Source organism: Streptomyces sp. NPDC003032, from assembly GCF_053591415.1.
In genome coordinates this window covers 1-57,671 of sequence record NZ_JBSFTT010000010.1, presented here as the reverse complement: position 1 = coordinate 57,671, position 57,671 = coordinate 1, and the positions used below count along the sequence as shown (strand labels likewise).

The window sequence follows — 57,671 nt, the reverse complement described above, 5'->3', positions numbered from 1 at the left end:
GAGGACGACTTCACCGGGCTGCTGCGGCTCGCCGCCGACGAGCGGGGACCGCGCGTCGTCGGCTACTGGGCCGAACAGGGCGACGAAGGCGTGGCCCGCGCCCGCGAGTTGGGCGCGGTCGGCGCCGCCGGTGACCTCTTCGTGGACGGCGCCCTCGGCTCGCACACCGCCTGCCTGCACGAGCCGTACACCGACGCCCCCCACACCGGCACGGCCCACCTGGACGCCACCGCCGTCGCCGCCCACGTCGTGGCGTGCACCGACGCGGGCCTCCAGGCGGGCTTCCACGCCATCGGGGACGCCGCGGTGGCCTCTGTGGTCGACGGACTGCGGCTGGCCGCCGAGAAGGTCGGCCTGGCCCGCGTGCGCGCCGCCAGGCACCGCGTGGAGCACGCGGAGATGCTCACGCCCGAGACGATCGCGGGGTTCGCCGAGTTCGGGCTCACCGCGTCCGTGCAGCCCGCCTTCGACGCCCTGTGGGGCGGCGAGGACGGCATGTACGCCCAGCGCCTCGGCGCGGAACGGGCCCGCACCCTCAACCCGTACGCGGCCCTCCTGCGCACCGGCGTGCCCCTCGCCTTCGGCTCCGACAGCCCCGTCACGCCGCTCGACCCCTGGGGCACGGTCCGCGCCGCCGCCTTCCACCGCACGCCCGAGCACCGCGTCTCCGTGCGCGCCGCGTTCACCGCCCACACCCGGGGCGGCTGGCGTGCCGTCGGCCGCGACGACGCGGGCGTCCTGGTGCCCGGCGCGCCCGCGGACTACGCCGTGTGGCGCACCTCCGATCTGGTGGTGCAGGCCCCCGACGACCGCGTGGCCCGCTGGTCGACCGACCCGCGCTCGGGCACGCCCGGCCTGCCCGACCTGACGCCGGGCGCTCAGCTGCCCGTCTGTCTGCGCACCGTGGTGGCCGGACAGCCGGTGTACGTGGGGCCGGACGAGTGATGTCACGGCGGTGCGCGCCCCCGGTCGCGGCCCGCCAGGGCTCCACACGACCTGGGAATCCTCGGCCCTGACCTGGCGGTCTTCATCATCACCGCAGTTCACGGGGGTATTGACAGAGAGCCGCCGTGGGCCGGTAGGTTCGGCCGGGTCCACCGCAGGACGTCCGACCGGCGATCCTCCACGCAGTCGTCGAACGCCGCTGGGTCACGGGTGGTGTGCCGCACCGGCGCACCACCGCTGGGAGCCAGGTCCAGCGCCCGCGACGCGGAGGCGAGGGAACGCAGCGGCCGGTCGGCAGGTGTGACCCGGGTGGGGCCCGGACGCTCAGTAGACAACGGCTTTCGGTCGATCCGCAGCCAGCGGGTCCCAGGCCGGCCCGAAGGGTGCCGGGCCCCGATCCGCAGTGCTGGTCGCCCCGACCTCCGTGCCGCCGCTGCGGCCCAGGCCGCGGCCACTATGGTGGTCCTCTGCGTACGAACGAAGGGGCAGTAGTGAACGACGGCGGTCGGGTCTCCGAATCAGGGGACCAGGGGAGGCAGTACGACTCGCTCGGCACGGCCTTGGTGATCATTCCGACCTATGACGAGGCGGAGAACATCCGGTCCATCGTCGGCCGGGTACGGGCCGCCGTCCCGGACGCGCACGTCCTGGTCGCCGACGACAACAGCCCTGACGGCACCGGCAAGATCGCCGACGAACTCGCGGCCGAGGACGAGCAGGTCCACGTGCTGCACCGCAAGGGCAAGGAGGGGCTCGGCGCCGCCTACCTCGCGGGCTTCCGCTGGGGACTCGACAACGACTACGGCGTGCTCATCGAGATGGACGCCGACGGGTCCCACCAGCCCGAGGAGCTGCCCCGACTGCTGACCGCGCTCAAGGGCGCCGACCTCGTGCTCGGCTCGCGCTGGGTGCCGGGCGGCCGGGTCGTCAACTGGCCCAAGCACCGCGAGTTCATCTCCCGGGGCGGCAGCACCTACTCGCGCCTCCTGCTGGACGTACCCATCCGCGACGTGACGGGCGGCTACCGCGCCTTCCGCCGCGAGACCCTCGAAGGCCTCGGCCTCGGCGAGGTCGAGTCGCAGGGCTACTGCTTCCAGGTCGACCTCGCGCGCCGCGCGATCAAGGCGGGCTACCACGTCGTCGAGGTGCCCATCACGTTCGTCGAGCGGGAGCTCGGGGACAGCAAGATGAGCCAGAACATCGTCGTCGAGGCGCTGTGGCGGGTCACCGCCTGGGGTGTCGGGGAGCGCGTCGGCCGGGTCATCGGCCGCAAGCAGCCCTGAGCACCCCGCCTTCTTGATCATCCCCCTTATCCCGGCCTGAGGCGGGCCCAGGCACACTGGGAGCATGACGACTGGCGCACCGCCTCCCATCCGCCCCGCCAAGACCCGGCGCTCCGGGCCCCTGAGGTTCCTGCCGCTCGGCATCGCCGCGTGGCTCGTCCTTGAGATCTGGCTGCTCACCGTCGTGGCGGGTGCCACGAGCGGGCTCGTGGTCTTCCTGCTCCTGGTGGGCGGCCTCGTGCTCGGCTCCGCGGTGATCAAGCGTGCGGGGCGCAGGGCGTTCCGCAAGCTCAGCGAGGCGGTGCAACAGCAGCAGAGCGGTGTGACGCCCGCGCCGGAGGCCGGGGGCGGCGGCGGGGCCCTGACGATGCTGGGCGGCCTGCTCATCATCCTGCCGGGGCTGATCTCGGACGCCCTGGGGCTGATCCTGCTGGTGCCGCCGGTCCAGAAGGCCCTCGGGCGGTACGCGGAGCGCACTCTGGAGCGCAAGATGCGCGAGGCGACGCCCGGCGGCCTCGGGGACGCCTTCCAGCAGGCCCGTATGCACCGGCCGGACGGCAAGGTCGTCCAGGGCGAGGTCATCAGGGATGAGCCGCCGGCGCGCGGCCCGCGCCCGGACGACCCGCAGCTGCCGCACTGACGGCGTACCGCCGGGACACGCAGCAGCACGCGGCGACACGCACGAGGGCCGGGGCCACTGCTGAGCAGTGGCCCCGGCCCTCGTACTTGTGCTGTGCGGTTGTGTAGCCGGGTCCGTCGTCAGGCGGACTTGCGGCTGTCCCGCGGATGCACCGCGATGTTCATGGCGCCGGACCGAAGGACCGCAAGGCGCTCCTCCAGGACCTCTTCGAGTTCCTCTCGAGTACGGCGCTCCATGAGCATGTCCCAGTGCGTACGCGCCGGCTTGCCCTTCTTTTCCTCAGGTCCGTCGCCGTCTACCAGGAGTGCCTGGGCCCCGCAGACCTTGCACTCCCACTCCGGCGGGATCTCCGCCTCGACCGAGAACGGCATCTCGAAACGATGTCCGTTCTGGCATGCGTACTCCACGGCCTGGCGCGGAGCCAGGTCGATGCCGCGGTCGGTCTCGTAGCTAGTCACCACAAGACGCGTGCCGCGAAGAGCTCGCTCACTCATGAATCGTGCCTCCCGGGCTTGTCGCCCACAGGACAGGTGTCGCTGTCGTCGTCATCCGGTCAACGTCCGGTCGGCGGTAAAGATTCCCGTTTCAGGGTCATGCGTCGCCGTCGTATGCCGCCCCTTGTTGTACCCACCAGTGCCCGGTTTGTCACATCTGGCAGCAGATGTCACCCAGCGTTTCTGAATCATCAGCTCGCAGTAACGGTCCGCCTGGCAGGCCAAACGCGTACACTACCGGCCTTTGCCCTCAGTTGCTAAATCCGGTCGGGTACGGGGTTCCCCGCGTCGCGCACCGCACGCCTCACCGGCACCCTCGCGAGCAGTGCGAATCCCAGCAGGAAGAAGATCACGAGGGAGACGATCGCGTCCCGGTAGCTCCCCGTGAGCTGGTAGGTGAGGCCGAAGATCAGCGGCCCCAGCCAGGCCATCCCGCGGTCGCTGATCTCGTACGCGGAGAAGTACTCGGCCTCCTTGCCGCGCGGCACCAGATGCGAGAAGAGCGAACGCGACAGGGCCTGGGTGCCGCCGAGGACCAGGCCGATCCCCGCCGCCAGGACGAAGAACCACGAGGGCGCCCCGGCCGGCAGGAAGTAGCCCGCCCCGATCGTCACCGTCCAGGCGACGAGGGAGCCGAGGATGGTGCGCTTGGCGCCGTACGTGCGGGCCAGCCTGCCCATGGCGAGGGCGCCCGCCACCGCGAGCAGCTGCACCAGCAGGACCGCGACGATCAGCGTGGACTGGCCGAGCCCCAGCTCCTCGGAGCCGTAGACGGACGCCTGCGAGATCACCGTCTGCACCCCGTCGTTGTAGACGAGGTACGCCAGCAGGAAGGCGAGCGTGTGCGGGTGGCGCCGCATGTCCCGCACCGTCGACGCCAGCTGCCGCAGACCGCCCCGCGCGGCCGCCCCGGACGGCGCCGTACGCCGGTCGCGCAGCCGCTTCAGGGGTACGAGGGTGAAGGCCCCCCACCACACGCCCGCCGACGCCAGGCAGATGCGCACCGCGGTCGACTCGGAGACACCGAAGGTGTCGTGGGCGAGGAACAGCACCAGGTTCAGCACGAGGACCAGGGCGCCCGAGGCGTAGCCGAAGGCCCAGCCGCGCGAGGAGACCGCGTCACGCTCCTCGGGAGGCGCGATCTGCGGCAGGTAGGAGTTGTAGAGCACCATCGAGACGGCGAGCGAGGCGTTGGCGACGATCAGCAGGAGACCGCCGAGGAGATAGCGGTCGCCGGCCAGGAAGAACATGCCCGCGGTCGCGGCCGCCCCCAGGTACGCGGCCGCGGCGAGCAGGGGCTTCTTGCGCCCCGTACGGTCGGCGGCCGCGCCCGCCACCGGCATCACGAAGACCGACACGAGCACGGAAGCGGACACCGTGTACGCGAAGAAGGACCCGGCGCGGACCGGGATGCCCAGCGGATGCACGTACCCGTCGGGGTCGGCGGCCGCCTTGGCGATCTCCGTGAGGTAGGGCCCCAGGAAGACGGTCAGGACGCTCGTCGAGTAGACCGAGCACGCCCAGTCGTAGAAGTACCAGCCCCGCTGCTCGCGCCGTCGCTCGGCGGCCTCGGCGGCCGCCGTCCGCACGGTGTCGGTGACCACCCGTGACCTCGCTGTTCCCCGTGGTGCGAAGCCGCCCTCGGGCGGTCAGACCCAGGTCCCCCGGTCCTTCAGCACCTCGCGCAGCGTCTCGATGTGATCGGAAACTATGCCATCCACGCCGAGGTCCAGAAGGGCAGCCATCCGCTCGGCGTCGTTGACCGTCCACACATGAACCTGCAGCCCGCGCGCGTGGGCCGCGCGCACGAAGCGGTGGTCGACCACCCGGATCCCGGCGTGCGTCTCGGGCACCTGCGCGCAGACCGCGGAGCGGCGTAGCGCCGCCGGGACGCCGTACGACAGCAGGCGCAGCGCCGCCACGCCCCGCGTGCCGAACGAGGTGGCCAGGCGCGGGCCCGCCAGGCGCTGGGCCCTGGCCACGCGCGCCTCGGAGAACGAGCCGACGCAGACGCGGTCCCAGGAGCCGGTGCGGCGGACCAGGTCGAGGAGCGGCAGGAGGGCGGGCTCGGCTTTGACGTCCACGTTCCAGCGGACCCCGGGGAAGGCCTCCAGGAGCTCTTCGAAGAGGGGCACCGGTTCACTGCCGGCCACGCGCGCGTGGCGCACCTCGCTCCAGGGGAGGTCGACGATGCGTCCCCCCGTGTCCGTCACACGGTCGAGCGTCGCGTCGTGGAAGGCGACGAGGCGGCCGTCGGCGGTGGCGTGTACGTCGGTCTCGATGTAGCGGTAGCCGAGGCCGACGGCGCGCCGGAACGCCGCGGCGGTGTTCTCCAGGCCGTCCGCGGCGCCCCCGCGGTGGGCGAGGGCGAGGGGGCCGGGATGATCGAGGTAGGGGTGGCGTACGCGCGTGGTCACCGCTGCAGTATCGCCTGCTCCGACGGACCTCCGGAGGCCGCGATCCTGCCCGTGCCGGGCGTGGGGAGGGCGAAGTGGCGCAGGAAGAACTGGGCGAGCGGGCCGATGGCGAGCGCGTACAGGACGGTGCCGAGGCCGACCGTGCCGCCGAGCGCGAAGCCGGTGGCGACGACCGTCACCTCGATGAGCGTGCGCGTCAGGCGGATCGAGCGGCCGGTGCGCCGGTGCAGGCCCGTCATCAGGCCGTCGCGCGGCCCCGGGCCGAACGAGGCCGTGATGTACAGGCCGGTCGCCGCGCCGTTGAGGACGACGCCGGCCAGCAGCAGGGGGACGCGGACGGCGAGGGTGTCCACGTCCGGCAGCAGCGCCAGGGCGGCATCCATGGACAGGCCGCAGACGAAGACGTTCGAGACGGTGCCGAGCCCCGGGCGCTGCCGCAGGGGGATCCACAGCAGCAGCACCGCCGCGCCCACGATGATCGAGACGACACCGATGGACAGGCCGGTCCGTTCGGACAGGCCTTGGTTGAGCACGTTCCACGGCTCGGGACCGAGCCCCGCGGACACCATCAGCGCGGAGCTGACGCCGTACAGCGTCAGACCCGCGTACAGCCGCAGCAGACGGTGTGAGAGATGTGGCTTCGTCCCGGACAAGTGGTGCCCCCCGCTGGTGATAGTGGCCCGACGCATGTCACTCTGTGGCTTGGAAGCAGAGCGCAACCATGGCCAATTCGGGGAAGGTGGACTGGGAATCATGGCTCAGTGGACTTCGGCGATGGGTTCGACCCAGCTCGCCCGGCTCCTCGCGTCCCAGCAGACGCGCCCCAGTGGCACGGGCGCCCGCCGCCCGCCCGCCTACCGTGCCCTCGCCGACGGCATCCGGCTGCTCGTCCTCGAAGGCCGCGTGCCCGTCGCCGCGCGTCTGCCCGCCGAACGCGAACTGGCGGTGGCGCTCGCCGTCAGCCGCACCACCGTGGCGGCCGCCTACGAGGCGCTGCGCACCGAGGGCTTCCTGGAGTCCCGCAGAGGAGCGGGCAGCTGGACCGCCGTCCCCGCCGGAAACCCCCTCCCCGCGCGCGGGCTCGAACCGCTGCCGCCAGAGGCGCTCGGCTCCATGATCGACCTGGGCTGTGCCGCGCTGCCCGCGCCCGAGCCGTGGCTGACCCGCTCCGTCCAGGGCGCCCTCGAAGCGCTCCCGCCGTACGCCCACACGCACGGCGACTACCCCGCCGGCCTGCCGGCCCTGCGCGAGATGCTCGCCGAGCGGTACACCGCGCGCGGGATCCCGACGATGCCCGAGCAGATCATGGTCACCACCGGCGCGATGGGCGCCATCGACGCGATCTGCCACCTCTTCGCGGGACGCGGCGAACGCATCGCCGTCGAGTCCCCCTCGTACGCCAACATCCTCCAGCTGATGCGCGAGGCGGGCGCCCGGCTCGTTCCCGTCGCCATGGCGGAGGGCCTCCAGGGCTGGGACATGGACCGCTGGCGGCAGGTCCTGCGCGACGCGGCGCCCCGGCTCGCGTACGTCGTCGCGGACTTCCACAACCCCACGGGCGCGCTCGCGGGCGAGGACCAGCGCAGGCAGCTGGTCGAGGCGGCCCGCTCGGCGGGCACGGTCCTCGTCGTCGACGAGACGATGAGCGAGCTGGGACTCGACCCGGACCTCGACATGCCGCGCCCCGTCTGCGGGTTCGACCCCGCGGGCTCCACCGTCGTCACCGTCGGCTCGGCGAGCAAGGCCTTCTGGGCGGGCATGCGCATCGGCTGGGTGCGGGCCGCCCCCGACGTGATCCGCAGCCTCGTCGCGGCGCGCGCGTACGCCGATCTGGGCACCCCCGTCCTGGAACAGCTCGCCGTGAACTGGCTGTTGAACACCGGCGGTTGGGAAGCCGCGGTCGACGTGCGCAGGGAGCAGGCCAGGGGGAACCGCGACGCGCTGGTCGCCGCCGTGCGCCGCGAGCTGCCCGGCTGGGAGTTCGAGGTGCCGCGCGGCGGTCTCACGCTGTGGGTGCGCACCGGGGGACTGTCGGGGTCGCGGCTCGCCGAGGTGGGCGAGCGGGTGGGGGTGCGGGTTCCGTCAGGGCCGCGCTTCGGTGTCGACGGGGCCTTCGAGGGGTATGTGCGGCTGCCGTTCACCGTGGGCGGCGCGGTGGCCGAGGAGGCGGCGGCGCGCCTGGCCGCCGCAGCCCGCCTCGTGGAGAGGGGCGCGGGCGCGGGTGCGGAGGTCGCGCACCCCTTCGTGGCCTGAGCGCTGCCCTTTTGGGCGCCTCAACTCTCCGCGGGGACCGGCTCCGCCTCGTTGGTCTCATCGGCGGCCTCCGCGAGGGGCACCGCGTCCGCCGGGGTGCTCCGGACCGGCAGCAGTTCCATGACCGCCCGGCGGTGCGACTCGCTGGTCGCGTCGTCGTACGGGTCGGGCGTCGCGGGCACCTGGAGGCGGTGCACCGGGCCGGTGCCGAGCCGCGCGTAACCCCGGCCGGGCGGGACGTCGGAGGTCGGGGTCGTGCGGGGCGGCCTCCCGAGGACCTCCTCGACCTGGTCGGCGGTGGCCGGCCCGAGCACCACACGCGCGCGCGTGTGCTGGCGTACGGCATCACTCAGGGCCTCCAGGCAGTCCAGCTGGTCCGCCACGGCCACCGTCACGTTCGCCGCCCTGCCGTGCCGCAGCGGGACCTGGAGCAGCGACTGGGGGTCGTCGCGCCCGTCGGCGGCGGCGAGGTGGCCGAGCGTGCTCGGCCGGTCCAGGAGGATCCACAGAGGGCGCTTGGTGTCCTCGGGCTGCGCGTGGCCCGACTGCCGGGCGCGGTTGGCGACGATGAGCCTGCGCTCGGTCTCGTGGGCCGCCCACTCCAGGCTCGCGAGCGCACCGGCGAGCCCGCACTCGATGGCCAGCACCCCGTCGAGGCCCGTCAGGCAGGCGTAGTCGCCGGTGCCGTCGCCCTCGATGATGAGGACATCGCCGTACAGAAGCGCCTGGAGGGCGATGGAGCGCAGCAGTGTCGTCGTGCCGCTGCCCGGCTGGCCCGCGATCAGCAGGTGGGGCTCGGTGGAGCGGATGCCGGTGCGCCACACGACGGGGGGAACGTCGCGCCGCTCCTCTCCGTCGGTCACCGGCAGGGTGCGCTGCACGTCGGTCTCGTCGGTGAAGCCGAGGACGGTCTCCCCGGGGGCGGTGACGAAGCGCTGGGCGGCGATGTCCGTGGGGAGCGGGGGCAGCACGGTGACGGTGAGTTCGTTGCCCTCCTCGTCCCACGCGAAGTGGTATTCGCGTCCACGGCCCGCCTTCGCGTGCAGCAGCGCTTCGATCCGTGTACGGGACTCGGCCTCGCCGTCCGCGAAGTACGCGGGGTAGTGCACGACGAGCCGGGAGATCCGTCCGGTGTCGTCGAAGTCGTAGGAAGCGAAGGCCTTGTCCCATTCACCGCCGTGCGTGAAGAGCGGAGCGGGGTCCTCGGGGACCGAGAAGTACGGGACGAGCGCTTCGTAGAGGGCCTGCAGCCGCTGCGCCTGTGCCTCGTCCGGGCCGGTCGGCGCGGGCGCGGTGCGCTCGCGGCCCGTCCACGCGGCGGCCGCCATCAAGGAGACGAAGGCGAGCATCGGCCCATAGGGGAAGAGGGCGACGACGAGGATCACGGAGCCGACCAGGAACAGCAGCGAGCCGCGCTTGTCCTTGGGTGTGTCGGCCCACTTGCGCCGCCCGGCGGCAGCCAGCCGGCGCAGTCCACGGGTGATCGTGATCAGCGGGTGGAGGACGTCCGTGGCGCTGTCGGCGGCCGACCGTGCCAGCTCCCGGCCGCGCGCGAGGGACGCGGTGCCGTTGCTCAGGATGCGGGGGAGTGGGCGCCTGGCCACGTCAGTCTCCTGGAGGTGCGTACGGAGGGCGGGGGCGTCAGAACTTGATCCCGCCCAGCAGGCTCGCCAGGCTCGCGCCGCCGGCCTTGATGCTCGGGGCGATGGCGGTGCCCGCGAGGTAGAAGCCGAAGAGCGCGCAGACCAGGGCGTGGGAGGCCTTGAGCCCGTCCTTGCGGAAGAAGAGGAACACGATGATGCCGAGCAGCACGACGCCCGAGATGGACAGGATCATGAGGGTTCTCCTGGTTGGTGGGGACAGTCACCATGAGTTCTTCCAGGCTCACAGCATGTATCCATACGACAAAAGGTGCAAAGGAGTGAATTTCTCAGGATTTCCCTCGAATGGCAGAGCCTGGCCGGGCCTGTCGAAGAGCAGGTCAGCGGGTCTGCCGTGCTCGCCATGAGCTTTGCCTCGGCCGGGCCGCGCCATGTGCCCGCGAGGGCAGTACCCTGTCGATTCACTCGTACGGCTGCACCCGCAGCACATCCCAGAAAGGCGGACGCCCCATGAGCGAAGCCCCCGACCCGGAGGTCGTGGAGCTGGCGACCAAGATCTTCGATCTGGCGCGCCAGGGCGACACCGCGGCACTCGCGGCATACGTCGACGCGGGGGTCCCGGCCAACCTCACCAACGACAGCGGCGACTCGCTGGTGATGCTGGCGGCCTACCACGGGCACGCCGAGGCGGTCCGGGCCCTCCTGGAGCGCGGCGGCGACGCGAACCGCGCCAACGACCGTGGGCAGACACCGCTCGCCGGAGCCGTCTTCAAGGGCGAGCACGCGGTGATCCGCGCCCTCCTGGACGGCGGAGCCGATCCGGCCGCCGGGACGCCGTCGGCGCTGGACACCGCCCGGATGTTCCAGAAGACGGAGTTGCTGGAGCTGTTCGGGGCCGCCTGAGCGGGTACTCGACCAGCAACGACGGGGGCGCTGGAAATGTGGTCGCGGCGGGCATGACCGCCGGGTCATCATGACGACGTGATTCACGGACGCGACGGCGGGGCAAATGGTGCCGCACCGCGTGGGCCGTGAGCGGCCCGCCCCCGGACCCTCCGTCCGGGAACCCTTAAGGGCCACGGACGAGAGGCAGAGGAAGATGGTCTTCGACAAGCAAGAGACGGCGGGCGGCCCGACGTGTTGGCGCACGGCCAGGTAATGCGTGATTCCCGGTTGCGTCGACGCTTGATGTGAGGCTGTTTCCCATGTTCGATCCGGTCATAGCGCCCAGCGGTACGCTGCTCGGCCTGCTGCAGCGGGGCCGCGGCGACGGCACGCTGCACGCACTCACGGCACCCCGGTCCGAGGCGCTCGCCGCCCTCGACCACTGCGTGCTCCACGATCCCCGCCACGACTGGCAGGTGGAGAACCGCTCGCTGTACTACGCCCGGCTCTACCTCGACCTGCACGGCGGGCTCGGCGAGATCGAGCGGCACCTCTTCGATGCCGAGGACGTCCTGGACACGGACGACTCGCGCACCGGACTCGCCCTCGCCGTCCTCGGACACCTCGCCTCGTACGGCAGACACGACGCCCTCGAACTCCTGAGGCGGTACGCCGCCTTCGGCTCGAACTGGGCGTGGGCCCTGGACGAGCTGGCCCTGCGCGACGACGACGCGGGCCTGCGCGCCCTCGCCGCCCCCGTGCTCGCCAGGTTCCCCGCCGACGCGGAGGGCGACGCCGAACTGGCCGCCGCCGTGCGCGACGCCTACGAACCGCGGCCCTGGCGGCTGTGGGAGGAGAACCCCCGCGCCGATATCGGCGCCCGTGTGCGAGCCGCGCGGGAACAGGGCTCCTTCGACCGCTGGCAGCGCCAGATGCGGCCCGCGGGGCCACGCCCCGGATGGAGCGTGCAGGCCGTCTTCGACTGGGCGCAGGAGGGCCTTGAGCGCGGCGCCGTGCTGTACGTGCCCGCCGCCCGCTGCCTGAGCGCCGTCGCCGGACCCGATGACCGGCCCGAGATCGTCGAGGCCGCCCGCAGCGGCTCCGACGGGGCGCGCGGTACCGCCCTGCGCTACCTGGCCGACGCCCACGACCCGGCCGTCCTCGACCTCATCGAGTACGCCGTGGAGAGCCACTCCCCGGTCGTGGTGGACGCCGCGACCGAAGCCCTCGAACGGATGCGCAGCGTCGCCGCCGTCGAACGGGCCCGGCGCTGGGCCTACCGACCCGACGCCCTCGGCGCCGCGGCGGGACGCGTGCTCGCCTGCCGGGGCGGCGCGCAGGACAGCAAGCTGGTCCTCGCCGCGCTGCGCGAGGCGGTGCGCGGCGAGGGGCCCGACGCGCCGACGCTGTGGACGCTCGTCGACGGCGCGGGACGCCTCGGCATCGCCTGCGCCGCCCCCGTGCTGCGGCACGTCTACCGAGAGACCGCCTCGTCCCATCTGCGCGGCCGCGCCGCCCGCGCGCTCGCCGCCACCGATCCCACCTTCGCCTCCGGCTTCGCCGTCGAGTGCCTGTGGGACTGCGAGGAGTCCACCCGCGGGGTCGCCGCCCGGCACGCCGAGACCGGCGACGCCCGCGTCGTCAACCGGCTCCGCAGGCTCGCCGCGGACCCCGCCGAGGAGGACGAGGTGCAGACGGCGGTACGGAGCAGGATCGGGCCCGACGCGGACGCGCCCGCGGTGTAGCCCGGGTCGCCGCAGGCCCCGGGCGGGCGGGTCAGCGCCGGCCGCCGACGCCGCTGCCGCCGACGCCGACGCCGATGAAACGTACGGGCGTGCCCGGCAGTGCCTGGGCCGCCGCGGCGAGGTCGGCCTCCCTGACGACCGCCACCACTGGGTAGCCACCGGTCGTCGGGTGGTCCGCCAGGAAGACGACCGGCCTGCCGTCCGGCGGCACCTGCACGGCGCCGAGCACCATGCCCTCGCTCGGCAGTTCGCCTTGGACCGCGCGCTCCAGGGCGGGGCCTTCGGTGCGCAGGCCGATGCGGTTGCTCGCCGAGGACACGCGGTACGCGCGCGTGGTGAGCGTGTCCAGCGCCGCCCGGGTGAACCAGTCGGTACGCGGCCCGAGCGTGACCCGCAGCACCAGCTCCCGGGGCGGGGCGGGCTGCGGGACGGCATCCACGCATGCGTGCGTGCCACTCCGGGTGCCGAGCGGCAGGACGGCCCCGTCGACGAGCGGGGGCGGGCCGAGGCCGGAGAGCAGGTCGGTGGAGCGGCTGCCGAGCACCGCCTCGACGGCCACTCCGCCATCGAAGGCGACGTAGCAACGCACTCCGGAGAGCGCCGTCCCGATGTCCAGGAGAGCCCCCGCGGGCACCCGCACCGGCGCTCCCCAGGGGGCGGGGCGCCCGTCCACGGTCACAGGGCAGGGCGCCCCGCCGACCGCCACTGTCACGGGGCGGCGGGGTCGTACGGCACAGCCGTTGAGGGTGGTCTCCAGGACAGCCGCGTCGGGAGCGTTGCCCACGAGCCGGTTGACCAAGCGGGCCGCGGGCGGATCCAGCGCCCCGGAACGAGGCACTCCGAGATGGGCGTGGCCGGGGCGCCCGAGATCCTGCACGGTGGTCAGCACCCCGGCCCGCACGACGGCGAAGGCACGGTCGCTCATGGGGACTCCGGTGGGGCGGCGTGCGGCGTGGTCGCCGGGGGAGTGTCTGGTGTGGCTTTCGGTGGGGTGTACGGCGTGGTCTCCGATGTGGTGCCAGGTGCGGCCCGCGGTGGGGCTGCGGGTGGGCCCTCCAGCACGAAGCGCACGCGTACGCCGGGGGAGAGCAGCGCGGCGGGTACGCGCGCGTGGTCCCACAGCGCGGCGTCCGTCGAGCCGATGAGCTGCCAGCCGCCGGGCGAGGCGCGCGGGTAGACGCCCGTGTACGGGCCGGCCAGGGCGACGCTGCCTTCGGGGACCGAGGTGCGGGGCGTCGCCCGGCGCGGCACTCCGTAGCGCTCGGGCAGCCCGGTCAGATAGCCAAAGCCCGGTGCGAAGCCGCAGAAGGCGACGCGGAATTCGGCCGCCGAGTGGATGCGCGCCACCTCCGGCACGGTCACACCCCAGTGCGCGGCGACGTCCGCGAGGTCCGGCCCGTCGTACCGGACCGGGATCTCCAGGACCGCCTCCGCGTGTGCGGGCAGCGGCGGGATCTCCCAGCCGGGCAGTTCGGCGCGGACCCGGGCGGGCTCGTCCAGGCCGTCGAGGAGCACTGTGCGGGCCGCCGGGACGATCTCCCGCACCCGCAGAGAGCCCGCCGCGCGACGGCGCAGCAGCTCGGCGTGGAGCGCCTGGGCCTCGGCGCCGTCGGCGAGTTCGACGAGCAGCGCCCGGTCGCCGACCGGCAGCACCCTCACGCGAAGGCCTCCACGCGCACGCCTGCCGACTCCAGGCCCGCCCGGACGCGGCGGGCCAGGCCCACCGCCCCCGGAGTGTCGCCGTGCAGGCACAGCGACCGCGCGCGGACCGCGATCTCGTGGCCCCCCTGGGAGGTGACGACACCGGACCGGGCCATGCCGACGGACCGTTCGACGACGGCGTCCGCCTCCGTGATGACCGCCCCCTCGCTGCCCCGCGGAACCAAAGTGCCCTCTTCGGTGTAGGCGCGGTCCGCGAACGCCTCGGTGACGACCGGGAGCCCTGCCTTGTCCGCCGACTCCAGGAGGCGCGATCCGGGCAGCCCCAGAAGGGGCAGCGAGGCGTCGGCGAGCAGCACGCCCTCGACGACCGCGCGGGCCTGCTGCTCGTCGTGGACCACACGGTTGTAGAGCGCGCCGTGCGGCTTCACGTACGACACGCGCGTGCCCGCCGCGCGCGCGAAGACCTCCAAGGCGCCGATCTGGTAGGCCACCTCCGCCGCCAGCTCCTCGGGCGGCACGTCCATCGCGCGCCGCCCGAAGCCCGCCAGGTCGCGGTAGGAGACCTGCGCGCCGATCCGGACCCCGCGCTCGGCGGCCCGGTCGCAGACCCGGCGCATGGTGGCCGCGTCCCCGGCGTGGAAGCCGCAGGCCACGTTGGCGCTGGTGACGACGGACAGTAGCTCCTCGTCGTCGGTCAGGTGCCAGCGGCCGAAGCCCTCGCCGAGGTCGGCGTTCAGATCGATGGAGGTGGTGCTCATGTACGTAGGACTCCTGTGGTTCTCGGCGGACAGGCCAGGGCAGGCTGGGCCAGGGCAGACCCGGCAAATCAGGCCACCCGGTACTGCTCGTCCCGGGCGTCGGTGATGAACATGCGGCCCGGCGCGTGCGTGATCGCGAACGGCGGCCGCGACGCCATCACCGCGGCTTGCGGCGTCACCCCGCACGCCCAGAACACCGGGATGTCGTCCGGATCGGCGGCCACCGGGTCACCGAAGTCGGGCCGGCCCAGATCCTCGATGCCGAGCCCCGCGGGCTCGCCGCAGTGCACCGGACTGCCGTGCACCGCCGGCATCAGGGCGCTCTCCCTGATGGCGTCGGCGAGACGGCGGGGCGGTACGGGCCGCATCGACACCACCATGGGGCCGTGCAGACGCCCCGCGGGACGGCAGGGGCGCGCGGTCACGTACATCGGGACGTTGCGGCCCTGCTCGATGTGGCGCAGCGGCACCCCGGCGTCGGCGAGCGCCCACTCGAAGGTAAAGCTGCACCCGATGAGGAACGACACCAGGTCGCCGCGCCAGCGGTCGACGACGTCCGTGGGCTCGTCGGTCAACTCGCCGTGCTCCCACACGCGGTAGCGGGGCAGATCCGTGCGCAGATCGGCGCCCGGGGCGAGCGGCGTGGCCCAGGAGCCCGCGTCCGTGACGTCGAGAACCGGGCAGGGCTTCGGGTTCCGCTGGCAGAACAGCAGCATCTCGTACGCCCAGTCGGCGGGCACGGAGATGAGGTTGGCCTGGGTGAAACCCGCCGCCCAGCCCGCGGTCGGACTGCTCTCGCCCGAACGGAACGCCGCGCGGGCCTCCTTGGCGGTGCGGATCACAGGGGTGTCAGGGGCGCCCACGCGCGCGTGCCCGCTCACAGGAGCTCCCTCCCCCGCGTCTCCGGAAGGCCGAACAGCGCGATGACGGCGAGGCCGTAACCGAAGGCTCCGAAGATCAGCGCACCGCCGACGCCCCAGCTGTCGGCGAGGAAGCCGACCATGGTGGGGAATATGGCGCCGACCGCCCGTCCCGTGTTGTACGTGAAGCCCTGGCCCGTGCCGCGCACGGCCGCCGGGTACAGCTCGCTGAGGAAGGAACCGAAGCCGCTGAAGATCGCCGACATACAGAAGCCCAGCGGGAAACCGAGCACAAGGAGAAGGCCGTTGGCCCCCTCCGGGATGTTCGTGTACGCGAGGATGCTGGCCGCGGAGAGGAACGCGAAGAGAGTGATGTTCCGCTTGCGGCCCAGTTTGTCGGTGAGATAGCCGCCGGTCAGATAGCCGATGAAGGCGCCGGAGATCAGGAAGATGAGGTAGCCGCCGGTATTGACGACGGTGAGGCCGCGCTCGGTCTTCAGATACGTGGGCACCCAGGTGGCCAGCGTGTAGTAGCCGCCCTGCACACCGGTGGACAGGAGCACCGCGAAGCACGTGACGCGCAGCAGCCCCGGCTTGAAAATGGCCGTGAACGACCCCTGGTCGGCGCTCTTCTGGCGCTCCGCCGCGGCCTCCGGGGCGTCGTGCACATTGCGGCGCACATAGATCACCAGGAGGGCGGGCAGCGCACCGGTCCAGAACATCACGCGCCAGGCGAGGTCGTCGTCCAGGAACTGGAACACCACGGTGTAGACGATCGCGGCCAGACCCCAGCCCACGGCCCAGGAACTCTGGATCGCGCCGAGCGTACGGCCGCGGTTCTTGGCGGTGGCGTACTCGGCGACGAGGATCGCGCCGACCGCCCACTCGCCGCCGAAACCGAGGCCCTGGAGGGCGCGGAAGACCAGCAGCGTCTCGTAGTTGGGCGCGAAGCCGCAGGCGACGGTGAAGACGGCGTACGTGACCACTGTGATCATCAGTGCCTTGACGCGGCCGATCCGGTCGGCGACCACACCCGCGACCGCGCCGCCCACGGCGGAGACGACGAGGGTGACGGTGGTGAAGAGCCCGGTCTGGCCGCTGTCGAGGCCGAAGTACGCGGCCAGCGCCACCATGCTCAGCGGCAGCGTGAAGTAGTCGTAGGAGTCGAGGGCGTAGCCCCCGAAGGCCCCGGCGAAGGCGCGGCGGCCGCGCGGGCCGAGCGCCCGCAGCCAGCCGAACGCGCCGCTGTCGTCGGGGAGTTCGCCCTTGTCGGTGCGTATGCCGGCCGGGGCGGCCTGGGGCGGTGGGCTCGTTGGTGGGGTCGTGCTCATGGGCACCTCGCAGAAGAGGGACGGTGAGGGTGCTGGAGCGTGCGGTGCGGCTGTGGTGCGTGGAGACGTGCGGTGCGGGGGCCGTGGGGTTCAGCCGTGCCCGACAAGGTAGAGGATCGTTGAACGATCCCTCAATACCCCTGTTGTTTCGTTCTCGCATCTGCGATTGAATCCGGGCATGGCTGAGGGGATGGCTGGGGCGATGGCTGACGTGAGCGGACTGGCCGAGGATCGTGCGCTCCTCGGGCGCACCAGTACGGCTGAGAGGGTCTCGGACATCCTCAGGAGCCGCATCGCCGAGGGCTACTTCCCGCCCGGCACGCGCCTCTCCGAGGACAGCATCGGCGGGGCGCTCGGCGTCTCCCGCAACACGCTCAGGGAAGCCTTCCGGCTGCTCACGCACGAGAGGCTCCTCGTCCACCGGCTCAACCGCGGAGTCTTCGTGCGGGTGCTCACGGTCGAAGACGTCGAGGACATCTACCGCACGCGCCGCCTCGTGGAGTGTGCCGTCGTCCGTGGTCTCGGCGGGCCCCCGTTCGCGCTCGACGGGGTCGCGGGAGCCGTCGCGGGCGGCGTGCGCGCCGCCGCCGAGAAGGACTGGAAAGGCGTCTCCACCGCCAACATCCACTTCCACAGGGAGCTCGTCGCCCTCGCCGGCAGCGCCCGCACCGACGAGCTGATGCGCAGCGTCTTCGCCGAACTGCGCCTGGCCTTCCACGTGGTGGACGACCCGCGCCGCCTCCACGAGCCGTACCTCGAACGCAACCAGCGCATCCTGGCCACCCTGCGGGCGGGCCACGCCGCACAGGCCGAACGCCTCCTCGCCGCTTACCTGGAGGACTCGCTCGCGGGCCTCGTGGAGGTGTACGGGCGACGGGTGGGCGAGGACGGCTGAGTCCGGCGGATCGGGCGCTCCGCACGGGCCGCTGGAGCCGCCGAGGCGGTGGCTCGGCGAGGGCGGTGAGGCGGTCGCTTCTGCGCCGTTTCGACCGTTGTCAGACCGAGGACCTAGTCTGTGCACCGTGACTTCGCCTGCCGTTACGGACACTGCTCCGCCCCAGCTCAGCGCGGGGCCGCGGCCCGCTCAGGGCCCGGCCGCCGACGAGGGCCTGGCGCGCCGCCTGCGCGCCCTGGCCTGCACGGCTCCGCTGCACGACCTCGACGTGCGCAAGGCCAACCTCGCGGGCGAGTACTCGGTGTACGCGATGGCCGAGGTGGCCCTGTCCGCCATCGACCTCGTCACGCTCAACATGGACTTCGACACCGGTGCCGATCACGAGCAGATCGTCGCCAGGCTGCTCCCGCGCGTCGCCGCGCAGGCCCCCCGGCGCCCCGCCGCCGAGCACGAGCGCGTGGCCCGCTGGGTCCTGGAGAACCTGATCAACGTCGGCAGCGTCGACCGCGGCTTCCGCGCGGTGTACGGCACCTTCGCGCCCGACGGGACGTACGTCCGCAGGGACTACGACTTCAAGCTCCTCGAAGAGGTCCCCGGGTACGGCGGCAGTGTCTACCTGCGTACGACCGACGAGGCCGTCAACGTCCTGGTGGGCGCCCTCGACACCGACGTCACCAGCGCCCAGATCGCCGCCGAGGTGAAGCTGGAGGTCCTGATCAGCCGCGGCAGGCTCGCCGACGCGCAGCTCGCCGCCGAGCAGGCCCGCTACCGGACCGTGCAGTATTCGGAAACGCTGCGCAAGGCCCTCGACGCGACGCGGCGCAACGTCCGCGCGGTGGACTGGCTCCAGGCCGTCCCCGACATGATCGCGGAGGCCCTCGACCACGTAGCCGACCGCTACCGCCACGAGAACGCGATCCTGACCAACATCCGCAAGGCCCGCGACGAGTCCGAGGACCCCGAGCAGAAGCGCCGCGCCGCCGAGCTGGTCGACATCGTCAAGGACTGCATCCGCCGCCACACCCAGCTCCAGTCCCGCCTCCTCGAAGCCGGCCCGCTGTTCCGCGCCGAGCAGGACCGGCAGGCCTTCGCGACGCCCACCGCGCGCGCGGGACTCGATCTGTACGGGCAGCTCGTCGCGCCGCTCCTGCCGCTCCCCGCGGAGCAGGCGATCCGTGTGACGGACGCCTTCTTCGCGCGCGGCACCGGCCTGCGCACCCCCGTCTCCGTCCGGGTCGGCGACCTCGTCGACATACTGCTCACGCCGCCGATGGAGCGCGAGCACCTCGGCGCGGAGATGCCCGAGCCGGACCTGATCGCCACCCCGGACGACAGCCGCTTCAGCGAGGAGCAGCTCGCGAGCGCCATGGACCTGCTCGACCTGCCCCCCGACGCGCCGCGCCGCCTCTCCGGACTGCTCGCCGAGGCCCGCCTCCGCGACCGCGAACTGCCCTACCTGGTCGCCCTGCTGGCCGTGCACGCGGCGAGCCCGCCGGTCGGCACCGCCTACCGCCAGGGCGAGCAGAAGCTGCTCTTCGCCGTGGACGACGGCACCGAACTGGACGACGAGGAGTTCGGCGGCGCCGACCTCATCGTCGGCACGGCCCTCCTGGACGCCGCCGGAATGGCGGCCGCCCGGACGGAGGCGGCCTGACCATGACCGACACTCTCGTACGCCGCCTCGGCCCCCTCACGAACCACCCCACCAAGGAGCACACGCCGTGACCGACCACCCCGCAGAGCACGCCGCGTGGGGCGAGCCGGAGTCCACGGCGGCGCCCGCCGCCCCCGCGCCCGTCACCCCGGCCGACGCCGCCGACGCCGCCCGGCTCGTCTCCTTCGGCCTCCAGCCCAAGCTCCAGCCGGCCCGCGACCAGGAGTACGGCGAACTGCTGCGCCGCTACCGCGAGGACCCGCCCTTCGCGCGGCTCGCCGACGCCGTCGCCACCGGCCTCGGGCTCGTCGTCCTGGAGGTGTCCCCGCGCGCGGGCATGGCCGTGACCGCCGCCGAGGACTCCGTCTTCGCCGTCCGCATGGGCGACTACGCCCGCCGCGCCGCGACCGACTCCACCGACCGCTTCCTGCACGGCCTCGCCCACCTCGCCGTCGCCGCCATGGCCTTCCCGCGCCCCGAGGACCTCGCCGACGACGGGTACATCGGCCGGGTCACGGTCAACGGCGTCGACGCGTTCGTGCGCCAGGCCTGCCGCCGCCTGGAGGAGCGCGCCGAGGAGCAGGGCGAGAACACCGACCCGGCCACCGACGCCCCCGGGCTCGAAGCCGCCTGGCGGATCTGGGCGCGGCGCAGTTCGACCGGAGCCACCAAGGACGCCCGCCGCCTCGCCGGTTCGACCACCGGCATCGTCGCCAAGGCCGTCGTCTTCCTCACCGACTCCGGGTTCCTCCAGCGCACGGGCGACGACTCCGGAGGGACGTACCGCACCACGGCCCGCTATCAGCTCCAGGTCCGCGACATGGCGGGCACCGCGGCCATGGCCGAACTCCTCGAACTCGGCGTCGTCCCGGTCACGGACGGCTCGGCGACGCTGCTGCCGCCCGAAGACACCGACGACCTGGAGCTGGCCGCCGACGCGGGGCTGCCCTTCCACTCCTGACGCCTCGCCAAGACCGCCACCCCGCTCCGCTTCCCCGCCGTTCCCACGACTTACGACGAGAGTCCGCCGCCATGTACGAGCTGTCCCGGATCCGCCTCTACTCCATCGGTCCGGCCGGTGCGCGCTACGCCGACACCGTGCTCGACCTGCGCGGTGTGGGCGCGGAGGTGCCCGACCCCGCACCCACCCAGGCGGAGTTCTTCGCGGACGAGCCGAGCGGCCCGCCGCGCCGCCCCGCCCCCGCGGGCGTGCTCTTCCTGGAGAACGGCGGCGGCAAGTCCGTCCTGCTCAAGCTGATCTTCTCGGTGATGCTGCCGGGCCACCGGAACACGCTCGGCGGCGCCAGCTCCGGCGTGCTGCGCAAGTTCCTGCTCGCCGACGACTGCGGGCACGTCGCCCTGGAGTGGCAGCACACCCGCACCGGCGAGTGCGTGGTCGTCGGCAAGGTCAGCGAATGGCGGGGGCGGCAGGTCTCGAACGACCCGCGGAAGTTCGCCGAGGCCTGGTACTCCTTCCGGCCCGGGCCCGGCATGAGCCTGGACTCCCTGCCGGTCGCCGAGTCCACCGCCGTACGGCCCTCCGCGGAGGGCGCGTCGGGCGCGCAGGGGCGGCGGCGCACCATGAAGGGCTTCCGTGACGCGCTGACCGAGGCGGCCAAGGTGTACCCCCACCTCGAAGTGCACTGGGAAGAGATCCACGACCGCTGGAACGAACACCTCGGCGACCTGGGCCTCGACCCCGAACTCTTCCGCTACCAGCGCGAGATGAACGCCGACGAAGGCGAGGCCGCGGGCCTCTTCGCCGTCAAGAAGGACTCCGACTTCACCGACCTGCTGCTGCGCGCCGTCACGGACACCCGCGACACGGACGGTCTCGCCGACCTCGTCCACGGCTTCGGCAACAAGCTGGGCCGACGGGCAGAGCTGATGGCCGAGCGGGACTTCACCGCGGGCTCCGTCGACCTGCTCGGCCGCATCGTCGACGCCGCCGAGACCCGGGCACGCGCGCGTGACGTGCACGCCGGCGCCGAGCGCAGGACCCGCACGCTGGCCCGCCGTCTCTCCGCGCGCGCCGCCGAGGAGCGGGGCCGCGCCGCGGAGCTGGCCGAGCAGGTCACCGCCGCCGCCCACACCGTCACCGAGGCCGAGCAGGCCCGCGGCAAGAGCGCGCTGATCTCCGCCGAGCTGGCCTACCGGCACGCCTCCTTGGCGCTCACCGTCGCCGAGAAGGCCGCCGCCGCCCAGCGCCGCGAACTCGCCGACGCGCGTACCCTGCACTCCGCCTGGCAGGCCGCGGAAGCCGTCCTGCGGCACCGCGCGGCGGCCGACCGCTCCGCGCGCGTCGCCGTCGCGATCCGCGAGGCCGAACGCGACGCCGCGCCCGCGCTCGCCGCACGCGCGAAGGCCGCCGCCGATCTCGTCCACGCCCTGCACACGGCCGCCGAAGGCGCCGAGAACCTCGCCAACGAGGAGGAGGAGCGCTCCGCCGCACTCCAGGACACCGGCGAGGCCGCGCACCGCGACGCCACCGCCGCCGCCACCGAGGCCCAGCGGGCCCGCAGCGAGGCGGGACACCTGCGCCAGCGCCTCACCGAGGTCGAGCAGGAGACCGCCGAGGCCGTCCGCGCGGGCTGGCTCGACGACACCGCCCCCGACGCCGACCCCGCGCGTGCCGCCCTCGCCGCGAGCGACGCCGAGAAGACCACCGTCGCCGCGTGGGACACCGCGCGCGAGGCCGCCCGCCGGGCCGCGGACCACGCCAAGGAGACGGCCGCCGCCGAGGCCCGCGCCGAACTGACCGCCGCCCGCGCCTCGGACGCCGCGACCGCCGCCGAGGCCGCCCACGACGCGGAGCGCCGCGCCGCCGAGTCCATCGCCGAGGACGAGCGGCTCGCCGAACTCCTGAGCCTGCCCACGAAGGGCGCGGGCAGCGGCGTACCGAAGCCCCGCCAAGGAACCGACGTATCCGGGGAACAGGCCCTCTCCGTAGAGGAGCTGGACCGCTCCGCCGACGACCTGCGCGCGCTCCTCGACGACAACGTCGCCTCCGCCGAGCGGCACCTCTTCGACCTGCGCACCGCGGCCGCCGACGACTCCCGCATCCTCGGCGCCCTGGGCGACGGCGGGCTGCTGCCGCCCGGCCCCGACGTCCTCGCCACCGTCGAGTTCCTCGGCGAGCACGGCATCCCCGCGCTGCCCGGCTGGCGCTACCTCGCCCAGGCCGTCGACCCCGCCGACCACGCGCGCGTGCTCGCCGCCCGCCCCGAGCTCGTCGACGGCGTGGTCATCACCGACCCGGACACCCACGCGCGCGCCCGCGACGCCCTCGCGGACGCCGCCCTGCTGCCCCGCTCGGCCGTCGCCGTGGGCACCGCCGCCGCCCTCCTGGCCCCCACGCCGGGCGAGCAGGCCACCGACAGCCGTGCCGGCAGCGTATTCCTCGTACCGCCGAACCCGGCCATGCACGACGAGCACGCCGCCGACGAGGAGCGGCAGGCGCTGCGCGCGCGGGCCGCACTGCGGGACGAGGAGATCCGCGCGCTCGCTGTCCGGCTCGCCAAGGACCGCGAGCTGGCCGCGCGTCTCGCCTCCTGGCGGACCGGCTGCCCGAGCGGCCGTCTCGCGGAGCTGGCCACCGCCGCCCAGGAAGCACGTGCCTTCGCCGAGGAGGCCGAGGCCGAGCTGGCCGAGGCCCGCACCGCCCGCGCCGAGGCCGACGAGGCCGCGTCCGAGGCGGCACGCGTGCGTGACGAGCGCCAGGAGGCCGCCCAGCGCGCCCGCCGCGCCGCCGACGCCCTCGCGGGCCTCGCCTTCCGGCTCCGCGAGCGGGCCGGCTGGCAGGCCAAGCTGCGTGAACTGGCCGACGACGCCGTCGAGGCCGAGGCCCGCGCCCAGACCTGCCTGGACCGCGCCCGCGCCGCCGACGAGGACCGCCGCGCCGCCCAGCGTGCCGCCGACGACGCCCGCCGCACCGCCCGCGCGCTGCGCGCCGAACGCGCCGAGATCGCCGGCGCCCCCGAGGACGTATCGGAGGACACCGAGGCCCCGAAGACGTCGCTGCCCGCCCTCCGCGAGGCCTACCGCGCGGCGTCGCAGCTCTACGAGAAGGTGGGCGTCGGCGCCGACCTGCGGGCCGAGCAGGCCCGCGCCGAGAGCGACGAGAGCGCCGCACTCGCCGAGCTGGACCGGCTCAGCAACAAGGTCCGCACCCGCGCCGCCCTGCTCCTCGAAGGCACCGACGGTTCCGACGGCCCCTCCCGGCAGGCCGCCGCCGCGCGCGCGGAGGCGCAGGTCCAGCTCCTCGAGGCCCGCGCCGCCACCGCGAGCGAGCAGCTGGGCCGCCTGCGCGGCGAGGCCGAGCGGCACGCCCCCGAGGACGGCGAGGCACACACCGACCTTCCCGGACAGCTCGTCCCCACCGACGCGGAGCAGGCCCAGGCGCTGCTGCGCACGGCCACCGGCGAACTGGCCGCGCACACGGACGCGCTGAGCCGCGCCAAGGAGGCCCACGCCGCACTGCTCCGGAGCCACCGCGTCACAGAGGACGCGGCCGGCGGCTTCGACGAGACGGCCGCCCTCCTGCGAGACCTCCTGCGCGAACACCAGGAAGACACCGAAGACGAGTCCGCGCCCTACCCCGGCACCCTCGAAGAGGCCCGTCAGGCCGCCGCCGAGGCCCGCCGGTCCCTGCGCGGCTGCGCCGCCGACCTCTCAGCCGCCGAGTCGGCCGTCCGCGAGGCGAGCGACATACTCGTACGGCACGCCAACGCCACGCGCTACGAGCAGGTGCGCACCCCCGCCCGTCAGCAGATCCGCGAGCTGCCCGCCTCCGCGCTGCCCGAGCACGCCAAGAAGTGGGCCGACGCCTTCGCGCCGCGCCTGCGCGTCCTGACCGACGAGCTGGAGCAGCTGGAGCGCAACCGCGACAGCATCGTCGACCGCCTGCGCGGCCTCGTCGAGTCGGCCCTCGCGACGCTCAGGTCCGCCCAGCGCCTGTCACGGCTGCCCGAGGGCCTCGGGGAGTGGTCGGGGCAGGAGTTCCTGCGGGTCCGCTTCGAAGAGCCCGACCAGGCCACCCTCGTCGAGCGCCTCGGCGAGGTCGTCGACGAGGCCACGCGCGCGGCCGTGAAGAAGAACTCCGACATGCGGCGCGACGGAATGACCCTGCTGCTGCGCGGCGTCCAGGCCGCCCTGGAGCCGCGCGGCGTCGCCGTCGAGATCCTCAAGCCGGACGCCGTCCTGCGCGCCGAGCGCGTGCCGGTCGGACAGATGGGCGACGTCTTCTCCGGCGGCCAGCTGCTCACCGCTGCCATCGCCCTGTACTGCACGATGGCCGCACTGCGCAGCAACGACCGGGGGCGCGACAAGCACCGGCACGCCGGCACGCTCTTCCTGGACAACCCCATCGGCCGTGCCAACGCCACGTACCTCCTGGAGCTCCAGCGTGCCGTCTCCGACGCGCTCGGAGTGCAGCTGCTCTATACGACCGGCCTGTTCGACACGACGGCGCTCGCCGAGTTCCCGCTGGTCATCCGCTTGCGGAACGACGCGGACCTGCGGGCGGGCCTGAAGTACATCAGCGTCGAGGAACACCTGCGCCCGGGTCTGCCGCAGCGGGCCCCCGAGGACCCCGACGGCGAGACGGTGCACGGGGAGATCACGGCGACGCGGATGTACAAGCGCCCTGCACCGCAGCCGGACCCGGTCACTACGTAGCGAGCTGTTTCGTCAGCCACTCATGGAAGAGCCCGATGTGGTGCTCGGTCGGCACCAGCACCCCGCCCTCGCGGTAGGCGCGTGACGCCATCGCGGGCTGGGTGCGCTCGCAGGCCGCGAAGTCCTGGGCGTTGACCCGGTGGAAGAGCTCCACGGACTTCGACAGGTCGGCGCCGGACGCGACCACGTCGGGCGCGTACAGCCAGTCGCACTCGACGGCCGTACGGTCCTCGGCCAGCGGGAACATCCGGTGCAGGATCACGTGGTCGGGGACGAGGTTGATGAACACGGTCGGCTTCACGGTGACCGCGTAGTAGCGGCGGTCCTGGCCGTCCTCGACCTCGGGCAGGCGGTCGAAGCCCGCGCTCCCGTCGACCGTGAAGCCGCCGACCTCCTCACCGAACGCGGCGCCGTGCCCGACGTAGTACTGCGCGGCGAAACCGTCCGCGAACTCCGGCAGGACATCCGTCAGCTCGGGGTGGATGGTCGCACAGTGGTAGCACTCCATGAAGTTCTCGACGATCAGCTTCCAGTTGGCGCGCACGTCGTACGTGACGCGCTTGCCGAGCGCGAGCCGCTCGGTGCCGTAGCGCTCGATGGACGCCACGTCGCCCAGGCGTTCGGCCGCCGCGCCGACGACGGTCTCTTCGAAGGAGGGCGGTTCGTCCGCCAGACACACCCAGGCATAGCCGAGCCACTCCCGCAGGGCCACCCTCACCAGGCCGTACGCGGTGCGGTCCACGTCCGGCATCCTCACCAGGCTGGGCGCGGCGATCAGCTTGCCGTCGAGGTCGTACGTCCAGGCGTGGTAAGGGCATTGGAGGGCGCGGCGGACCTGCCCGGACTCCTCGGTGCAGAGCCGGGCGCCGCGGTGCCGGCAGACGTTGAGGAAGGCGCGCAGCTCGCCGGTGCGCGAGCGGGTGACCAGGACGCTCTCCCGGCCGACCTGGACCGTGCGGAAGGCACCCGGCCTGTCGAGGTCGGCGGCGCGGACCGCGCAGAACCACAGGGCCTCGAAGACGCGCTCCTGTTCCTGCCGGAAGATCTCCGGGTCGGTGTAGTAGTGGCCGGGGAGGGTCGCGATGAGACTCGGGGGCAAGGAGGTCGTCGTCACGGTTCTCGTACTCCTCAAGAAGGCGCTCGTACTCCTCAAGCGGGCGCGGCGGCGAGACGGCTGGGGTCGAACAGCTCGATGGGGTGCCTGGTGGCGCCGTCCAGTGCCAGGTCGGCGACGATCTCGCCGACCACGGGCACGAACTTGAAGCCGTGCCCGGAGAAACCGGCGGCGACGGTGACCGACCCCGGATGCGCCGGATGGCGCGCGATGACGAAGTGCTCGTCGGGGGTGTTGGAGTACATGCAGGTCGCGGCCTTCAGGAAGCGGCCGGGGAGCGACGGGATCAATCGGCCGACCTGCTCGGCCATCGCGGCGACCTCGGGGTCGTGGACCGTGCGTTCGATGGTCTCCGGGGTGCAGGGTGTGCCCTTGCGGAAGAAGGCCACCTTGGCGCCGAGGTCGGGCCCGTCGATCGACGGAAAGCCGTACACCTGTACGCCCAGCGCGTCCTCCCAGATGTAGATCGGATGGCTCTCCGGAAGGAAGGGCCGTACGCCGCCCTCCGGCTGGAACCAGTACATGACCTGCCGCTCGATGCTGAACGGCACCCCCAGACCGGTGAGCAGCCGCGGCGCCCAGGCACCCGGGCAGAACACCAACTGGCCGGCCGTGTAGGCATCGTCGGCGGTGTGCACGCGCACGCCGTCCCGGCACGGCTCCCAGCGCGTCATCGGCTCCTCGAAGTGCAGGTCGGCGCCGTCGCGCGTGGCGAGCTGGAGATGGGCGGCCACGGTGTTCTCGGGGCGGACGAGGCCCGCCCGCGCCTCGTACAGCGCCACCTCGTCGTCGCACGGGGTCAGGGTCGGGAAGCGGCGGCGGATCTCCTTCGCGTCGAGCAGCTCGTGCGGCAGGCCCCACCGCTCGGCGGAGAGCAGCGAGCCGGCGACGGGGCGGCTGTCGGGGCGGCCGAGCATCACGCCGCCGCACAGGGTGGCGATCTCGCGGCCCGTGTCGCGTTCGAGGCGTTCGTACAGCTCGTAGGCGCGCAGGAGCAGCGGGACGTACGCGGGGTCCTCGAAGTAGGACTGCCGGGTGACGCGGGAACCGCCGTGGCTGGAACCGCGGTTGTGTACCGGGCCGAACTTCTCCAGGCCGAGGACGCGGGCGCCGCGCGCGGACAGATGGTGGGCGGCGGCGCTGCCCATGCCGCCGAGGCCGATCACGATCACGTCGTAGGTGGGGGACACCGGGTGCCTCCTGGCGGCTAGCGGCGGATGCGGGTCATCTCCGGGTCGAACAGGGGCTCGTGGGCGACCGTCGCGGGAACCTTCTCGCCGAAGTACTCGACATGGACGGCGGTACCCGCCTCCAGGGGCGGCAGCCAGGCGTAGGCGACGCAGCGGCCCAGGGTGTACCCGTAGGAGGCGCTGGTGACGTACCCGGCCGGGGCACCGTCTACGTAGACGGGCTCTTTGCCGAGGACGACGGCGGCAGGGTCGTCCAGGAGGAGGGCGGTGAGCTTCCGCGCAGGCCGCCCGAGTGCTTGGAGCGCCGCACGCCCCATGAAGTCACCCTTGTTCATCCGGACCGCGAAGCCGACGCCCGCCTCGTAGGGGTTGTGTTCGGAGGTCATGTCGTGGCCCCACGCGCGGTACCCCTTCTCCAGGCGCAGGCTGTTGAAGGCGGACCGTCCGGCCGCGATCACGCCGTGCGCGCGCCCCGCCTCCCACAGCGTGTCCCAGAGGCGGAGCCCCAGATCGGCGCTGGTGTACAGCTCCCACCCCAGTTCACCGACGTACGACAGGCGCATGGCGGTCACGGGGACGTGCCCGATGTACGTCTCCTTGGCCTTGAAGTAGCCGAACGCCTCGTGCGAGAAGTCGTCACGGGTGAGGGGCTGGACGAGCGCGCGGGCCAGCGGGCCCCAGACACCGACACAGCAGGTCCCCGAGGTGATGTCCCTGAGGTGGACGTCATCGGGCGAGTGCCGGAGCAGCCAGTCCAGGTCGGCGGGGGAGTTGGCGCCCACCTGGAAGCGGTCGGGTGCGAGGCGCGCCACGGTCAGGTCGGAGCGGATGCCGCCCGCCTCGTCGAGAAGGAGCGTGTAGGTGACCGAGCCGGGCTTCTTCGCGAGATTGTTGCTGGTCATGCGCTGGAGGAAGGCGAGCGAGCCGGGGCCCGTGACCTCCAGGCGGCGCAGGGGCGTCATGTCGTACAGGGTGACCCTCTCGCGGGTGGCGCGCGCCTCGGCCGCCGCGATCGGGGACCAGTGGCGGGCCGCCCAGGTGTCGCGCTCGGGCACCTCGATGCCCTCGGCGAGCGGGGAGTTGGCCTCGTACCAGTGCGGGCGCTCCCAGCCGCCGCCCTCCAGGAACACCGCGCCCAGCTCCTGCTGGCGGGCGTAAAAGGGGCTGACCCGTAGGGGGCGGGGCCGATCCATCGGCTGGAGCGGGTGGATGACGTCATAGACCTCGACGAACTGCCGCGCGCCGCGCTCGGCGACGTACGCCGGGGAGCGCTGGGCGTCCTCGAAGCGCGTCAGCTCGCACTCGTGCGGGTCGAGCGAGGGCCGCCCGTCGACCATCCACTCGGCGACCGCCTTGGCGACGCCCGCGGAGTGCGTGACCCACACCGCCTCGGCCAGCCAGAAGCCGCGCAGCGCACAGGACTCGCCGAGCACGGGCATGCCGTCCGGCGTGAAGGAGAAGACGCCGTTGAAGCCCTCCTCGATCTCCGTCCCCTCAAGGGCGGGAAGCAGTCGGCGGCAGTCCTCCCAACTCGGCGCGAAGTCCTCCTCGGTGAAGGGATACGACGAAGGCATGGTCTCGGCGTCGTCGTACGCGGGAACCGCGAACGGGTCGACAGGCAGCGGCCGATGCGCGTACGAGCCGATGCCGACGCGGTCGGTGTGCTCACGGAAGTACAGATCGCGGTCCTGGAAGCGGAGGATGGGCCGCGACGCCTCGGTCCGCGGGTCGTTGACGCCCGCGAGCTCGGGCAGCGGTCCCGTCTTCGCGTACTGGTGGGCGAGCGGGAGCAAGGGCACGTCGACACCGGCCATCCGCCCGATCACCGGGCCCCAGAAACCGGCCGCCGAGACGACATGGTCGGCGGGGAAGGTGCCGCGGTCGGTGACGACGGCGGTGACGCGGCCACTGTCCCGCTCGATGCCCGTCACGGTGTGCCGGTCCAGAAAACGCGCTCCACGCGCGCGTGCCCGTTCCATCTGTGCACGGCAGGCGAGCACGGCGCGGGCCAGACCGTCGTCGGGCGTGTGCAGACCGCCGTACACCCGGGCCTCGTCGACGAGCGGCCACAGCTCCTTGCAGCGCCCGGGTCCGACCAGCTCGGCGCGCACGCCCCAGGAGGCGGCGAAACCGGCCTTGCGGTGCAGATCGGCCCAGCGCTCGGGCGTGGTGGCCAGTTCGAGACCGCCCACCGGGTTGAAGCACGAGAGCCCGTCCACCTCCAGGGAGGTGAACTTCTCCACGGTGTACGTCGCGAACGAGGTCAGCGTCCTGGACGGCCCGGTCTGGAAGACCAGTCCCGGCGCGTGCGAGGTGGAGCCGCCCGGCGCGGGCAGCGGCCCCTGGTCGAGCACGGTGACATCGGTCCAGCCGCGGGCGGTCAGCTCGTCGGCGAGCGAGCAGCCGACGATCCCGGCGCCGATGACGACCACGCGGGGTCCTCCTCCGGCAGGGCGGCTCACAGGGCCACCACCGAGCGCAGCACCTCGCCGCGCCGCATCCGCGCGAAGGCCTCCTCCACCTCGTCCAGGGAGACCGTCTCGGAGACGAAGCCGCCGAGGTCGAGCCGGCGGCTGAGGTACTGGTCGACGAGGATCGGGAAGTCCCGGGTGGGCAGGCAGTCGCCGTACCAGGACGACTTGAGGGCGCCGCCGCGCGAGAAGAGATCGATCAGCGGCAGATCGACCGTCGTCTCCGGATCGGGCACCCCGACCTGCACCAGCACACCCGCGTGATCGCGCATATAGAAAGCTTGCTTGTACGTCGACGGGGTGCCGACCGCGTCGATCGCGACGTCGACCCCGTGACCGCCGGTCAGCTCACGGACGGCCGTCACGGGGTCGGTGCCCTGTGAGTTGACGGTGTGCGTGGCGCCGAACCGGGTGGCCGCGTCCAGCTTCGAGTCGTCGATGTCGACGGCGATGACACGACGGGCCCCGGCCAGGGACGCCCCGGCGATCGCGGCGTTGCCGACGCCGCCGCAGCCGATGACGGCGACGGTGTCGCCGCGGCCCACCCCGCCGGTGTTCACGGCGGCCCCGTACCCCGCCATCACACCGCAGCCGATCAGACCGGCCGCCTCGGGGCGCGCCGCCGGATCGACCTTCACCGCCTGCCCGGCGGCCACCAGCGTCTTCTGGGCGAAGGCGCCGATGCCGAGGGCGGGGCTCAGCGGCGTGCCGTCCAGGAGCGTCATGGGCCGACGCGCGTTGCGTGAGTCGAAGCAGTACCAGGGGCGCCCGCGCAGACAGGAACGGCAGGCTCCGCACGGAGCCCGCCAGGCCAGCACCACATAGTCGCCGGGGGCGAGATCGGCGACGTCGGCGCCGGTGGCCTCGACGGTGCCCGCCGCCTCATGGCCGAGCAGGAACGGGAAGTCGTCGTTGATCGCGCCCTCCCGGTAGTGCAGATCCGTGTGGCAGACCCCGCAGGCCTGCACGGAGACGAGTACCTCTCCCGGGCCGGGATCTGGCACGACGATCGTCCGCACCTCGACAGGTGCGCCCTTCTTCACGGCGACGACGGCACGGACCTCATGGGGCACGGCCAGACTCCTCTGCTGTTGCGCACGGCTCGATAGCAGGGGTGCGTACGTACGGCACGATGGTGCTGTTGCGTACTGCACGACCGGTTGCGCTATGAGAGACATAGTGGGAACGCCATCAAGAGGCCGTCAAGAGGGCGGGGTGAACCCTTCGCAAATCAGCGGAAGCGCGTCGGAACATGGCCGGGACGCGCGCGTGGGCGGGACCGTGTTCCGGTCCCGCCCACGCGCGCGTGCTCCTCCGGAGAGTTCTGTTCGGACCGTTCGGACCGTTCGGACCGTTCAGACCGCGAGCCCTGTCAGAACCCGTACCCCATACGCCGGGACAGCTCCACGGACGCCACGACCGTGCGCTTGGCCAGCTCGGTCAGGCGGTCCTCGGTCAGCCGGTACACCGGCCCCGACGCGCTGAGCGCCCCGATCACCTTGCCGTCGTGCGCCCGCACCGGCGCGGCGACCGCGGCGAGGCCCACCTCCAGCTCCTCGACGGCGACGGCGAAGCCCTGCCCCACGACGGCCTCCAGCTCCCCGCGGAGCGCCACCGTGCCGGTCACCGTGTGCTCGGTCAGGCGGGGCAGCGTGCGCGCGATCAAGCCCTCGCGCAGCGTCGTCGGCAGATGCGCGAGGAGCACCTTGCCGCTGGACGTGGCGTGCAGCGGGGTGCGCCGACCGAGCCAGTTCTGCGCGGTCACCGAGGCAGGGCCGCGCGCCTGCATGATGTTGACCGCGGCGTCGTCGTCCAGGACCGCGATGTTGACGGTCTCGCCCAGCTCGTCCGCCAGTTCGCGGCAGACCGGGCCGCCCTCCTGGGAGATGTCCATGCGCACTGCCGCCGCCCCCGCGAGGCGGAGTACGCCCGCACCCAGGAAGTACTTCCCGCGATCCTTGGCCTGGCCGACAAGGCCGCGGTTCTCCAGCACCCCGAGGAGCCGGAACGCCGTCGACTTGTGGACGCCCAACTCGTCGGCGATCTCGGTCACTCCGGCCTCTCCGTGCCGAGCGAGGATCTCCAGGACGCTCACCGCGCGGTCCACGGACTGGACGGACCCGACGGCTGTCTTCGGCTGCTTCTCCCGGGGCTCGCCCCTGGATTCCCCGATTGCTTCCTTGCTCGCTTCCTTGCCCGGTTCCCCGCGGGGTTCCTTGCTCGGCTCCCTGATCTGATCAGCCTGTTTCCGCGTGCCGGTCATAACTCGACTCTCACCACCTGGCGGCTCATGGAAGCCGCGTCTTCGGGAAGCCCTTGACGCGACGGGCGTCCCGACCGGATTCTGTTGCGTATAGCGCTCCCTCGTGCGCCATGTGAAACGTCATGTTACCGAAGGGTCCTGGCCCCCGAAGGGGCGAGGACCGGGCCGAACGACACCAGAGGGGGGCCCATGATTCCCGTATGCCGCCTCGAAGACCTCCCCGCGGGCGAGTCCGTCCGCCTCGACACCACGCCGCCCGTCGCGGTGTTCAACGCCGACGGTGAGCTGTTCGCCATCGACGACACATGCAGCCACCAGGACGCTTCCCTGTCGGAGGGCTGGCTGGAGGGCTGTGAGGTCGAATGCCCGCTCCACGCCGCCTCATTCGATCTCCGCACCGGGCGCCCCACCTGCCTGCCCGCGCGCAGGCCCGTCCGTACGCACCAGGTATACGTCCAGGACGGCATGGTCCACGTGCGTCTGGCCACCGCCGAGGAAGGATCCGCCGCATGAAGGCCTCCGGCGGAGGCGGCATGAGGACCGTGACCGTGGTCGGCGCCTCGCTCGCCGGTCTGTACGCGGCGCGGGTCTGCGCGCCCAGGGATTCGACGGGCGCTTGGTCGTCGTCGGTGCCGAGCCGCACCAGCCGTACGACCGGCCGCCCCTGTCCAAGGCGTTCCTCACCGGCGGCGACGAGGGGCAACTCGCCCTGTCCGACGGCGAGGAGACGGCGGAGCTCGCCGCCGAGTGGATCCTCGGCACCCGCGCGTGTGCCCTCGACGCGCGCGGCCGCACGGTCGTCCTGGAGGACGGCCGGACGCTGGCGAGCGACGGCGTGGTCATCGCCACGGGGGCATCCGCCCGGCGCCTGGCGGGCCCCGCGCTCACGGGCGTCCACACCCTGCGCACCCTGGACGACGCCCGCGCACTGCGGGCGGAACTCGTCCGTGGCCCGCGGCGCGTGGTCGTGGTCGGCGGTGGCTTCATCGGCGCCGAGACCGCGTCCTCCTGCGTGGCGCTCGGCCATGACGTCACGGTCGTCGAGGCCGCGCCACTGCCGCTCGCCGCGCAACTCGGGGTCGACATGGCGTCCACGTGCGCGCGGCTGCACGCGCGCGGCGGGGCCCGCCTGCTGACGGGGGTCGGGGTGGCCGCACTGCGGGGCGGCACGCCGCATGGTCGCGGCACGCCGCATAGCCATGGGGCACCGCATAGCCACGGCACACCGAACATCGCTGGCGCGCCGAACTTTCAGGACGAGCCGAGCGTTTACGGCAAGCCGAGCATCTACGGCGAGTCGAGCGTCTATGACGAGCCGAGCATCCCCGGCGGAGGCGCTGTCACCGCCGTAGAGCTGTCCGATGGCCGTCTGCTGCCCGCGGACGTGGTCGTCGTCGGCATCGGGGCAGTGCCCAACACCGGCTGGCTCGCGGGCTCGCCCCTCGCCCTGGACGACGGCGTGCTGTGCGACGACGGCTGTGTCACCACACTGCCCCAGGTCGTCGCGGTGGGCGATGTCGCCCGCGCCGGCGGTATCCGCGCCGAACACTGGACGAGCGCCACCGAACAACCCCGCGTGGCCGTGCGGAACTTGCTCGCCGGCCGCACGGTCGAGACCCTGTGCCCACTGCCGTACTTCTGGTCGGACCAGTACGGCTCCCGCCTCCAGTTCGCCGGGCGCCGACGCGACGGCGACACCGTACGCATAGTCGAGGGCTCCCCGGACGCTCTGGGCGCTCTGGACGCTCTGCGCGCCCCGGACACCTCGGACGCCCTGTGCGAGGGCGGTTTCCTCGCCGTCTACGAACGCGAGGGCCGCACGGCGGCGGCGCTCGCACTCGACCGCGCCCGGCCGTTCATGAAGGTACGCAGGGAACTCGTGGCCGCCGCGGCGGCTCAGGAACGGGCGGGGGTGTCCGCGGACAACGCCGCGAGGCAGCCCACGCGGGTCTGACCTCGGTCGACGGTCCGGCCCGCCGGAAGCATGACAGCCGCCGCACACAGAAGCGTGGTGACTGCGCCCGCCGCACACAGAAGCATCGCGTCTGCGCCCCTCAAGAGTGCGACAACTGCCCCGCCCTTCCGCGCCCCCTCCGTATTCGTTCCTCCCCCATACGCCCCTTCCCCCGCGCCGCGACCCGAACGTGGCGGCGCGTCCGGCGCCGCTCGCGACGCAGCTGTCGCGCCGTGCTGCTCGGCATCGACACCACCCCGTGCCGCTGATTCCACACCTGACGGGTCACCCACACGTCCAGAACGCCCCACGTGGCCACGACCGTGCTGGCCACGCTGCTCAGCACCATGGGGAAGGAGAGCCAGGACCCCGCCAGCGCGGCGAGGAAGGCGACCATCGCCTGCACCAGGGTGACCGCGACTATGATCACGGCCCGCACGGCTGCCGTCCGCACCGGATCGGGCAGCCGCCTTCTGCGGGCGGGCTCCTCGACCCACAGCGCAGGCCGCCGCGCCGGAGGCTCGTCCCCCCGCGGCGCGGCACTCCGCGCCGCCCCGACCCGTGCGGCTTCGCCGCTCTCCGACGCCCTGTTGCGCTCTGCCGTGCCCATCATTTCGTCACTCCCCCCGCTGCTTCGCGGCCGTTCACGAACACCCTCCGGGGACACCCTCTGGCCCAACTCACCTGTGGCTGCCCGGTTTACTGCGCTTTATGCCGCCTGCCCTGCTGCCTGTCCCGCCGCCTCCCCCGCGGCGCGACCCGCGGCGTGCCCTCTGGCCGAGAGCCCGTCGCCGCCTCTCCCTGACCGACGAACGAGAGATCGGAAAGATTCCCGTCCCGCTCCCACGAAGCGAAGAATTCCGGCCAACTGACCTGCCCGGCAAGGCCGAAGGGCCCGTGCGGCATGCACCGCATGCTGGGACGCAATCTCCCGTAATGGAGGGACAACTGAGGACGTCTCTTTCACGTCACGGCCGAAAAGCGTTCGGATGCGTCTTCGAGTTGCTCGTGGGTCAGTAGTAGGCTCGCGCCGTTTGTTGACGCACATGTGTGCCCCTGGCCCGTGCAACGGCCGCAGGGGGCCGATCTGGGGGAGGCCATGCGCTTTCGCGGGAAGTCCATCCGCCGGAAGATCGTGGCACTGCTGCTCGTGCCGCTGGTTTCCCTGACAGCCATCTGGGGTTTCGCCACCGTCATCACCGGCCGCGAGGCGAGCAGGCTGCTCGACACGGCCAACGTTGTCGAGAAGATCGGTTACCCGATCGAGGACACGGTCCGTGTGGTCCAGCAGGAACGCCGCCAGACCCTTGTCTACCTCGCCGACCCGCGCGCGTCCGACGCCCTCGCGGCCCTGCGCCGCAGCCGCGACGCGACCGACGACATGATCGCCAAGGTCCGTACGAACGGCGAGGACTCGGGCGTCCGCGACAGTGTCGACGGCAACTCGCGCAAGCGTCTCACCTCGCTCCTCGAAGCCTTCGACGGCATCGAGTCCCTGCGCCGCACCGTCGAAGAGGGCACGATCACCCGGGCCGGCGCCCTGAAGATGTACTCCAAGCTGATCGACCCCTGCTTCGGTCTGCTCACGACCCTCAACGGCTTCGCCGACCTCGACGAAGTGAGCCTCGACCAGCAGGGCCGCGCGCTGGTCGGCGTCACACGCGCGCGTGAACTGCTCTCCCGACAGGACGCGTTGCTCGGTTCGGCGCTCGTCGCCCGGCGCATCACCAGGGCCGAGATCCGACAGGTCGCCGAGCTCAGGGCGCAGCGCAACCTCCTGTACGAGGTGAACCTCGCGCCGCTTCCCGAGGACGACCGCGGCCGCTACGAGCGCTATTGGAACGGCGCCGAGACCACGCAGCTGCGCAAGGCCGAGGAGGACGTCATCGAGTCCGCGCCCGGCACCCCGCGCGTGGTGACGTCCGCGCACTGGGACAAGACCGCGGGCCGCGTCCTCAAGCAGCTCGGCGAGCGCGACGTCGAAGCGGGCGACCGCTTCAGGGAGCGCGTCGAACCCGCCGCCGTCGGCGTGATCGTGCGCGTCATCCTGGCCGGCGTCCTCGGCCTGGTCGCACTGCTGGTCTCCCTCTTCATGTCCGTACGCATCGGACGCGGCCTCATCCGTGACCTGCGCCGTCTGCGACTGGAGGCCCACGAGGCCTCCGGTGTCCGGCTGCCGGGCGTGCTACGCCGACTGGCTGCCGGCGAACAGATCGACGTGGAGACCGAGGCGCCCAGACTGACGTACGACAAGGACGAGATCGGGCAGGTCGGCCAGGCCCTCAACACCTTGCAGCGCGCCGCCGTCGAGGCCACCGTCAAACAGGCCGACCTGCGCCGCGGCGTATCCGAGGTCTTCGTCAACCTCGCCCGCCGCAGCCAGGTCCTGCTGCACAAGCAGCTCACGCTCCTGGACGCCATGGAGCGCAGGACCGAGGACACCGACGAGCTGGCCGACCTCTTCCGCCTCGACCACCTCACCACCCGCATGCGGCGCCACGCCGAGGGCCTCGTGATCCTCTCCGGGGCCGCGCCGTCACGCCAGTGGCGCAAGCCCGTCCAGCTCATGGACGTCGTGCGCGCCGCCGTCGCCGAGGTCGAGGACTACGAACGCATCGAGGTGCGCCGCCTGCCCCGCATCGCGGTCACCGGCCCCGCCGTCGCCGATCTCACGCACCTGATGGCGGAACTCCTGGAGAACGCCACGGTGTTCTCGCCCCCGCACACCGCCGTGCAGGTCCTGGGCGAGCACGTCGCCAACGGCTTCACCCTGGAGATCCACGACCGGGGGCTCGGCATGGCCGCCGACGCGCTCCTCGACGCCAACCTCCGCCTCGCGGAGACCCCCGAGTTCGAGCTGTCCGACACCGACCGGCTCGGCCTCTTCGTCGTCAGCAGGCTCGCGCAGCGCCAGCGGGTCCGCGTCTCCCTGCAACCCTCCCCGTACGGCGGTACGACCGCCGTCGTCTTCATCCCCGAGGCCCTGCTCACCGACGACGTCCCCGACACCGGTGGCGTCGGCTTCCGCCTCGACCGGCCCCAGGCCAAGGAACGGGCGGCGCGCACCGACAAGGCGGCGGACCGCACGGCGGCCCTGGCCCAGGTGCCCGTGCAGCTGCCCGGCCTGCCCGCCTCCGTGCTCGACGGCCCCGTCGAGCTGGAGGCACCCGTCGGCCTGGCGGACCTCGCCCCCTTCCCGGGCGCGCTCGGCGACGACGACAGCGAGCGCGGCGGCCTCTTCCGCCCGCGCCGCCGGGGCGTCGGCACACCCGGCGAGCAGCACCAACAGGCCCGCGACGTCCGGGAGGCGGGCCGCGCCGAGCCCAGCCGCCGCGACGTCCCGCAGGTCGGCGCCGACGACGACCTCCCCGGGGACTCCCACTCCGGCGACCCCGTGCCGCTGCCGCGCCGCAGGACTCCGAAGCTGGTCAGCTCGCACGGCCGCCCCGTGACGCACGCCAGACCGCAGGAGAGCGGCACACCCCTGGCCCCGGCGGCCGAGGACGAGATCCCGCAGGCCCCGCTGCCCCGGCAGCGGTCCGGCTGGCCCGACCTGTCACCGCCGCACCAGGACGTCACCGCCGCCGACGCCTCCCCGGAGCTGCCCCGCCGCAGCCGCCGCACCGGCCCGCAGGGCGGAGCCGCCCCGGGCCGCGGCACGCAGGACCGCACCACCACGACCGCCCTGGGCGGACTGCCCCGCCGTGTCCGGCAGGCAAGCCTCGCCCCGCAGTTGAAGGACGGCCCCGACCGCCGCTCCGAGCGCGCCGAGGCCCGGCCGGAGGAGCGCGACGCGGAAGAGGTACGCAGCCGCATGGCCTCGCTCCAGCGGGGCTGGCAGCGCGGCCGCGACGAGAACGCCGCCGGCGACGACACCACGGACGGCACAGCACCAGGAACGACATCTGAGGGGAACGGTCGATGACCGCACCGAAGGCCGACGCGCGCACCACCACGACCGGGGGGCCGGGTGAGCTGAACTGGCTCCTCGACGACCTGGTGCAGCGCGTCTCCAGCATCCGCAAGGCGCTCGTGCTCTCCGGCGACGGCCTGCCCACCGGCATGTCCAAGAACCTGACCAGGGAGGACAGCGAGCACCTCGCCGCCGTCGCCTCCGGGTTCCACAGCCTGGCCAAGGGCGTGGGCCGCCACTTCGAGGCGGGCAGGGTCCGCCAGACCGTGGTCGAGCTCGACGACGCGTTCCTCTTCGTCACGGCCGCGGGCGACGGCAGCTGCCTCGCCGTCCTCGCGGAGGCGGACTCCGACGTCGGCCTGGTGGCGTACGAAATGACGCTGCTGGTCAAGAGGGTGGGTGTGCATCTTGGTACGGCGCCGCGCACGGACCTGCCCGCGGGAGGGTAGTGGGAGGGCATGAGCGACGACGGCCGAGGGACGCAGAGGACGAAGGCACGGCGGGGAATACCCGGAAGAACCGGCGCGCCGGGCCCACCGGAGACGCCCCGCTGGTTCGACGACGACGCCGGCCCTGTGGTGCGTCCGTACGCCATGACACGCGGCCGCACCACGAGCCCCGCCCAGCACCGCCTCGACCTGATCGCGCTCGTCATGGCCGGGACCCGGGCCGCCGGCGACCCGGAGGCGGACCAGACGCTGTCCCCGGAGCACGTCGACATCGTCGAGCTCTGCCGCGACACGCCGCAGTCCGTCGCCGAACTGGCGGCCGAACTCGACCTGCCCATCGGCGTGATCCGCGTCCTCATCGGAGACCTGGTCGACGACGAACTGGTGCACGTCACCCGGCCCGTTCCCCCTGCCGAACTGCCCGACGAGAGTATTCTGCGCGACGTGATCAGCGGCCTCCGGGCGCTCTGAACAGCGCGGAAGCGGGAGTGAGAACGTGACTGGCTGGCAGTTCTGGGTCGACAGGGGCGGCACCTTCACCGATATCGTCGCGCGTCGGCCCGACGGCCGCCTGCTCACGCACAAACTCCTGTCGGACAACCCCGCCCGCTACCGCGACGCGGCGGTCGCGGGCATCCGGGAGCTGCTCGACCACGCGGACGGCGACGGCGACGCGACCGTCGACGCCGTCCGAATGGGCACCACCGTCGCCACCAACGCCCTCCTGGAGCGCAAGGGCGAGCCCACCGCCCTCGTCATCACCCGCGGCTTCCGCGACGCCCTGCGCATCGCCTACCAGAACCGGCCGCGGATCTTCGCCCGCGAGATCGTCCTGCCCGAACTCCTCTACGACCGGGTCATCGAGGTCGACGAGCGTGTCACCGCCGACGGCGAGGTCCTGCGCAGACCCGACCTGGACGGCCTGACCGGGCCGTTGCAGGAGGCGTACGACGACGGAATCCGCTCTCTGGCCGTCGTCTGCATGCACAGCCATCTCCACCCCGCCCACGAACGGGTCATCGGTGACCTCGCCGCCCGCACCGGCTTCCCGCAGGTCTCACTGTCCAGCGAGGTCAGCCCCCTCATGAAACTCGTCCCGCGCGGAGACACCGCGGTCGTCGACTCGTATCTCTCGCCGGTCCTGCGCCGCTACGTCCAGCACGTCGCCGACGAACTCCATGGCGTTCGGCTCATGTTCATGCAGTCGAACGGCGGCCTCACCGAAGCGGGCCAGTTCCGCGGCAAGGACGCGATCCTGTCCGGACCGGCCGGCGGCATCGTCGGCATGGCCCGCATGTCGCGGCTCGCGGGCTTCGACCGCGTCATCGGCTTCGACATGGGCGGTACGTCGACGGACGTGTCGCACTACGCCGGCGAGTACGAGCGGGTCTTCACCACGCGGATCGCCGGGGTCCGGCTGCGCGCCCCGATGCTCGACATCCACACCGTCGCCGCGGGCGGCGGCTCCGTCCTGCACTTCGACGGCAGCCGCTACCGCGTGGGGCCCGACTCGGCGGGCGCCGACCCCGGCCCCGCGAGCTACCGGGGCGGCGGCCCGCTCACCGTCACCGACGCCAACATCGCCCTCGGCCGCGTCCAACCCGCCCACTTCCCCCAGGTGTTCGGCCCGGACGGCGACCAGCCCCTCGACGACACGCTCGTACATGACCGCTTCGCCGCCCTGGCCCGTGAGATCCACGAGGCGACGGGCGACGACCGCACGCCCGAGCAGGTCGCCGAGGGCTATCTGCGAATCGCGGTCGCCAACATCGCGGGCGCCGTCAAGCGCATCTCGGTCCAGAAGGGCCACGACGTCACGCGCTACGCCCTCACCACGTTCGGCGGCGCGGGCGGGCAGCACGCGTGCATGGTCGCCGACTCGCTCGGCATCCGCACCGTCCTCGTGCCGCCCATGGCCGGTGTGCTCTCCGCCCTCGGCATCGGCCTCGCCGACACCACGGCGATGCGCGAGCAGTCCGTGGAAGCGCCCCTGGAGCCGTCGTCGATGCCGCACGTCCACAAGGTCGCCGACGACCTGGAGAGCGCCGCCCGCGCCGAGCTGCTCGCCGAGGACGTGCCCGCCGACCGCATCCGCGTCACGCGCCGCGCCCAACTGCGCTACGACGGCACCGACACCGCCCTGACCGTGGAACTCGCGGAGCCGGACAGCATGACCCGCGCCTTCGAAGACCGCCACCGCGCTACCTACTCCTTCACCCTGGACCGCCCCGTCGTCGTGGAGGCCCTCTCCGTGGAGGCCACCGGGGTCACCGAACCGCCGGACCTCTCCGCCTTCGCGGGGAAGGGGGCAGTGGGTGCCCCCCAACGCGCGCCCCAGCACGTCCGGCTGCACACCGGCGGCGCCTGGCACGACGTACCCCTGCACCGCCGTGAGGAGCTGCCCCCCGGCGAGACCGTCACCGGGCCGGCGATCATCACCGAGGCCAGCGCCACGACGGTCGTGGACGACGGCTGGCAGGCGGCCATGGCGGAGACCGGACACCTGCTCATGGAACGCGTCGCCGAGCCCGGGAGTTCCACCGCGAGCACCACCGCGGACCCCGTCCTCCTCGAAGTCTTCAACAACCTCTTCATGTCCATCGCCGAACAGATGGGTGCCCGCCTGGAGTCCACGGCCCAGTCGGTGAACATCAAGGAGCGGCTCGACTTCTCCTGCGCGCTCTTCGACCCCGACGGCAACCTCGTCGCCAACGCCCCGCACATCCCCGTCCACCTGGGCTCGATGGGAACCAGCGTCAAGGAGGTCATCCAGCGCCGCGGCGACAGTATGAGGCCGGGTGACGCCTATGCCGTCAACGACCCGTACCGCGGCGGCACGCACCTGCCCGACGTCACCGTCATCACGCCCGTCTTCGACAGGCCGGGGGAGCACGGCACCGCGCGCGAGCGCGTCCTCTTCTACGTCGCCTCGCGCGGCCACCACGCCGAGATCGGAGGCATCGCCCCCGGCTCCATGCCCGCGAACAGCCGCACCATCGACGAAGAGGGCATCCTCTTCGACAACTGGCTTCTTGTGGAAGAGGGCCGTTTCCGCGAGGCCGAGACCCGGCGCCTGCTCACCGACGCCCCCCACCCCTCCCGCAACCCGGACACCAACCTCGCCGACCTGCGCGCCCAGATCGCCGCCAACCACAAGGGCGTCGACGAAGTCGCCCGGATGATCGACAACTTCGGACTCGACGTCGTCCAGGCGTACATGAAGCACGTCCAGGACAACGCCGAAGAATCCGTGCGCCGCGTCATCGACGTCCTGGAAGACGGCGAGTTCGGTTATCAAACCGACTCGGGAGCCACCATCCACGTCCGCGTCTCCGTGGACCGCGAGGAACGCTCCGCGACCGTCGACTTCACCGGTACGTCCCCTCAGCTCACCACGAACTTCAACGCGCCCTACGCGGTCGTCAACGCGGCGGTCCTGTACGTCTTCCGTACTCTCGTCGACGACGACATCCCGCTCAACGACGGCTGTCTGCGCCCCCTGCGCATCATCGTCCCGCCCGGCTCCCTGCTCGCCCCCGAGTCGCCGGCCGCCGTCGTCGCGGGGAACGTGGAGACCTCACAGGCGATCACCGGAGCGCTCTACGCCGCCCTCGGCGTGCAGGCCGAGGGCTCGGGCACGATGAACAACGTCACCTTCGGCAACGCCCGCCACCAGTACTACGAGACGGTGGCCTCCGGGTCCGGGGCGGGCGAAGGCTTCCACGGGGCGCCCGTCGTACAGACCCACATGACCAACTCGCGTCTCACCGACCCCGAAGTCCTGGAGTGGCGGCTGCCCGTCGTCCTGGAGGAGTTCACGGTGCGGCGGGGCAGTGGCGGCGGCGGGAGGTGGCGCGGCGGTGACGGGGGAGTGCGCCGCATCCGCTTCCGCGAGCCGATGACGGTGTCCACCCTGGCCCAGCACCGCAGGGTCGCGCCGTACGGCATGGCGGGCGGCGCCCCCGGCGCGCTGGGCGCGGGCCGCGTGGAGCGCGCGGACGGCACCGTCCTGGAGCTGGGCGGCAGCGACTCGGCCGACCTGGGGCCCGGCGACGTACTCGTGATCGAAACCCCCGGCGGCGGCGGATACGGACCGGCCCCGCGCGACACCACTGATGCAGGTACCGATCCAGGAGAAGTGAGCGATGATCTTCAGGCGTTCTGAGCGCGGCAAGGTTCCCGTCGAGCCGGTCACGCTGAAGATCCTGGTGGCCGGAGGCTTCGGCGTCGGCAAGACGACCCTCGTCGGCGCGGTCAGCGAGATCAGGCCGCTGCGCACGGAGGAGATCCTCAGCGAGGCCGGCAGGCCCATCGACGACACACGCGGCGTCGCGGGCAAGCACACCACCACCGTGGCCATGGACTTCGGCCGCATCACCCTGCGCGACGACCTCGTCCTGTACCTCTTCGGCACCCCGGGCCAGGACCGCTTCTGGTTCCTCTGGGACGAGCTGGCGACGGGGGCGCTCGGCGCCGTCGTCCTCGCCGACGCCCGGCGCCTGGAGGACTGCTTCGCCGCCGTCGACTACTTCGAGCGGCGCTCCATACCCTTCGTCGTGGGCGTCAACTGCTTCGACGGTGTCTCCCGTTATCCCGCCGAGGCCGTCCGCCAGGCGCTCGACCTCGACGACACGGTGCCCATCGTGCTCTGCGACGCGCGCGACCGCGAGTCCGTCAAGAAGGTCCTCATCGGCGTCGTCGAACACGCGATGGCGGCGGCCGCGGCGGCGAGGGAGCCCGCGACCACGTAAGCGGAAGGCGCTGTGGCCGCCCGCGGCCCGTACCCCCGCCGACCGGGGTACGGGCCGCGGCTCTGCTCGGCTCAGCCCTCGCCGTCCTCCAGCCAGCCGAAGCTCCGCTCCACCGCCTTGTGCCAGTTGTGGGACTCCTTGTCGCGCGTGGCCGCGTCCATCCGCGGCGACCACTCGACGTCCTGCTGCCAGTGCGCCTTCAGCTCGTCGAGGTCGTTCCACACGCCGGTCGCGAGCCCGGCCGCGTACGCGGCGCCCAGGCACGTCGTCTCGGAGACCTTGGGGCGGATCACCGGCACCCCGAGGACATCCGCCTGGTGCTGCATCAGCAGATTGTTCTTGGTCATGCCGCCGTCCACCTTGAGGGTGGTGATCCGCACCCCCGAGTCCTGGTACATGGCGTCGACGACCTCACGGGTCTGCCAGCTGGTGGCCTCCAGGACCGCGCGCGCGAGGTGGGCCTTGGTGACGTACCGGGTGAGCCCCGTGACGACACCGCGCGCGTCCGAGCGCCAGTACGGCGCGTACAGGCCGGAGAACGCGGGCACGATGTACGCGCCGCCGTTGTCGTCCACGCTCGCCGCGAGGGTCTCGATCTCGTCCGCGCTGCGGATGATGCCGAGCTGGTCGCGGAACCACTGCACCAGGGCGCCGGTGATCGCGATGGACCCCTCCAGGCAGTACACGGGCGCCTCGGAGCCGATCTTGTAGCCCATGGTCGTGAGCAGCCCGTTCTTCGAGGGAACGGGCCTGTCGCCGGTGTTGAGCAGCAGGAAACTGCCCGTGCCGTACGTGTTCTTCGCCGAACCCGTGTCGTAGCAGGCCTGCCCGAAGACGGCCGCCTGCTGGTCGCCGAGCGCCGAGGCGACGGGCACTCCGGAGAGCTGCCCCACGGCCGTGCCGTAGACCTCGGACGACGACCTGATCTCCGGCAGGACCGCCTCGGGGACGTTCATCGCCGACAGGATCGACTGGTCCCACTGGAGCGTCTGGAGGTTCATCAGCATGGTGCGGCCCGCGTTGGTGACGTCGGTGACGTGCTTGCCGCCGTCGATGCCGCCCGTGAGGTTCCAGATCAGCCAGGAGTCGATGGTGCCGAAGGCGATCTCGCCCCGCTCGGCGCGCGCCCTCAGCCCCGGCACGTTGTCGAGCAGCCAGGCCGCCTTGGGCCCGGAGAAGTAGCTCGCGAGGGGCAGTCCCGTCTGCTCGCGGAAGCGGTCCTGGCCGTCAGCGCCGCCCAGTTCGTCGCAGAGCCCCGAGGTGCGGGTGTCCTGCCACACGATCGCGTTGTGCACGGGCTTGCCCGTGGCGCGGTCCCACAGGACCGTCGTCTCGCGCTGGTTGGTGATGCCGAGCGCGCTCACCTGGTCGGCGCGGAGTCCGGCCTTGGCGATCGCCCCCGCGACCACCGCCTGCACCTTCGACCAGATCTCGGTGGCGTCGTGCTCCACCCAGCCGGGCTTGGGGAAGATCTGGCGGTGCTCGCGCTGGTCCACGGCGACGATCGCGCCGTCCTGATCGAAGATGATGCAGCGGCTGGAGGTGGTGCCCTGGTCGATGGCGGCGACGAATTTCTCGGAGCTGTCCGGCATGGCTACCCCTTGATGAGAAGACTCAGAAGGCTGCGTTGTAGATGAGGCCCGCGAGGGCTCCGCCGATCAGCGGTCCGGCCACCGGAACCCAGGCGTAGCTCCAGTCGGACGTGCCCTTGTTGGGGATCGGCAGGAAGGTGTGCACGATGCGCGGACCGAGGTCGCGCGCCGGGTTGATGGCGTAGCCCGTGGGGCCGCCGAGGGAGAGGCCGATGCCGACGACGAGGAACGCCACGATCAGAGTCTGCGTGCCGGACTCGCCGAGCCCCTCGGTGAGCCCGAAGGCGAGGATCGGCAGTACCAGCGCGATGGTCGCGATGACCTCGGTGATGACGTTCGCGACCGGGTTCCGGATCTCCGGGATGGTGGAGAAGATGCCGAGCGTCGGCGTCGGTTCGTGCGCGCTGGTCACCTTGTCCTTCACGCCCCGTGTGACGTTGGCGTTGAACTGCGCGAGATACACGAGATACGCGAGGACGGCGCCGAGCATCGCGCCGACCATCTGCCCGAGCACATAGATCCAGGCCTTGTCCCACTTCCCGGTGTCGATGGCGATGCCGAGCGTGACGGCCGGATTGAGATGGCCGCCGGAGAGCGGCCCGGCGGTGTAGGCGCCCGCGAGCACGCCGAAGCCCCATCCGAAGGCGATGACGACCCATCCGGAGGCCTTCGCCTTCGAGTGGCTGAGCGTGACGGCGGCGCACACGCCGGCGCCGAGCAGTATCAGAATCGCGGTGCCGATGACCTCACCGACGAAGATGTCCCCATTCGAGTACATGGCGGCTCCTAGGCCCTCGCCCGGGGCGGTTGGCCCCGGTACTCCGTGCAGGGTGCGTTTCCCACGACTACTGCCTGGATACGACCGGCTGTCGCAGCCGGAGGCAGGGAGTCTCCCGCGCCCCGCCCGGCGTCCATGACGAGCGTGCCGTGGCAGTCGCATCGCCCATGGGGGATGACCCGTTGACCAGGCCCTTCGTGCGGGCCCTTCGCGCGCACGGAGGCTCTGGGCGCGCGTGGAGCCGAGGTGCGGCGACGCCGACTGACACCCGGAAGTGTTCACCGGTGGTGATGGAGCGTCAAGGTCGCGGACGGCAACGGTTAACCGGTGTGATGCCTTCCTCCGGAGCGCCCCCCGGAGTGGATCAACGCACCGCGACGACCGAGGAACCGTGGCCGAAAAGGCCCTGGTTGGCTGTGATGCCCACGCGCGCGCCCGCCACCTGCCGTGCCCCGGCCGCCCCTCTCAACTGCCACGTTATCTCGCATACTTGAGCGATCGCCTGGGCCGGAACGGCCTCTCCGAAGGAAGCGAGTCCCCCGCTGGTGTTCACGGGTATGCGCCCGCCCGCGGACGTCGCCCCGTCGCGCAGCAGCTTGGCGCCATCACCCTCGGCGCAGAGTCCGAGGTCCTCGTACCACTGCAGTTCCAGAGCGGTGGACAGGTCGTACACCTCGGCCAGGGATACGTCGTCGGGGCCTATGCCCGCTTCTTCGTACGCCGCTCGCGCGATGGACGCACGGAACGTCCTGTCGGCGGGGTCCACGGCCGCCGCGGAGTCCGTGGCGATGTCCGGCAGGTCAAGCACCGTGGTCGGATACGTCGGCGTCACCGTGGACACCGCGCGGATGCGCACCGGGCCCGGCGCGCCGTGGCGCCGTGCGAACTCCATGCTGGAGAGCACCAGGGCCGCCGCCCCGTCAGAGGTGGCGCAGATGTCGAGCAGCCGCAGCGGGTCGGCGACGACGGCCGATGCGGCGACCTCCTCGGCCGTGACGGCCTTGCGGTAGCGGGCGTTCGCGTTGAGGGCGCCCGCCGCCGCGTTCTTCACCTTGACCTGGGCGAAGTCCTCCAGCGTGTCGCCGTGCACGGCCATTCGGCGGCGCGCGTAGAGCCCGAAGTACGCGGGATTGGTCGCTCCGAGGACCCGGAACCGCAGCCAGTCGGGGTCGTCGGGCCGGTCACCGCCGGCGGGCCGGAAGAACCCTTTGGGGGCCGCGTCGGCACCGACCACCAGGACCACGTCGGCCATGCCCGCGAGGATCTGCGTACGCGCGGCGGCGATGGCCTGGGCGCCGGACGCGCACGCCGCGTACACACTCGCGACCCGCGCCCCCTGCCAGCCGAGCGCCTTGGCGAACGTGGCCCCGGCGACATACCCCGGATAGCCGCCCCGGACGGTGTCCGCGCCGACGATGGAGCCCACGTCCCGCCAGTCGACACCGGCGTCCGCGAGGGCCGCGCGCGCCGCCACCACTCCGTACTCGACGAAGCCGCGCCCCCACTTGCCCCAGGGATGCATGCCCGCGCCGAGAACCGCCACCTCACCGGTCATGCGCTCACCTCCAGCGGCCGCCAGTGCCATGTCGTCCATGTCGTCCCGCCGTCCTCGTTGAGCACCCCGGGGACGGCCTCCACCTCCATGCCGACCTCCAGGTCGGTGACCGAGACGCCGGGAGCCGCCTGCCCGAGCACCACCATGCGCTCCGCCGCCAGCTCCACAGCGATCAACGTGTAGGGCTGCCAGGGAAGTTCCGGGTCCGAGACATAGGGCGCGGGTGGGCGATAACGCCCGTCGGTGTACGACCAGACGCGCCCGCGGCGTGACAGCGGCACCTCGATGAGTTCCCCGCCCGCGCATCCGGGGTTGCGGCAGAAGCGGTCCTCGCGCGGGAAGAAGACGCAGGTGCACGCCGAGCAGCGCGTCCCCAGAAGACGGAAGCTCTCGCCTTCCCCGGCGAACCAGTCGGCCACTACGGGTGTGCGCGTACGCGACAAGGCTCCTCCAGGGCGGCGCTGCGTATCCGGCGAAACTGACGGCCCGTCAGAAGTGTGCCACAGGCAACCGGATTTCGTCAGAGGGAGCGGAGGCCGGAGACTACGGAGTCCGAGGACAGCGGAGGCCGGCACCGGGGAGAACCGGACAGCCCGCTTTCGCGTCCGAGTATCGGAGAGGGCGACCGGGGCCGACGGGGGTGGTTCCGGTCGCCCTCCTGTACGTGACGCGCTGCCTTTCAGTGCCCCGTCAGCGATCTGCGCGACACCGGGAAGTCGAAGTAGGTGTCGGGAAAGAGCTCGGGCTTGTAGGTGAAGTGCCACCACTCCTCAGGGAGATTGACGAAGCCCGTCTTGGCCAGCGCACCCCTCAGAAGCTCGCGATGGGCCCGCTGCTTGCCCGAGACGCGGGGATCATCCGTGTGCGACAGCGTGTCGAAGCAGTCGAACCCCGTCCCCATGTCGACGGAGTTGTCCGGGAAACGCTCGCTCCGAGGCCCGAAGCACGGCGTGAGCGGCTCCCCCGGGACGTACGGCCGGGTCGGCACCGCCGGAAGCCTCACGACGGTCAGATCCACCGTCGAGCCCCGGCTGTGCCCGGACTTCTCCGCGATGTAACCGTCCGCGAACAGCCGCGACTTGTCGACATGGGGATAGAACTCCGCCTTCATGCGCTCATCGCCCAGGTCCTCGGCCCACCGCACGAAGTGGTCCACGGCCCGCTGCGGCCGGTAGCAGTCGTACACCTTCAGGGAGTAGCCCTTGCGCAGAAGCGAGCGCTGCGCCTTGTGCAGCGCCTTCGCCGCGGGCTCGGTGAGGATGCACATCGGCTTCTTGTAGCCATCGATGGGCTCACCCACGAAGTTGTGCGGCGTCACGTACCGCATCTCCTGGATGATCGTCGGGTCGACGTCACGCAGTGCCACGAACGCCTCCGGAGCCTTCGGCTCCGGCTTCGCTTGCGCGGGGGAGGGAACCGTCACCACGGCCAGCAGGGCGGCGGCGGTGACGGCGACATTCCGCGGAACGGGGGCAAATGCTGTCATGCCCCTGCGTCTATCAGCATCACCGCCCACCAGGGAAGACCGGCGCCGCGGTGATCGGATACAGTCCGCGGCGTGTCCGCATCCCCGCACCACGCCAACTCCGCACCCGGCTCCCACTGTTCGAGCTGCGGGGCGTCCTACGAAGACCCGCCCTCCGGCTGGCCCCGCACCTGCGCCGCCTGCGAAGCCGTGGCCTACCGCAACCCGCTCCCCGTGGTGGTGGCCCTCCAGCCCGTGTACGACACACAGGGCACCGGCCTGATCGTCGTGACCCGCACCATCGCTCCCGCGCGCGGAGGCATTGCCCTGCCCGGCGGTTTCGTCGACGACAGGGAGGACTGGCGGCACGCGGCCGTGCGCGAGCTGAAGGAGGAGACCGGCATCAGCGCCCAGAGCCGCGACGTCCGCCTGATCGACGCCGCGAGCGACCCGGACGGATACCTGCTGCTTTTCGGCCTCCTCCCCGAACGCCCGGCCGCCGACCTGCCGACCTCCGTGCCGACGGACGAGACCGAGGGCTGGGACGTACTGCGCCGCCCCGACGAACTCGCCTTCCCGCTCCACACACTGGCGGCACGCGCGTGGTTCGAGGGCCGGTACATCTGACCTACGGACTCGCGATGCGGGGCCCGGGGCGTCTGGCTGGGAGAGATCCGCCGCGGCGAAGTGACGCGACAGGGCAGCGGCGCGACAGGGCAGCGGAGGAAAAGGGCAGCCGCCTCACCCGGCGACCCCCCGTACCCGCACAGGCCGCCCCGGCGCGCGCCCACCTTCGCCACCGGCCCTCTCCACGACCACACGCCCCCCGCTCCACCGCGTCGTGAACCTCTCGACCTCCGCCTCCTCCCATCCGTCACCGGCGTCGGAGATCACGACACCCCCGCCCGTACGCCCCTCGGCCGGCGCCCACGCCTCCAGCTCAAGGCCACCGTCGCGCCCCCTCACCGGCACCACCGCGCCCGCGCGCGCGAACACCGGGATCCGCGACAAAGGCGCGTCCACCAGCACCTGCCCAGGCCCTTCGTACGCCTTCCCGGTCGCCGTGTCGTACCAGCGGCCCGGCGGCAGCCGCACCGCCCGCACCCGCGCGCCGCTCTCCAGGACCGGCGCCACCAGCAGAGCGTCCCCGAGCAGAAACGCGTCCTCGCAGTCGCGCAGCACCCTGTTCTCGGGACAGCCCCACCACACGGGCCGCACATAAGGCGCACCCGTGCGCCGAGCCAGCTGGGCGAGCGTCACGAAGTACGGCAGCAACCGCCTGCGTTCGACGAGCGCCACGCGCGCGTGCCCGAGCACCTCCGCACCGAACTCCCAGGGCTCACGCCGTCCGGCCCCGATCGCCGCATGCGTACGGAACAGCGGCAGATACGCCCCGAGTTGGAACCACCGCAGATACAGCTCCGGGGAGGGGCTGCCGTCGAACCCGCCCACATCGGGCCCCGAGTACGGCACACCGCACAGCCCGAGTCCCACCACCAGCGACAGTGATGCCCGCAGCCCCGGCCAGCCCGTGGACACATCGCCGGACCACGTCCCTCCGTAGCGCTGCATCCCCGCCCATCCGGAACGCGAGAACAAGAAGGGCCGCTCCTCGGGAAGCAGCGCCCGCAGCCCCTCATAGCCTGCGCGGGCCATCACCAGGCCGTACACGTTGTGGGCCTCCCGGTGATCGCCACCACGTCCCTCCAGGGAGTGCCGCGCCGAACGGGGCAGCGTCGCCTCACCGAACGCCGCGAACGACACCGGCTCGTTCATGTCGTGCCAGAACCCCGCGAACCCCTGGTCGAGCCGCTCCTGGTACAGACGGCCCCACCACTCCCGCGCGCGTGGGTCGGTGAAGTCCGGATACACCGCCTCCCCGGGCCATACGACACCACGCACCGGCCGCCCCGCCGCGTCCCGCACAAAAGCGCCGGCCGCCACCCCGCTGTCGTACAGTTCGACGCCCGGCTCGGCCTTCACCGCCGGATCCACGATCGAGACCAGCCGGACTCCCTCCCTGCGCAGCTCGTCCGCGAACTGCGGCAGCTTCGGGAAGCGCTCCTTGTCGACCGTGAACACCTGATGCGCTTCGTAGTGGTCGATGTCCAGATGAACGGCGTCCAGCGGCAGCCCGTGCTCCTGATAGCCCGCGACGATCCGCCGCACCTCCTCCTCACTGCCGAACCCCCACCGCGCGTGATGGTGACCCAGCGCCCACGAAGGCGGCAGCGCCGGCGGACCCGTGAGCGACGCCCAGGTGTGCAGCACGCGCGCGGGAGTGCCGACCATCGCCCAGCACCGCAGCGGCCCACCGTCCATCCGCACCTCGCACGAGCCCCCCCGGTCGTGCCCCGACCCCGCCCCCTCCTCGCCCTCACGCAGCGACACGTCGCCCTCCCACATGTTGTCGTGGAAGACCAGATGCGTACCGGCGTCGGCCACCACCACCTGCACCGGCATGGTGATGTACAGCGGATCGTCCCCGGGCCCGAAGGAACCGCCCGGATCGGTGTTCCACAGCCGGTACGTCCCGTTCCGCAACCGGGGCCCGCAGGACCGCCCACCGAGTCCAAAGAAGCGCGCGTCCGCCGGCACCTCCGACCGCTGAACCCAGCGCGCCGCGCCGCCCTCGGCCGACTCCCACCAACGCGGCGGCAGATCACGCCGCAGCATCACGCCACCGGGCGTGCGCAGTTCGACGGAGCCCTGACGCGACACCACCACCGTCACGCGCTCCGACACCACCCGCCAGCCGCCCTCCTTGTCGGGCTCCAGGACCGCCCGCGGATCCGGCTCCGGGCTTCCGCACCGCAGCGCGTACGAAGGCTCCGGCTCCGCACCGTCCCACCCCCAGAAGACCGCCCCACCGGCCGTCACCCGCACCCGCAGCTCGGACCGGGCGAACCGCACCACACCACCACCGGGCCCCGGCTCCACCCGCGCCACAGGACCGGGCACGCGCGCACGCTCGGCACGCCGAGGAGCCAGCGCCGTCGCGTCCGCCCGCCATCTGCGCCACGAGGAGCGCACTGTGCGCAACCCCTGCGCCGTGCCGACCATCCCGACCGCCTTCACCGAACGCACCAGGTCACGACCGTTCATACTGCTCACCCTGCCACCGAAAGCGCCGCGCGTGTGTGTCGTTCAACTGCCGTTCACCTGGGGCGACGACACATGAGCGACCCGCTGACTGTGTGCGGAACACCCTGGTGCGGGAGTCGATCACATGGCATCGTCCCTTTCAGCCGTGTTCACGCGCACACCCAGCACGTGCGCACTCCACACGCATACGACGCGTACAGTCCGGGAGCCGCCCCATGACGTCCTCAGCGAACCCCGCGCCGCTCTGGCAGCCGAGCCCGGAGAGGATCGCCGCAGCGCAGGTCACCCGGTTCCAGGCCTGGGCCGCCGAGCACTACGGAGCCCCGGCCGACGGGGGCTACGAAGCGCTGCACCACTGGTCGGTGACCGACCTCGAGACCTTCTGGAAGGCCGTCACCGACTGGTTCGACGTCCGCTTCTCGACCCCCTACGCGCGCGTGCTGGGCGAGCGCTCCATGCCCGGCGCCCAGTGGTTTCCCGGCTCGACCCTCAACTACGCCGAACACGCGCTGCGCGCCGCCGAGGACCCCGCGCGCGCGGACACCCCCGCCCTCCTCCATGTCGACGAGAGCCACGACCCGCAACCCGTCACCTGGGCCGAACTGCGCCGCCAAGTCGGCTCCCTGACCGCGGAACTGCGCGCCCTCGGGGTACGCCCCGGAGACCGCGTCAGCGGCTACCTGCCGAACATCCCGCAAGCCGTCGTCGCCCTCCTGGCCACCGCCGCCGTCGGAGCCGTCTGGACCTCCTGCGCCCCCGACTTCGGCGCCCGCAGCGTCCTGGACCGCTTCCAGCAGGTCGAGCCCGTCATCCTGTTCACCGTCGACGGCTACCGCTACGGCGGCAAGGAACACGACCGCCGCGACACCGTCGCCGAACTCCGCTCCGAACTGCCCAGCCTCCGCGCGGTCGTCCACATCCCGCTGCTCGGCACCGACGCCCCCGAGGGCGCTCTGGAGTGGTCGGCCCTCACATCGGCCGACGTGGCACCCGTCTTCGAAGCGGTGCCCTTCGACCACCCGCTGTGGGTCCTGTACTCCTCCGGCACCACCGGCCTGCCCAAGGCGATCGTCCAGTCCCAGGGCGGCATCCTCGTCGAACACCTCAAGCAGCTCGGCCTGCACTGCGACCTCGGCCCCGACGACCGCTTCTTCTGGTACACCTCGACCGGCTGGATGATGTGGAACTTCCTCGTCTCCGGCCTCCTGACGGGCACCACGATCGTCCTGTACGACGGCAGCCCCGGCCACCCCGACACCGGCGCCCAGTGGCGCATCGCCGAACGCACCGGAGCCACCCTCTACGGCACCTCCGCCGCGTACGTCATGGCCTGCCGCAAGGCGGACGTCCACCCGGCCCGCGACTTCGACCTCTCCCGCGTCAAGTGCGTCGCGACGACCGGCTCCCCCCTGCCCCCCGACGGCTTCCGCTGGCTGCACGACGAGTTCGCGGACACCCCCGGCGGCCTGTGGACGGCATCGGTCAGCGGCGGCACGGACGTCTGCTCCTGCTTCGCGGGAGCCGTCCCCACCCTCCCCGTCCACATCGGCGAACTCCAGGCACCCTGCCTGGGCACCGACCTCCAGTCCTGGGACCCCCAGGGCAAACCACTGACCGACGAGGTCGGCGAGCTGGTCGTCACCAACCCCATGCCCTCCATGCCCATCCACTTCTGGAACGACCCGGACGGCACCCGCTACCACGACAGCTACTTCGACACCTACCCCGGCGTGTGGCGCCACGGCGACTGGACCACCCTCACCTCACGCGGCTCCGTGATCATCCATGGCCGTTCCGACTCCACGCTCAACCGCCAAGGCGTCCGCATGGGCTCCGCCGACATCTACGAAGCCGTCGAACGCCTCCCCGAGATCCGAGAATCCCTCGTCATCGGCGTCGAACAGCCCGACGGCGGCTACTGGATGCCGCTCTTCGTCCACCTCACCCCCGGCGCGGCCCTCGACGACGCCCTGCGCGACCGCATCAAGCGGACCATCCGCGAACAGCTTTCGCCGCGCCACGTCCCCGACGAGGTCGTCGAAGTCCCCGGCATCCCGCACACCCTCACCGGCAAGCGCATCGAGGTCCCCGTCAAACGCCTCCTCCAAGGCACCCCGCTGAACAAGGCGGTCAACCCCGGATCGGTCGACAACCTCGACCTCCTCCACTTCTACGAGAACCTCGCCCGCAAGCGCACGTAACAGCCGTCCTCGCAGCTCAGCACCCGTTGTCAGTGCCTCTGGTTACTCTGAGTGAGCACTGACCGACTGAGCGCAGGGGGAAATCATGGCGCACACCCGAACCGACACCATGCGACGCGCTCTGCGCCGCGAAGTCGCCGGAACCATCGGCCTGCTGGCCGATGAGGAGGACTTCGCGGCGATGCGTCGCTACCGCACCTTCACCTTCGACGACCACGAGACCTACCTCCAGCAGGTCGAAGCCCTGCTGAAAACCCTCGCCTCCCAGGGCAGGCACACCACCGTCACCCTCTTCGACCCCGAGGAGTACGAGGAGTACTGCGCGGACACCGGCCTGGACCCCGACACCCCCGGCAGCCGCACCCGCTTCACCGCCGAACTGGCATCGGGCGGCCCCACCGTTCCCTACGAGGGCCAGCCCATCGCCGACCTCCTCCCCGACCTCGTCGACGAGGCGGTCCGCCGGGCCACCTGGGAGTACGCGACGATGGTGCTCGCCCGCAGCGGCACCTGCGCCACCTGTGGCGAGGACATCGGACGAGCCGCGTTCGCCCGCGCCTCGGAACTGATCACCCGAGCCCTCGACACCTCGGGCCCCGGCATCCGGCACCTGGTGTGCAGCGTGCCCTCCGAACCGGAGACCCTCCTCGCCGCGCTGCACGTAGAAATCGACGCCGACGGCAGCGCCCGACTCGACGAGACGGAGGCCCTGGAGTTCGCCACGGTCCTCGCGGTCGGCATCGCCACCCACCGCGCGGCCGGCATGGTGCTCCGCTCCACCGCCGACGGCACACGCGACCGCGTCCAGGGCTGGCGCATGAACGGCGGACGACTCCAGCCCCTCACCTCGGCCGAGGTCTTCGACGCGTACTGCACCGACGCCCTCACCGGCGAACTCGTCGCCCCCGAGTCCGGCGTCGACTACTGCGCGGCACCCGACCTCGAAGGTGACGAGCCGGACAGGGGACACACGCACTGAACGCCGAGGGGCGTCCCACCGAAACGGTGGGACGCCCCTCGGAACAACGAGCCGGTACGGCTACTCGCCGGACAGCACCGCCTGCGCGGCCTTGCGGGCCTCCTCGGCGGTGTCGGCGGCACGGGCCGCCGACGCGGCACGCTCGCACTGAGCCAGCGTGTGCTTGCCGAGCGTCGCCCGCACGTAAGGAATCGACGCCGCACCCATCGACAGAGAGGTGACACCCAGACCGGTCAGCACACAGGCGAGCAGCGGGTCGGACGCGGCCTCACCGCACACGCCACAGCTCTTGCCCTCGGCCCTCGCCGCCTCCGCGGACAGCGCGACCAGGTCGAGCAGCGCGGGCTGCCACGGGTCCTGCAGCCGGGACACAGCACCCACCTGCCGGTCGGCCGCAAAGGCGTACTGCGCGAGGTCGTTGGTGCCCAGCGAAAGGAACTCGACCTCCTGAAGGATCGAGCGCGCCCGCAGCGCCGCCGACGGGATCTCGACCATCGCGCCGAACTTCGCCCGCAGCCCGGCCTCACGGCAGGCGTCGGCGAAGGCCTTGGCATCGGTGCGGTCCGCGACCATGGGAGCCATGACCTCGAGGTACACCGGCAGCCCCTCGGCGGCCTTGGCCAGCGCGGTGAGCTGCGTCCGCAGCACCTCCGGGTGGTCGAGCAGCGCCCGCAGACCCCGCACGCCCAGCGCCGGGTTCGGCTCGTCGGTCGGCGTCAGGAAGTCCAGCGGCTTGTCGGCCCCGGCATCCAGCACACGCACGACGACACGGCCCTCGGGGAAGGCCTCCAGCACCTTGCGGTACGCCTCGACCTGCTTCTCCTCGGACGGCGCCTTGGTGCTGTCGTCCAGGAAGAGGAACTCGGTACGGAAGAGACCGACACCCTCGGCCCCCGCCTCGACGGCGGCAGGCACATCGGCGGGACCACCGACGTTGGCAAGGAGCGGAACCTTGTGCCCGTCGGACGTCGCACCCGGGCCGGTCGACGCGGCCAGCGTCGCCTTGCGCTCGGCAGCGGCGGCCTGAAGCTGCTCCCGCTTCTCCATGCTCGGGTCCACGAAAATCTCACCGGTGCTGCCGTCGACGGCGACGACCGTGCCCTCGACCAGCTCCCCGGCACCCGGCAGCGCGACGATGGCCGGCACTCCGAGCGCACGCGCGAGGATCGCGCTGTGGCTGGTGGGCCCGCCCTCTTCCGTGACGAAGCCGAGCACCAGAGCCGGGTCGAGCAGAGCGGTGTCCGCGGGCGCCAGGTCCCGCGCGATCAGTACGTACGGCTCGTCGCTGTCCGGAACGCCCGGCATCGGCACGCCCAGCAGACGCGCGACGATGCGATTCCGCACGTCGTCGAGGTCCGCCACACGACCGGCCATGTACTCGCCGGCACCGGCCAGCAGTTCGCGGTAGTGGGAGAACGCGTCGTAGACGGCACGCTCGGCCGTGCTGCCGACGGTGATGCGCCGGTCGACGTCGGACATGAGCTCCGGGTCCTGGGCGATCATGGCCTGCGCCTCGAGCACCGCCTGCGCCTCGCCACCGGCCAGATGGCCCCGGGCGTTCAGATCGGCCGCCACAGCTTCCACGGCCTGCCGAGCGCGCCCCTGTTCGCGCTCCGCCTCCTCCGCGGGAATCTGCTTGGCCGGCGGCTCGAGAACCGCCGTCCCCATGTGCCGAACCTCGCCGATCGCCACACCGTGGCTCACACCGACGCCTCGCAGCGTTGTCTCCATCTCACCCGTCTCCGATAGTGCGGCGGCCCCAGCCGCCGCGTTGGTTGTCCTACCTGCCGTCAGCGATGGCGATGACGTCACTTCCAGCCGAAGAGCGCGTCGCCGGCCTTCACATCGCCGTCCTCGACCAGCTCGGAGAGGGACTCGGCCGTGGCCTCGAGCGCCACGACCGGGCACACGGGGGACTTGCCGGCGGCCTCGACGGCGGCCGGGTTCCAGCGCACCACGGACTGGCCGCGCTGCACGGTGTCGCCCTTGTTGACGAGGAGCTCGAAGCCCTCGCCGTTGAGCTGAACGGTGTCGATGCCGAGGTGCGTCAGAACGCCGTGACCCTCAGCGTCGACCACCACGAAGGCGTGGGGATGGAGAGAGACGATGATGCCGTCCACGGGAGAGACGGCCTCGGAGGCCTCGCGCACGGGATCAATGGCCGTGCCGGGGCCCACCATGGCACCCGAGAAGACGGGATCCGGTACTGCAGAGAGCCCAATGGCGCGTCCGGCAAGCGGGGACGAAACGCTGGTCATGGCAAGCCTCCCAGGGGGTGGAGATTCGTAGCCGCCGTCGCTACCTGTCCTGGACGACGCGCTGCTCAGAAGGGTAAGTCATAAGAAGTCCCGGTTCCGCACGAGAGATCCCGGTTCACGGACGTAGGGGCGCAGCACAAACGATTTGCGCCTGCCCCGGAGTCGATGTAGAGTCGAACTCTGCCTGAGGCCGTGGGACGCAACCAAGCGTCTTGGCTCGGCGACATCCTTCACGTCAGATCTTATCCCTGAGTCTGGTTCCGCATGTCTGCGGTGGCCGTGGTCAGAGAGTCGAATGAGACCTGATAAAGTCGGAACCGCCGGAAAGGGAAACGCGAAAGCCGAAAGGCCGGAGCGGGAACCGGAAAGGCACCGAGGAAGTCGGACACGAAAGAGTCTGATAGAGTCGGAAACGCAAGAACGAAGAACAAAAAGAAACACCGAAGGGAAGCGCCCGGAGGAAAGCCCGAGAGGGTGAGTACAAAGGAAGCGTCCGTTCCTTGAGAACTCAACAGCGTGCCAAAAGTCAACGCC

General features: G+C 72.2%; 44 protein-coding genes and 1 pseudogene (1 of these 45 running past the window's edge). 20 read left to right on the top strand and 25 right to left on the bottom strand.

Features of this window, described 5'->3' with window-relative positions; translation table 11 throughout:
- From ACWDZ7_RS16265 to fxsA, 3 genes are all read left to right on the top strand, one after another.
- Positions 1-945, top strand: partial view of an amidohydrolase gene (locus ACWDZ7_RS16265; protein ID WP_451797522.1) — the 3' portion only. It extends 717 nt beyond the left edge of the window; the window shows 945 of its 1,662 coding nt (coding positions 718-1,662); its start codon lies beyond the left edge, outside the window; its stop codon occupies positions 943-945.
- A 491-nt stretch (positions 946-1,436) separates the two neighbouring features.
- Positions 1,437-2,228, top strand: coding sequence for a polyprenol monophosphomannose synthase (locus ACWDZ7_RS16260; protein WP_451797521.1), 792 nt, complete (start codon positions 1,437-1,439; stop codon positions 2,226-2,228).
- Between the two features lie 64 nt (positions 2,229-2,292).
- On the top strand, positions 2,293-2,868 hold the full coding sequence (fxsA, locus tag ACWDZ7_RS16255) for an FxsA family membrane protein (protein WP_451797520.1): 576 nt from the start codon (positions 2,293-2,295) through the stop codon (positions 2,866-2,868).
- A 119-nt stretch (positions 2,869-2,987) separates the two neighbouring features.
- On the opposite strand, the gene ACWDZ7_RS16250 is transcribed toward fxsA, so the two are convergent.
- The 4 genes from ACWDZ7_RS16250 to yczE all read right to left on the bottom strand — a co-directional run bounded on the left by ACWDZ7_RS16250 (position 2,988) and on the right by yczE (position 6,468).
- On the bottom strand, positions 2,988-3,362 hold the full coding sequence (locus ACWDZ7_RS16250) for an RNA polymerase-binding protein RbpA (protein WP_030360404.1): 375 nt from the start codon (positions 3,360-3,362) through the stop codon (positions 2,988-2,990).
- A 257-nt stretch (positions 3,363-3,619) separates the two neighbouring features.
- Positions 3,620-4,966 (bottom strand): MFS transporter, encoded by a 1,347-nt coding sequence (locus ACWDZ7_RS16245; protein WP_451797519.1) that lies wholly within the window; start codon positions 4,964-4,966, stop codon positions 3,620-3,622.
- Positions 4,967-5,011: 45 nt separating this feature from the next.
- Entirely contained in the window at positions 5,012-5,779 is a 768-nt protein-coding gene (locus tag ACWDZ7_RS16240) for a glycerophosphodiester phosphodiesterase (RefSeq protein WP_451797518.1), read from the bottom strand.
- Positions 5,776-6,468 (bottom strand): membrane protein YczE, encoded by a 693-nt coding sequence (gene yczE / locus ACWDZ7_RS16235; protein ID WP_451797517.1) that lies wholly within the window; start codon positions 6,466-6,468, stop codon positions 5,776-5,778. The genes ACWDZ7_RS16240 and yczE overlap by 4 nt, the downstream gene beginning before the upstream one ends.
- 64 nt (positions 6,469-6,532) lie before the next feature.
- Here yczE and ACWDZ7_RS16230 point away from each other — a divergent pair, with 64 nt between their 5' ends.
- Positions 6,533-8,032: an SCO1417 family MocR-like transcription factor gene (locus ACWDZ7_RS16230; protein WP_451797515.1), complete on the top strand. Its 1,500-nt coding sequence runs from the start codon at positions 6,533-6,535 to the stop codon at positions 8,030-8,032.
- A gap of 20 nt (positions 8,033-8,052) precedes the next feature.
- Here the strand turns inward: ACWDZ7_RS16230 and ACWDZ7_RS16225 are convergent, their stop codons facing one another.
- The gene (locus ACWDZ7_RS16225) at positions 8,053-9,636 is read right to left on the bottom strand and encodes a hypothetical protein (protein WP_451797514.1); all 1,584 of its coding nucleotides are present in this window, start codon (positions 9,634-9,636) and stop codon (positions 8,053-8,055) included.
- 37 nt (positions 9,637-9,673) lie between these two features.
- On the bottom strand, positions 9,674-9,868 hold the full coding sequence (locus ACWDZ7_RS16220) for a hypothetical protein (RefSeq protein ID WP_018534760.1): 195 nt from the start codon (positions 9,866-9,868) through the stop codon (positions 9,674-9,676).
- Between the two features lie 275 nt (positions 9,869-10,143).
- On the opposite strand from ACWDZ7_RS16220, the gene ACWDZ7_RS16215 reads away from it, so the two are divergent.
- Entirely contained in the window at positions 10,144-10,536 is a 393-nt protein-coding gene (locus tag ACWDZ7_RS16215) for an ankyrin repeat domain-containing protein (protein WP_451518588.1), read from the top strand.
- Positions 10,537-10,838: 302 nt separating this feature from the next.
- Positions 10,839-12,263 carry a HEAT repeat domain-containing protein gene (locus ACWDZ7_RS16210; protein ID WP_451797512.1) on the top strand — a complete coding sequence of 475 codons (1,425 nt, stop codon included), beginning with the start codon at positions 10,839-10,841 and terminating at the stop codon, positions 12,261-12,263.
- Positions 12,264-12,294: 31 nt separating this feature from the next.
- On the opposite strand, the gene ACWDZ7_RS16205 is transcribed toward ACWDZ7_RS16210, so the two are convergent.
- The 5 genes from ACWDZ7_RS16205 to ACWDZ7_RS16185 all read right to left on the bottom strand — a co-directional run bounded on the left by ACWDZ7_RS16205 (position 12,295) and on the right by ACWDZ7_RS16185 (position 16,874).
- Positions 12,295-13,188 (bottom strand): 5-oxoprolinase subunit C family protein, encoded by an 894-nt coding sequence (locus tag ACWDZ7_RS16205; protein ID WP_451797510.1) that lies wholly within the window; start codon positions 13,186-13,188, stop codon positions 12,295-12,297.
- Complete coding sequence (locus tag ACWDZ7_RS16200) at positions 13,185-13,922, bottom strand: 5-oxoprolinase subunit B family protein (RefSeq protein WP_451797508.1); 738 nt, start codon at positions 13,920-13,922, stop codon at positions 13,185-13,187. Before ACWDZ7_RS16200 ends, ACWDZ7_RS16205 begins: the two co-directional genes overlap by 4 nt.
- Positions 13,919-14,683 carry a LamB/YcsF family protein gene (locus tag ACWDZ7_RS16195; protein ID WP_451797507.1) on the bottom strand — a complete coding sequence of 255 codons (765 nt, stop codon included), beginning with the start codon at positions 14,681-14,683 and terminating at the stop codon, positions 13,919-13,921. The genes ACWDZ7_RS16200 and ACWDZ7_RS16195 overlap by 4 nt, the downstream gene beginning before the upstream one ends.
- Positions 14,684-14,751: 68 nt before the next feature.
- Complete coding sequence (locus tag ACWDZ7_RS16190; RefSeq protein WP_451797505.1) at positions 14,752-15,564, bottom strand: putative hydro-lyase; 813 nt, start codon at positions 15,562-15,564, stop codon at positions 14,752-14,754.
- Complete coding sequence (locus ACWDZ7_RS16185) at positions 15,561-16,874, bottom strand: MFS transporter (protein ID WP_451797503.1); 1,314 nt, start codon at positions 16,872-16,874, stop codon at positions 15,561-15,563. Before ACWDZ7_RS16185 ends, ACWDZ7_RS16190 begins: the two co-directional genes overlap by 4 nt.
- A 202-nt stretch (positions 16,875-17,076) precedes the next feature.
- Between ACWDZ7_RS16185 and ACWDZ7_RS16180 the strand changes: the two genes are divergently transcribed.
- The 4 genes from ACWDZ7_RS16180 to ACWDZ7_RS16165 all read left to right on the top strand — a co-directional run bounded on the left by ACWDZ7_RS16180 (position 17,077) and on the right by ACWDZ7_RS16165 (position 25,099).
- The gene (locus tag ACWDZ7_RS16180) at positions 17,077-17,769 is read left to right on the top strand and encodes a GntR family transcriptional regulator (RefSeq protein ID WP_451797502.1); all 693 of its coding nucleotides are present in this window, start codon (positions 17,077-17,079) and stop codon (positions 17,767-17,769) included.
- Between the two features lie 127 nt (positions 17,770-17,896).
- Positions 17,897-19,423 (top strand): hypothetical protein, encoded by a 1,527-nt coding sequence (locus ACWDZ7_RS16175; RefSeq protein ID WP_451797501.1) that lies wholly within the window; start codon positions 17,897-17,899, stop codon positions 19,421-19,423.
- Positions 19,424-19,490: 67 nt separating this feature from the next.
- On the top strand, positions 19,491-20,384 hold the full coding sequence (locus ACWDZ7_RS16170; RefSeq protein WP_451797499.1) for a hypothetical protein: 894 nt from the start codon (positions 19,491-19,493) through the stop codon (positions 20,382-20,384).
- A 71-nt stretch (positions 20,385-20,455) separates the two neighbouring features.
- On the top strand, positions 20,456-25,099 hold the full coding sequence (locus tag ACWDZ7_RS16165; protein ID WP_451797498.1) for a hypothetical protein: 4,644 nt from the start codon (positions 20,456-20,458) through the stop codon (positions 25,097-25,099).
- Here ACWDZ7_RS16165 and ACWDZ7_RS16160 read toward each other — a convergent pair.
- The 5 genes from ACWDZ7_RS16160 to ACWDZ7_RS16140 form a co-directional block, all read right to left on the bottom strand.
- The gene (locus ACWDZ7_RS16160; protein ID WP_451797496.1) at positions 25,092-26,213 is read right to left on the bottom strand and encodes an aromatic ring-hydroxylating oxygenase subunit alpha; all 1,122 of its coding nucleotides are present in this window, start codon (positions 26,211-26,213) and stop codon (positions 25,092-25,094) included. The genes ACWDZ7_RS16165 and ACWDZ7_RS16160 overlap by 8 nt on opposite strands.
- 35 nt (positions 26,214-26,248) lie before the next feature.
- The gene (gene solA, locus ACWDZ7_RS16155; protein ID WP_451797494.1) at positions 26,249-27,403 is read right to left on the bottom strand and encodes an N-methyl-L-tryptophan oxidase; all 1,155 of its coding nucleotides are present in this window, start codon (positions 27,401-27,403) and stop codon (positions 26,249-26,251) included.
- A 17-nt stretch (positions 27,404-27,420) separates the two neighbouring features.
- Positions 27,421-29,835, bottom strand: coding sequence for a GcvT family protein (locus ACWDZ7_RS16150; protein ID WP_451797493.1), 2,415 nt, complete (start codon positions 29,833-29,835; stop codon positions 27,421-27,423).
- Between the two features lie 26 nt (positions 29,836-29,861).
- The gene (locus tag ACWDZ7_RS16145; RefSeq protein ID WP_451797491.1) at positions 29,862-30,947 is read right to left on the bottom strand and encodes an S-(hydroxymethyl)mycothiol dehydrogenase; all 1,086 of its coding nucleotides are present in this window, start codon (positions 30,945-30,947) and stop codon (positions 29,862-29,864) included.
- Between the two features lie 299 nt (positions 30,948-31,246).
- Positions 31,247-32,137 carry an IclR family transcriptional regulator gene (locus ACWDZ7_RS16140; RefSeq protein WP_451797489.1) on the bottom strand — a complete coding sequence of 297 codons (891 nt, stop codon included), beginning with the start codon at positions 32,135-32,137 and terminating at the stop codon, positions 31,247-31,249.
- 189 nt (positions 32,138-32,326) lie between these two features.
- Here ACWDZ7_RS16140 and ACWDZ7_RS16135 point away from each other — a divergent pair, with 189 nt between their 5' ends.
- Positions 32,327-32,650, top strand: a complete 324-nt coding sequence (locus ACWDZ7_RS16135) for a bifunctional 3-phenylpropionate/cinnamic acid dioxygenase ferredoxin subunit (protein WP_451797488.1) — start codon at positions 32,327-32,329, stop codon at positions 32,648-32,650.
- 20 nt (positions 32,651-32,670) lie between these two features.
- A pseudogene (locus ACWDZ7_RS16130) lies at positions 32,671-34,091 on the top strand (NAD(P)/FAD-dependent oxidoreductase).
- 100 nt (positions 34,092-34,191) lie between these two features.
- On the opposite strand, the gene ACWDZ7_RS16125 reads toward ACWDZ7_RS16130, so the two are convergent.
- A complete protein-coding gene (locus ACWDZ7_RS16125) occupies positions 34,192-34,701 on the bottom strand; it encodes a hypothetical protein (RefSeq protein WP_451797785.1) in 510 nt (169 codons plus the stop codon).
- 489 nt (positions 34,702-35,190) lie between these two features.
- On the opposite strand from ACWDZ7_RS16125, the gene ACWDZ7_RS16120 reads away from it, so the two are divergent.
- From ACWDZ7_RS16120 to ACWDZ7_RS16100, 5 genes are read left to right on the top strand one after another with little or no spacing between them, the layout of a single operon-like run.
- Positions 35,191-38,016, top strand: coding sequence for a nitrate- and nitrite sensing domain-containing protein (locus ACWDZ7_RS16120; RefSeq protein ID WP_451797486.1), 2,826 nt, complete (start codon positions 35,191-35,193; stop codon positions 38,014-38,016).
- A complete protein-coding gene (locus tag ACWDZ7_RS16115; protein WP_451518606.1) occupies positions 38,013-38,453 on the top strand; it encodes a roadblock/LC7 domain-containing protein in 441 nt (146 codons plus the stop codon). The genes ACWDZ7_RS16120 and ACWDZ7_RS16115 overlap by 4 nt, the downstream gene beginning before the upstream one ends.
- A gap of 9 nt (positions 38,454-38,462) precedes the next feature.
- Positions 38,463-38,924, top strand: a complete 462-nt coding sequence (locus ACWDZ7_RS16110; RefSeq protein ID WP_451797484.1) for a DUF742 domain-containing protein — start codon at positions 38,463-38,465, stop codon at positions 38,922-38,924.
- 25 nt (positions 38,925-38,949) lie between these two features.
- Positions 38,950-42,618 carry a hydantoinase B/oxoprolinase family protein gene (locus ACWDZ7_RS16105; protein ID WP_451797483.1) on the top strand — a complete coding sequence of 1,223 codons (3,669 nt, stop codon included), beginning with the start codon at positions 38,950-38,952 and terminating at the stop codon, positions 42,616-42,618.
- The gene (locus ACWDZ7_RS16100; RefSeq protein WP_451797481.1) at positions 42,599-43,204 is read left to right on the top strand and encodes a GTP-binding protein; all 606 of its coding nucleotides are present in this window, start codon (positions 42,599-42,601) and stop codon (positions 43,202-43,204) included. The genes ACWDZ7_RS16105 and ACWDZ7_RS16100 overlap by 20 nt, the downstream gene beginning before the upstream one ends.
- A 71-nt stretch (positions 43,205-43,275) precedes the next feature.
- Here ACWDZ7_RS16100 and glpK read toward each other — a convergent pair whose 3' ends face one another.
- From glpK to ACWDZ7_RS16075, 5 genes are all read right to left on the bottom strand, one after another.
- The gene (gene glpK / locus ACWDZ7_RS16095; RefSeq protein WP_451797480.1) at positions 43,276-44,796 is read right to left on the bottom strand and encodes a glycerol kinase GlpK; all 1,521 of its coding nucleotides are present in this window, start codon (positions 44,794-44,796) and stop codon (positions 43,276-43,278) included.
- 22 nt (positions 44,797-44,818) lie between these two features.
- Complete coding sequence (locus ACWDZ7_RS16090) at positions 44,819-45,574, bottom strand: MIP/aquaporin family protein (protein ID WP_451797479.1); 756 nt, start codon at positions 45,572-45,574, stop codon at positions 44,819-44,821.
- 364 nt (positions 45,575-45,938) lie between these two features.
- Complete coding sequence (locus ACWDZ7_RS16085; RefSeq protein ID WP_451797784.1) at positions 45,939-47,129, bottom strand: lipid-transfer protein; 1,191 nt, start codon at positions 47,127-47,129, stop codon at positions 45,939-45,941.
- A complete protein-coding gene (locus ACWDZ7_RS16080) occupies positions 47,126-47,572 on the bottom strand; it encodes a Zn-ribbon domain-containing OB-fold protein (protein WP_451797478.1) in 447 nt (148 codons plus the stop codon). Before ACWDZ7_RS16080 ends, ACWDZ7_RS16085 begins: the two co-directional genes overlap by 4 nt.
- A 236-nt stretch (positions 47,573-47,808) precedes the next feature.
- Complete coding sequence (locus ACWDZ7_RS16075; RefSeq protein WP_451797476.1) at positions 47,809-48,615, bottom strand: M15 family metallopeptidase; 807 nt, start codon at positions 48,613-48,615, stop codon at positions 47,809-47,811.
- A 72-nt stretch (positions 48,616-48,687) separates the two neighbouring features.
- Between ACWDZ7_RS16075 and ACWDZ7_RS16070 the strand changes: the two genes are divergently transcribed.
- Positions 48,688-49,221, top strand: a complete 534-nt coding sequence (locus tag ACWDZ7_RS16070; protein WP_451797474.1) for an NUDIX domain-containing protein — start codon at positions 48,688-48,690, stop codon at positions 49,219-49,221.
- Between the two features lie 114 nt (positions 49,222-49,335).
- Here the strand turns inward: ACWDZ7_RS16070 and ACWDZ7_RS16065 are convergent, their stop codons facing one another.
- The gene (locus ACWDZ7_RS16065) at positions 49,336-51,699 is read right to left on the bottom strand and encodes a glycoside hydrolase family 31 protein (protein WP_451797472.1); all 2,364 of its coding nucleotides are present in this window, start codon (positions 51,697-51,699) and stop codon (positions 49,336-49,338) included.
- 215 nt (positions 51,700-51,914) lie between these two features.
- On the opposite strand from ACWDZ7_RS16065, the gene ACWDZ7_RS16060 reads away from it, so the two are divergent.
- Entirely contained in the window at positions 51,915-53,900 is a 1,986-nt protein-coding gene (locus ACWDZ7_RS16060) for an acetoacetate--CoA ligase (protein WP_451797471.1), read from the top strand.
- A gap of 85 nt (positions 53,901-53,985) precedes the next feature.
- Positions 53,986-54,879 (top strand): hypothetical protein, encoded by an 894-nt coding sequence (locus ACWDZ7_RS16055; RefSeq protein WP_451797470.1) that lies wholly within the window; start codon positions 53,986-53,988, stop codon positions 54,877-54,879.
- A 60-nt stretch (positions 54,880-54,939) separates the two neighbouring features.
- On the opposite strand, the gene ptsP is transcribed toward ACWDZ7_RS16055, so the two are convergent.
- Both ptsP and ACWDZ7_RS16045 read right to left on the bottom strand, forming a co-directional pair.
- Positions 54,940-56,610: a phosphoenolpyruvate--protein phosphotransferase gene (gene ptsP, locus ACWDZ7_RS16050; RefSeq protein WP_451797468.1), complete on the bottom strand. Its 1,671-nt coding sequence runs from the start codon at positions 56,608-56,610 to the stop codon at positions 54,940-54,942.
- 77 nt (positions 56,611-56,687) lie between these two features.
- Positions 56,688-57,137, bottom strand: coding sequence for a PTS sugar transporter subunit IIA (locus ACWDZ7_RS16045; protein WP_451518619.1), 450 nt, complete (start codon positions 57,135-57,137; stop codon positions 56,688-56,690).
- Between the last annotated feature and the right edge of the window lie 534 nt (positions 57,138-57,671).

Excerpts from the sequence above, each read along its gene's own strand:
- ACWDZ7_RS16090 (WP_451797479.1), bottom strand. The coding sequence starts at position 45,574 with ATGTACTCGAATGGGGACATCTTCGTCGGTGAGGTCATCGGCACCGCG.
- ACWDZ7_RS16220 (WP_018534760.1), bottom strand. The coding sequence starts at position 9,868 with ATGATCCTGTCCATCTCGGGCGTCGTGCTGCTCGGCATCATCGTGTTC.
- ptsP (WP_451797468.1), bottom strand. The coding sequence starts at position 56,610 with ATGGAGACAACGCTGCGAGGCGTCGGTGTGAGCCACGGTGTGGCGATC.
- ACWDZ7_RS16085 (WP_451797784.1), bottom strand. The coding sequence starts at position 47,129 with ATGACCGGTGAGGTGGCGGTTCTCGGCGCGGGCATGCATCCCTGGGGC.
- ACWDZ7_RS16205 (WP_451797510.1), bottom strand. The coding sequence starts at position 13,188 with ATGAGCGACCGTGCCTTCGCCGTCGTGCGGGCCGGGGTGCTGACCACC.
- ACWDZ7_RS16055 (WP_451797470.1), top strand. The coding sequence starts at position 53,986 with ATGGCGCACACCCGAACCGACACCATGCGACGCGCTCTGCGCCGCGAA.
- ACWDZ7_RS16185 (WP_451797503.1), bottom strand. The coding sequence starts at position 16,874 with ATGAGCACGACCCCACCAACGAGCCCACCGCCCCAGGCCGCCCCGGCC.
- ACWDZ7_RS16115 (WP_451518606.1), top strand. The coding sequence starts at position 38,013 with ATGACCGCACCGAAGGCCGACGCGCGCACCACCACGACCGGGGGGCCG.
- ACWDZ7_RS16045 (WP_451518619.1), bottom strand. The coding sequence starts at position 57,137 with ATGACCAGCGTTTCGTCCCCGCTTGCCGGACGCGCCATTGGGCTCTCT.
- yczE (WP_451797517.1), bottom strand. The coding sequence starts at position 6,468 with ATGCGTCGGGCCACTATCACCAGCGGGGGGCACCACTTGTCCGGGACG.
- ACWDZ7_RS16060 (WP_451797471.1), top strand. The coding sequence starts at position 51,915 with ATGACGTCCTCAGCGAACCCCGCGCCGCTCTGGCAGCCGAGCCCGGAG.
- ACWDZ7_RS16140 (WP_451797489.1), bottom strand. The coding sequence starts at position 32,137 with ATGACCGGCACGCGGAAACAGGCTGATCAGATCAGGGAGCCGAGCAAG.
- ACWDZ7_RS16215 (WP_451518588.1), top strand. The coding sequence starts at position 10,144 with ATGAGCGAAGCCCCCGACCCGGAGGTCGTGGAGCTGGCGACCAAGATC.
- ACWDZ7_RS16075 (WP_451797476.1), bottom strand. The coding sequence starts at position 48,615 with ATGACAGCATTTGCCCCCGTTCCGCGGAATGTCGCCGTCACCGCCGCC.
- ACWDZ7_RS16065 (WP_451797472.1), bottom strand. The coding sequence starts at position 51,699 with ATGAACGGTCGTGACCTGGTGCGTTCGGTGAAGGCGGTCGGGATGGTC.
- glpK (WP_451797480.1), bottom strand. The coding sequence starts at position 44,796 with ATGCCGGACAGCTCCGAGAAATTCGTCGCCGCCATCGACCAGGGCACC.
- ACWDZ7_RS16135 (WP_451797488.1), top strand. The coding sequence starts at position 32,327 with ATGATTCCCGTATGCCGCCTCGAAGACCTCCCCGCGGGCGAGTCCGTC.
- ACWDZ7_RS16120 (WP_451797486.1), top strand. The coding sequence starts at position 35,191 with ATGCGCTTTCGCGGGAAGTCCATCCGCCGGAAGATCGTGGCACTGCTG.
- ACWDZ7_RS16180 (WP_451797502.1), top strand. The coding sequence starts at position 17,077 with ATGGCTGACGTGAGCGGACTGGCCGAGGATCGTGCGCTCCTCGGGCGC.
- ACWDZ7_RS16110 (WP_451797484.1), top strand. The coding sequence starts at position 38,463 with ATGAGCGACGACGGCCGAGGGACGCAGAGGACGAAGGCACGGCGGGGA.
- ACWDZ7_RS16195 (WP_451797507.1), bottom strand. The coding sequence starts at position 14,683 with ATGAGCACCACCTCCATCGATCTGAACGCCGACCTCGGCGAGGGCTTC.
- ACWDZ7_RS16100 (WP_451797481.1), top strand. The coding sequence starts at position 42,599 with ATGATCTTCAGGCGTTCTGAGCGCGGCAAGGTTCCCGTCGAGCCGGTC.
- ACWDZ7_RS16210 (WP_451797512.1), top strand. The coding sequence starts at position 10,839 with ATGTTCGATCCGGTCATAGCGCCCAGCGGTACGCTGCTCGGCCTGCTG.
- ACWDZ7_RS16125 (WP_451797785.1), bottom strand. The coding sequence starts at position 34,701 with ATGGGCACGGCAGAGCGCAACAGGGCGTCGGAGAGCGGCGAAGCCGCA.
- ACWDZ7_RS16165 (WP_451797498.1), top strand. The coding sequence starts at position 20,456 with ATGTACGAGCTGTCCCGGATCCGCCTCTACTCCATCGGTCCGGCCGGT.
- ACWDZ7_RS16250 (WP_030360404.1), bottom strand. The coding sequence starts at position 3,362 with ATGAGTGAGCGAGCTCTTCGCGGCACGCGTCTTGTGGTGACTAGCTAC.
- fxsA (WP_451797520.1), top strand. The coding sequence starts at position 2,293 with ATGACGACTGGCGCACCGCCTCCCATCCGCCCCGCCAAGACCCGGCGC.
- ACWDZ7_RS16230 (WP_451797515.1), top strand. The coding sequence starts at position 6,533 with ATGGCTCAGTGGACTTCGGCGATGGGTTCGACCCAGCTCGCCCGGCTC.